This window comes from Gallaecimonas zhanjiangensis (genome assembly GCF_057624825.1).
On sequence record NZ_CM172603.1, the window covers coordinates 3,791,008 to 3,848,197 of the forward strand.

At 59.8% G+C, this 57,190-nt stretch carries 50 protein-coding genes, 3 tRNA genes, 3 rRNA genes and 1 riboswitch (2 of these 57 running past the window's edge); of the genes, 13 read left to right on the forward strand and 43 right to left on the reverse strand.

Translation table 11 applies throughout. The features are described from left to right. The 14 genes in view from AC22G1_RS17935 to AC22G1_RS18000 are tightly spaced (at most 36 nt apart) and all read right to left on the reverse strand, a layout consistent with a single transcriptional unit that may run on beyond the window. On the reverse strand, positions 1-428 hold the 5' portion of the coding sequence (locus AC22G1_RS17935) for a type IV pilus modification PilV family protein (RefSeq protein ID WP_487314561.1). The gene continues 73 nt to the left of window position 1, outside the view; only the first 428 of its 501 coding nucleotides appear in the window; it begins with the start codon at positions 426-428; its stop codon lies beyond the left edge, outside the window. Between the two features lie 20 nt (positions 429-448). After that, positions 449-898, reverse strand: a complete 450-nt coding sequence (locus AC22G1_RS17940) for a prepilin-type N-terminal cleavage/methylation domain-containing protein (protein ID WP_487314562.1) — start codon at positions 896-898, stop codon at positions 449-451. A 29-nt stretch (positions 899-927) separates the two neighbouring features. Further along, a complete protein-coding gene (locus AC22G1_RS17945) occupies positions 928-1,377 on the reverse strand; it encodes a type II secretion system protein (protein ID WP_487314563.1) in 450 nt (149 codons plus the stop codon). A gap of 36 nt (positions 1,378-1,413) precedes the next feature. After that, positions 1,414-1,989, reverse strand: coding sequence for a type II secretion system protein (locus AC22G1_RS17950; RefSeq protein ID WP_487314564.1), 576 nt, complete (start codon positions 1,987-1,989; stop codon positions 1,414-1,416). Beyond that, positions 1,986-2,450 carry a hypothetical protein gene (locus AC22G1_RS17955; protein WP_487314565.1) on the reverse strand — a complete coding sequence of 155 codons (465 nt, stop codon included), beginning with the start codon at positions 2,448-2,450 and terminating at the stop codon, positions 1,986-1,988. The genes AC22G1_RS17950 and AC22G1_RS17955 overlap by 4 nt, the downstream gene beginning before the upstream one ends. After that, positions 2,414-3,625 carry a type II secretion system F family protein gene (locus tag AC22G1_RS17960; RefSeq protein WP_487314566.1) on the reverse strand — a complete coding sequence of 404 codons (1,212 nt, stop codon included), beginning with the start codon at positions 3,623-3,625 and terminating at the stop codon, positions 2,414-2,416. The genes AC22G1_RS17955 and AC22G1_RS17960 overlap by 37 nt, the downstream gene beginning before the upstream one ends. Next, positions 3,622-5,340 carry a GspE/PulE family protein gene (locus AC22G1_RS17965; RefSeq protein ID WP_487314567.1) on the reverse strand — a complete coding sequence of 573 codons (1,719 nt, stop codon included), beginning with the start codon at positions 5,338-5,340 and terminating at the stop codon, positions 3,622-3,624. The genes AC22G1_RS17960 and AC22G1_RS17965 overlap by 4 nt, the downstream gene beginning before the upstream one ends. Continuing rightward, positions 5,337-6,431, reverse strand: coding sequence for a tetratricopeptide repeat protein (locus AC22G1_RS17970; RefSeq protein ID WP_487314568.1), 1,095 nt, complete (start codon positions 6,429-6,431; stop codon positions 5,337-5,339). Before AC22G1_RS17970 ends, AC22G1_RS17965 begins: the two co-directional genes overlap by 4 nt. Then, positions 6,428-7,279 (reverse strand): ExeA family protein, encoded by an 852-nt coding sequence (locus AC22G1_RS17975; protein WP_487314569.1) that lies wholly within the window; start codon positions 7,277-7,279, stop codon positions 6,428-6,430. Before AC22G1_RS17975 ends, AC22G1_RS17970 begins: the two co-directional genes overlap by 4 nt. Further along, positions 7,258-8,925 (reverse strand): pilus (MSHA type) biogenesis protein MshL, encoded by a 1,668-nt coding sequence (mshL, locus tag AC22G1_RS17980; protein ID WP_487314570.1) that lies wholly within the window; start codon positions 8,923-8,925, stop codon positions 7,258-7,260. Before mshL ends, AC22G1_RS17975 begins: the two co-directional genes overlap by 22 nt. 7 nt (positions 8,926-8,932) lie before the next feature. After that, positions 8,933-9,271, reverse strand: a complete 339-nt coding sequence (locus tag AC22G1_RS17985) for a hypothetical protein (protein ID WP_487314571.1) — start codon at positions 9,269-9,271, stop codon at positions 8,933-8,935. Then, positions 9,228-9,893 (reverse strand): hypothetical protein, encoded by a 666-nt coding sequence (locus AC22G1_RS17990; protein ID WP_487314572.1) that lies wholly within the window; start codon positions 9,891-9,893, stop codon positions 9,228-9,230. The genes AC22G1_RS17985 and AC22G1_RS17990 overlap by 44 nt, the downstream gene beginning before the upstream one ends. After that, complete coding sequence (locus AC22G1_RS17995; protein WP_487314573.1) at positions 9,880-10,476, reverse strand: PilN domain-containing protein; 597 nt, start codon at positions 10,474-10,476, stop codon at positions 9,880-9,882. Before AC22G1_RS17995 ends, AC22G1_RS17990 begins: the two co-directional genes overlap by 14 nt. Further along, positions 10,466-11,302: a hypothetical protein gene (locus tag AC22G1_RS18000; RefSeq protein ID WP_487314574.1), complete on the reverse strand. Its 837-nt coding sequence runs from the start codon at positions 11,300-11,302 to the stop codon at positions 10,466-10,468. The genes AC22G1_RS17995 and AC22G1_RS18000 overlap by 11 nt, the downstream gene beginning before the upstream one ends. A 160-nt stretch (positions 11,303-11,462) precedes the next feature. Here AC22G1_RS18000 and AC22G1_RS18005 point away from each other — a divergent pair, with 160 nt between their 5' ends. Continuing rightward, complete coding sequence (locus tag AC22G1_RS18005; RefSeq protein ID WP_487314575.1) at positions 11,463-12,272, forward strand: 1-aminocyclopropane-1-carboxylate deaminase/D-cysteine desulfhydrase; 810 nt, start codon at positions 11,463-11,465, stop codon at positions 12,270-12,272. Here AC22G1_RS18005 and AC22G1_RS18010 read toward each other — a convergent pair. From AC22G1_RS18010 to AC22G1_RS18065, 12 genes are all read right to left on the reverse strand, one after another. Further along, entirely contained in the window at positions 12,267-14,105 is a 1,839-nt protein-coding gene (locus AC22G1_RS18010; RefSeq protein ID WP_487314576.1) for an EAL domain-containing protein, read from the reverse strand. The genes AC22G1_RS18005 and AC22G1_RS18010 overlap by 6 nt on opposite strands. A 120-nt stretch (positions 14,106-14,225) precedes the next feature. Continuing rightward, on the reverse strand, positions 14,226-15,173 hold the full coding sequence (locus AC22G1_RS18015; protein ID WP_050659029.1) for a LysR family transcriptional regulator: 948 nt from the start codon (positions 15,171-15,173) through the stop codon (positions 14,226-14,228). Positions 15,174-15,204: 31 nt separating this feature from the next. Then, a complete protein-coding gene (locus AC22G1_RS18020) occupies positions 15,205-16,080 on the reverse strand; it encodes an efflux RND transporter periplasmic adaptor subunit (protein WP_487314577.1) in 876 nt (291 codons plus the stop codon). An 18-nt stretch (positions 16,081-16,098) separates the two neighbouring features. After that, entirely contained in the window at positions 16,099-16,308 is a 210-nt protein-coding gene (locus AC22G1_RS18025; protein WP_050659027.1) for a DUF1656 domain-containing protein, read from the reverse strand. Beyond that, positions 16,298-18,439 (reverse strand): FUSC family protein, encoded by a 2,142-nt coding sequence (locus AC22G1_RS18030; protein WP_487314578.1) that lies wholly within the window; start codon positions 18,437-18,439, stop codon positions 16,298-16,300. Before AC22G1_RS18030 ends, AC22G1_RS18025 begins: the two co-directional genes overlap by 11 nt. Then, positions 18,429-19,868, reverse strand: coding sequence for an efflux transporter outer membrane subunit (locus AC22G1_RS18035; RefSeq protein ID WP_487314579.1), 1,440 nt, complete (start codon positions 19,866-19,868; stop codon positions 18,429-18,431). Before AC22G1_RS18035 ends, AC22G1_RS18030 begins: the two co-directional genes overlap by 11 nt. 254 nt (positions 19,869-20,122) lie before the next feature. Continuing rightward, entirely contained in the window at positions 20,123-21,007 is an 885-nt protein-coding gene (locus AC22G1_RS18040) for a CopD family protein (RefSeq protein ID WP_487314580.1), read from the reverse strand. 112 nt (positions 21,008-21,119) lie between these two features. Next, the gene (locus tag AC22G1_RS18045) at positions 21,120-23,378 is read right to left on the reverse strand and encodes a xanthine dehydrogenase family protein molybdopterin-binding subunit (protein ID WP_487314581.1); all 2,259 of its coding nucleotides are present in this window, start codon (positions 23,376-23,378) and stop codon (positions 21,120-21,122) included. Beyond that, complete coding sequence (locus AC22G1_RS18050) at positions 23,378-23,839, reverse strand: (2Fe-2S)-binding protein (RefSeq protein WP_050659020.1); 462 nt, start codon at positions 23,837-23,839, stop codon at positions 23,378-23,380. Before AC22G1_RS18050 ends, AC22G1_RS18045 begins: the two co-directional genes overlap by 1 nt. 2 nt (positions 23,840-23,841) lie before the next feature. Further along, a complete protein-coding gene (locus tag AC22G1_RS18055; RefSeq protein ID WP_487314582.1) occupies positions 23,842-25,131 on the reverse strand; it encodes a c-type cytochrome in 1,290 nt (429 codons plus the stop codon). A 218-nt stretch (positions 25,132-25,349) separates the two neighbouring features. Beyond that, complete coding sequence (locus AC22G1_RS18060; protein ID WP_487314583.1) at positions 25,350-26,081, reverse strand: single-stranded DNA-binding protein; 732 nt, start codon at positions 26,079-26,081, stop codon at positions 25,350-25,352. Positions 26,082-26,093: 12 nt separating this feature from the next. After that, a complete protein-coding gene (locus tag AC22G1_RS18065) occupies positions 26,094-27,374 on the reverse strand; it encodes an MFS transporter (RefSeq protein WP_487314584.1) in 1,281 nt (426 codons plus the stop codon). A gap of 200 nt (positions 27,375-27,574) precedes the next feature. Here AC22G1_RS18065 and uvrA point away from each other — a divergent pair, with 200 nt between their 5' ends. The 3 genes from uvrA (at position 27,575) to AC22G1_RS18080 (ending at position 32,088) form a co-directional block, all read left to right on the forward strand. Further along, entirely contained in the window at positions 27,575-30,391 is a 2,817-nt protein-coding gene (uvrA, locus tag AC22G1_RS18070) for an excinuclease ABC subunit UvrA (RefSeq protein WP_487314585.1), read from the forward strand. A gap of 97 nt (positions 30,392-30,488) precedes the next feature. Further along, positions 30,489-31,112, forward strand: coding sequence for an energy transducer TonB (locus AC22G1_RS18075; RefSeq protein WP_487314586.1), 624 nt, complete (start codon positions 30,489-30,491; stop codon positions 31,110-31,112). Positions 31,113-31,302: 190 nt separating this feature from the next. Beyond that, a complete protein-coding gene (locus AC22G1_RS18080) occupies positions 31,303-32,088 on the forward strand; it encodes a hypothetical protein (RefSeq protein ID WP_487314587.1) in 786 nt (261 codons plus the stop codon). A gap of 43 nt (positions 32,089-32,131) precedes the next feature. On the opposite strand, the gene AC22G1_RS18085 is transcribed toward AC22G1_RS18080, so the two are convergent. From AC22G1_RS18085 to AC22G1_RS18095, 3 genes are all read right to left on the reverse strand, one after another. Then, positions 32,132-32,923: a putative porin gene (locus AC22G1_RS18085; protein ID WP_487314588.1), complete on the reverse strand. Its 792-nt coding sequence runs from the start codon at positions 32,921-32,923 to the stop codon at positions 32,132-32,134. A gap of 182 nt (positions 32,924-33,105) precedes the next feature. Continuing rightward, complete coding sequence (locus tag AC22G1_RS18090) at positions 33,106-33,852, reverse strand: putative porin (protein WP_487314589.1); 747 nt, start codon at positions 33,850-33,852, stop codon at positions 33,106-33,108. Between the two features lie 72 nt (positions 33,853-33,924). Beyond that, a complete protein-coding gene (locus tag AC22G1_RS18095; RefSeq protein WP_487314590.1) occupies positions 33,925-34,311 on the reverse strand; it encodes an acyl-CoA thioesterase in 387 nt (128 codons plus the stop codon). A gap of 125 nt (positions 34,312-34,436) precedes the next feature. On the opposite strand from AC22G1_RS18095, the gene AC22G1_RS18100 reads away from it, so the two are divergent. Then, positions 34,437-36,245, forward strand: coding sequence for a cation:proton antiporter (locus AC22G1_RS18100; protein WP_487314591.1), 1,809 nt, complete (start codon positions 34,437-34,439; stop codon positions 36,243-36,245). Positions 36,246-36,268: 23 nt separating this feature from the next. Here the strand turns inward: AC22G1_RS18100 and yjeH are convergent, their stop codons facing one another. Further along, positions 36,269-37,537 (reverse strand): L-methionine/branched-chain amino acid transporter, encoded by a 1,269-nt coding sequence (gene yjeH, locus AC22G1_RS18105; protein WP_487314592.1) that lies wholly within the window; start codon positions 37,535-37,537, stop codon positions 36,269-36,271. A gap of 152 nt (positions 37,538-37,689) precedes the next feature. Between yjeH and AC22G1_RS18110 the strand changes: the two genes are divergently transcribed. Next, the gene (locus AC22G1_RS18110) at positions 37,690-38,106 is read left to right on the forward strand and encodes an Lrp/AsnC family transcriptional regulator (RefSeq protein ID WP_487314593.1); all 417 of its coding nucleotides are present in this window, start codon (positions 37,690-37,692) and stop codon (positions 38,104-38,106) included. A gap of 24 nt (positions 38,107-38,130) precedes the next feature. Here the strand turns inward: AC22G1_RS18110 and AC22G1_RS18115 are convergent, their stop codons facing one another. The 7 genes from AC22G1_RS18115 to AC22G1_RS18145 form a co-directional block, all read right to left on the reverse strand. Then, entirely contained in the window at positions 38,131-39,393 is a 1,263-nt protein-coding gene (locus tag AC22G1_RS18115; protein ID WP_487314594.1) for a YidR family protein, read from the reverse strand. A 754-nt stretch (positions 39,394-40,147) separates the two neighbouring features. Next, positions 40,148-40,262, reverse strand: a 5S ribosomal RNA gene (gene rrf, locus AC22G1_RS18120). Positions 40,263-40,378: 116 nt separating this feature from the next. Next, positions 40,379-43,274 (reverse strand): 23S ribosomal RNA (locus AC22G1_RS18125). 222 nt (positions 43,275-43,496) lie between these two features. After that, positions 43,497-43,572, reverse strand: a tRNA-Glu gene (locus AC22G1_RS18130). A gap of 8 nt (positions 43,573-43,580) precedes the next feature. Further along, positions 43,581-43,656: transfer RNA gene (locus AC22G1_RS18135), tRNA-Ala, on the reverse strand. 7 nt (positions 43,657-43,663) lie between these two features. Then, a tRNA-Ile gene (locus AC22G1_RS18140) sits at positions 43,664-43,740 on the reverse strand. Between the two features lie 71 nt (positions 43,741-43,811). Further along, positions 43,812-45,348, reverse strand: a 16S ribosomal RNA gene (locus AC22G1_RS18145). The 16S, 23S and 5S rRNA genes sit together here with 3 tRNA genes alongside, the layout of an rRNA operon. Positions 45,349-45,830: 482 nt before the next feature. Continuing rightward, a riboswitch (TPP riboswitch) is annotated at positions 45,831-45,932 on the forward strand. A 98-nt stretch (positions 45,933-46,030) separates the two neighbouring features. On the opposite strand from AC22G1_RS18145, the gene thiC reads away from it, so the two are divergent. The 6 genes from thiC (at position 46,031) to AC22G1_RS18175 (ending at position 51,227) form a co-directional block, all read left to right on the forward strand. After that, positions 46,031-47,830, forward strand: a complete 1,800-nt coding sequence (gene thiC / locus AC22G1_RS18150; RefSeq protein WP_487314595.1) for a phosphomethylpyrimidine synthase ThiC — start codon at positions 46,031-46,033, stop codon at positions 47,828-47,830. Beyond that, entirely contained in the window at positions 47,814-48,761 is a 948-nt protein-coding gene (locus AC22G1_RS18155) for an FAD-dependent oxidoreductase (protein WP_487314596.1), read from the forward strand. The genes thiC and AC22G1_RS18155 overlap by 17 nt, the downstream gene beginning before the upstream one ends. Then, entirely contained in the window at positions 48,751-48,948 is a 198-nt protein-coding gene (gene thiS, locus AC22G1_RS18160; RefSeq protein ID WP_487314597.1) for a sulfur carrier protein ThiS, read from the forward strand. The genes AC22G1_RS18155 and thiS overlap by 11 nt, the downstream gene beginning before the upstream one ends. Continuing rightward, a complete protein-coding gene (locus AC22G1_RS18165; RefSeq protein ID WP_487314598.1) occupies positions 48,948-49,721 on the forward strand; it encodes a thiazole synthase in 774 nt (257 codons plus the stop codon). The genes thiS and AC22G1_RS18165 overlap by 1 nt, the downstream gene beginning before the upstream one ends. 155 nt (positions 49,722-49,876) lie before the next feature. After that, entirely contained in the window at positions 49,877-50,521 is a 645-nt protein-coding gene (gene thiE / locus AC22G1_RS18170) for a thiamine phosphate synthase (protein WP_487316750.1), read from the forward strand. 1 nt (position 50,522) lies between these two features. Next, on the forward strand, positions 50,523-51,227 hold the full coding sequence (locus tag AC22G1_RS18175) for a HesA/MoeB/ThiF family protein (RefSeq protein ID WP_487314599.1): 705 nt from the start codon (positions 50,523-50,525) through the stop codon (positions 51,225-51,227). Between the two features lie 39 nt (positions 51,228-51,266). On the opposite strand, the gene AC22G1_RS18180 is transcribed toward AC22G1_RS18175, so the two are convergent. Both AC22G1_RS18180 and AC22G1_RS18185 read right to left on the reverse strand, forming a co-directional pair. After that, positions 51,267-52,421, reverse strand: a complete 1,155-nt coding sequence (locus AC22G1_RS18180; protein WP_123422675.1) for a lipase family protein — start codon at positions 52,419-52,421, stop codon at positions 51,267-51,269. Between the two features lie 27 nt (positions 52,422-52,448). Continuing rightward, on the reverse strand, positions 52,449-52,988 hold the full coding sequence (locus AC22G1_RS18185) for a DUF6795 domain-containing protein (protein WP_487314600.1): 540 nt from the start codon (positions 52,986-52,988) through the stop codon (positions 52,449-52,451). A gap of 352 nt (positions 52,989-53,340) precedes the next feature. On the opposite strand from AC22G1_RS18185, the gene AC22G1_RS18190 reads away from it, so the two are divergent. Beyond that, positions 53,341-54,810, forward strand: coding sequence for a sensor domain-containing diguanylate cyclase (locus AC22G1_RS18190; RefSeq protein WP_487314601.1), 1,470 nt, complete (start codon positions 53,341-53,343; stop codon positions 54,808-54,810). A 12-nt stretch (positions 54,811-54,822) separates the two neighbouring features. Here the strand turns inward: AC22G1_RS18190 and AC22G1_RS18195 are convergent, their stop codons facing one another. The 4 genes from AC22G1_RS18195 to AC22G1_RS18210 all read right to left on the reverse strand — a co-directional run. Next, entirely contained in the window at positions 54,823-55,458 is a 636-nt protein-coding gene (locus AC22G1_RS18195) for a DUF4919 domain-containing protein (RefSeq protein ID WP_487314602.1), read from the reverse strand. Between the two features lie 158 nt (positions 55,459-55,616). Beyond that, positions 55,617-56,072: a hypothetical protein gene (locus AC22G1_RS18200; RefSeq protein ID WP_487314603.1), complete on the reverse strand. Its 456-nt coding sequence runs from the start codon at positions 56,070-56,072 to the stop codon at positions 55,617-55,619. Continuing rightward, the gene (locus AC22G1_RS18205; RefSeq protein ID WP_487314604.1) at positions 56,073-56,972 is read right to left on the reverse strand and encodes a DUF8812 domain-containing protein; all 900 of its coding nucleotides are present in this window, start codon (positions 56,970-56,972) and stop codon (positions 56,073-56,075) included. A gap of 174 nt (positions 56,973-57,146) precedes the next feature. Continuing rightward, positions 57,147-57,190, reverse strand: the final stretch of a protein-coding gene (locus tag AC22G1_RS18210; protein ID WP_487314605.1) for a M61 family metallopeptidase. 1,849 nt of this gene lie beyond the right edge of the window; 44 of the gene's 1,893 nt are visible here — the last part of the coding sequence; its start codon lies beyond the right edge, outside the window; the stop codon is at positions 57,147-57,149.

Below are 57,190 nucleotides of genomic sequence, written 5' to 3' on the forward strand. Positions count from 1 at the left end.
TTGGCCTGGCGGTTATCAAGGCCAAGGGCGGCGCCGTCATACACCACAGTGACCTGCACCCGGTACTGGTTGTAAATATCGGCAAGGGAAGGGTCGAGGTTATCTACCACCTGGGCGCCACTAAGAGACAAGCCGTTAAAATCGTCAACATCGTTGTAGTCGTGCCAGCTTGGCTCGCCATCTGGCCCCAGGATGTTGGAGCAGGCTGGCACCGCCGGAGTGCCGGTGTCGTCGCAGCGGCGCCCCGAGAGCGGGCTTTGCTGGTCAAAACGCCGGGCCAGAATGCTGTTTAGCAGGCTTTGGCCAAGCTCGGCGGCCCGCACCTGATGCCAAGGGTCGGTGCTGCGCACCGCCAGCGGCAACAAACTGGCGCTGATAAGGGTAATGGCGATGCCCAGCACCACCATGCCCACCACCAGTTCGAGCAAGGTTACTCCTTGCTGGCGCCTTAGCATGGGTGGATATACCCCTGGCTTTCGATGCACAGCGCCGCGCTTTGCGCTGACTGCACCTCAAGGCGGCAGCCGTTGTTGCAACTGCTGGCCTGGCCCATGGCGTTAAAAACCAGTGTTGTAGGCAAAGCCATGGTGCTGGCGCCGCTGGTTAAGGCCAGAGCGGCGCTGCCTGCGTCAACGGTGAGGTCGTCTTCGGCGGTTAGCGCGCAATTGGCGTCAGCCACCCGCACGCTGTGGCTGGCGACCAGCAGGCTATGGCAACTGCTGGAATCGGTGCGCTGCATGGCCTGCATCTGCACCTGGCGGGCCAGCGCCAGGATCTGGTCCCGGGTCACGACATCGTCGACCCCAGACCGGTCAAAAAAGCGGCTGCCTATGGCAACCGAGAGAATGCCCAGCACAATAATGACCGTGACCAGCTCCACCAAGGTGAAGCCGGTCATGGGCCGGGTTATGCCGGGGCTTGCTTGCATTAGTTGGCAGCGCAGTCGCTGCTGATAGTCGGGGAACCGTTGGACGCCGCCGGAGCTTGATAACTAACGGTACAAGTACTGTCGTTGTTGTAAGTAAAGGTATAAGCCGCGCCGCTCACAGCACCCGCCCAAGGCGAATCAATTTCAACGGCCTTGGCAATACCGTCGGCAGAAGCTGCAGGGTAGCCGTACACCAGAGCCACGGTGTCGTTACCGTTGACAGTGACGGATTGTGAACTGTCGCCGGTATTGGTTTTAGAGGCGATCAGCGCCTTGGCATACACCAGTTGGCTAGCGCCTTTGAGGGAAGCCTCAACGCCGTGCGCAGCCGCTTCCTTGGCATCATCTTGCAGGTTGATGAACTTGGGTACGGCGGTGACGGCCAGGATCCCCAGGATGATGATCACCACCACCAGTTCGATAAGGGTAAAGCCCTGTTGTCTGTTCATAACGTATTACTCCATTTGCTTGTTGCGTATTGAGGCCTAATTGTTGTTGTACGTCATCACCTTGCCGGTGAGAGGCTGGTAGGTGAAGCTGTTGCCCACGCCGGCGGTGTTGTAATCACCGGCCGCCGGAAGCGAACTCTTGTTGAGGGTGGCGATAAGGTAGTAGACGCAGGTATCGCCGCCGCTGCCATTTTGCAGCCGCACCAGATAGCGGTTGCTGCCGATGTTGCTGTCGCTGGTGGTGGCCCGTGGCGGGCTTTGCAATATGGCGTCCAGCACCGCCAGGCAGGCATCGGTGCTCATGCCGTTGGCATAGGCACCGGCCAGCCCTACAGGATAGCCGTTGGTGCCGTCCACATAGATTGTTTCGTTATCCAGCGTCACCGAAGCGCCGGCCCCGTTGGCCGCGCCTTGGGGGCGCCCTTCCACTTCCCACTCGGCGCGCACCAGGCCCACGGCGCTGGCAAAACCACCGGCCACGCCCTCGACGGTGGCGTCTTCGGCGCTGTCGGTCACATCCAAAAAGCGCGGCAGCGCCACCGCCGCCAGCAGCCCGAGGATCACAATCACGATCACCAGCTCGATAAGTGAGAAACCCTGTTGCCCTTTCACTGCCCTTCTCCTTGTTTGAATGCTTCAACTCGGCCGCTATGGGGCCAGTAGTCAAAGCCGTCTTCCTCAACTGCAAAGCGGCAAAAATCGCCTTGCCAGCTTATCTGTACGCTGTCGCCGCCAAGGCTTGGCGGCAAACCAAAATCCTGCCAGAGCGCCTCGCAAGGGGGCGCCGGCCAGCCATATTCATTGATGGCAATGGGCCGGCCCTGCCAGGTCACCGCCTGGCCCTTTTGCGCCATGGCCAGTACCCTGACCTGGTCCAGCTCCTTCAAAAAGCTTTGCTGCGCCTCGCCCATCCAGGTGCCGGCCAGAGCCTTGTCGTCGGGGCTTCGGCTCAGCAAGGTGGCCACCAACAGCAGCACAACCACCAGTACCGCCAGCAGCCTTAACCGCCGCTGGTAGATAACCGCCGTTACCACCCTCAGCTCTGGCCCTTGTAGGCGCGCATCAGGTCCCACATCGGCAGGAATACCCCCAGCGCCAGCAGCAGCACCAGACCCGCCACAAACACAATCAAAATGGGCTCGATGCGGGCCGTGAGGTTGGCCAAGTCGTAATCCACCTCCCGCTCGTAAAAACCGGCGGTTTCCAGCAGCATTTCGTCGATGTTCCCGGTTTCTTCCCCCACTGCGAACATCTGCAGAATAAGGGGCGAAAACAACTGGCTCTGGCCGCCGCTTCTGAGCAGGCTCTCGCCGCCCTCGATACCCTGGCGCATGGCCAGGATTTTGTTCTTCATAAACTGGTTGTCGACGGCGTCGGCCACCAAGCTCAGCGCCTGGGGCAGCGGCACCCCGGCTTTTAGCATCATGCCGAGGCTGCGGGCAAAACGGGCCAGCAGCGCCCTATTGATAAGCGAGCCAACAATGGGCAGCCGCAGCTTGCGGGTGTCCCAGAACAGGCGCCCCTTGTCGGTTTGCAGCCAGCGCAGCCAGCCGGTCACCGCCGCGCCAATGGCCAGCAGCATCCACAGCCAGTAGTGCACAAAAAAGTCCGAGGTCCCAACCAGAATGCGGGTGGGCAGCGGCAGCTCTGCGTGGAAGCGTTTGAAAATTTCGGCAAACTGCGGGATCACCTTGAGGTTGACCACGGCGATGGCAATGGCGATGGCGATAATGACAAAACTGGGGTAACGCACCGCCGATTTAACCCGGCGCCGGGTTTCTTGCTCCTGGTTTAGATGGTCTGAGAGCTGAGCAAAGGCCTCATCCAGGCGGCCGGTGTTTTCCCCTACGTGGATCATGCTGACAAACAAGCTGGAAAACACCTTGGGGTGGCGGCTAAGGGCGGTGGAGAGATTACGCCCCGCTTCCAGTTGGGTAGCCACATCCGCCAGCACCTTGCGCAGCACCTTGGACGGGCTGGTTTCGGCCATGCCAGCCACGGCCCGCAAAATGGGAATGCCAGCCTTGCTCAGAGAATACATCTGGCGGCACAGCATCAGCATGTCGTCCAGTTCTACCCGGCCTTCAAAGAGATTGAAGCGGATGGGCTGGCGAGCCGGGCGCAACGACTCGGCGCGAATACGCCGGCCCAGAAGCTGCTCGAAAGCCGCCTCTTCAGAGCCCGCATCCACCAAGCCTTTGACCACCTGGCCGCGCTCATCCTTGCCGCGATAGTAGAATTGGCTCAAGCCTCAACCTCCGCGCTGTCCCAGAGTTTGAGCACTTCCTCGGCCGAGGTGACCCCCTGGCGAGCGTAATCAAGGGCCATCTGCACCAGTGGCCGGTACAAGGGGTGGCGATGGGCCGCCAGGGTAAAGGCCTGAGGGTCTTGGCTGCGCATGGCCTCGTTCATGGCGCCGTCTAGCTCCAACAGCTCAAAGACGCCAATCCGGCCCCGGTAGCCGGTGTGGTTGCAGGCCTGGCAGCCGTGGGGCGCCTTGAAGCCGGTTTCATCCAAGGGGCCTTGATTGAGCTGTTCGAGCAGCAGCTTGTCTTTGGGGTCCAGCGGCTGGGGCCGGGCGCATTTGCTGCAAAGGCGCCGCACCAGGCGCTGGGCGATCACCGCCCGCAAGGCGCTGGCCACCAGGTAGCCCTGGGCGCCCATGTCGATAAGGCGCAGAGCGCAGGTCACTGCGTCGTTGGTGTGCAGGGTCGACAACACCAAGTGGCCGGTGATAGCGCCGCGCAGGCCAATTTCCACCGTTTCTTCGTCCCGCATCTCCCCCACCATCAGGATATCGGGGTCGTGACGCAAGGTGGTGCGCAGCACCTGGGAGAAATCCAAACCAATCTTGTGGTTGACCTGCACCTGGTTGATGCGCGGCAGGCGGTATTCCACCGGATCTTCCACGGTGATGATTTTCTTGGACGCCTCATTCAGCTCGGCCAAGGCGCCGTAGAGGGTGGTGGTTTTCCCCGAGCCGGTGGGGCCGGTAACCAGCACCATGCCGTGGGGGCGCTTGAGGTTGCGGCGCAGATGAGCCACCAAGTCCGCCGGCATCCCGGTTTGTTCCAGGGTCAGCAAGCCTGCCGATTGGTCCAACAAACGCATGACCACCGCTTCGCCGTACTGCACCGGCATGGTGGACACCCGCACATCGATGCTGTGGCCGCGGATCTGCATATGAAAACGCCCATCCTGGGGCAGGCGCCGCTCGGAGATATCCAGCTCCGCCATCAGCTTCAGGCGCAGCACCAGGGCGCTGGCTACCCGCGCTTCCTTGAGCACGTTTTCGTGGAGCACCCCATCGATACGCTGGCGAATGCGCAGCTGGTGCTGCTCGGGCTCGATATGGATATCCGAGGCCCGCATCTGCACCGCGTCTTCAAACAGCGATTGCAGCAGCCGCGCCACGGTGGCGCCGCCTTCGCCGTCGTCCCGGGCCAGGGTGCCAAAATCGAAATCGGCGGTCTGCTGGTGCTCTTCTTCGAGCTGCGAGGCAAAGCTGGCGATTTCCTGGGTGCGCCGGTAAAGGCCATCAAAGGCATTCAGCAGCTGCGCTTCTTCCACCACCGCCAGGCGCAGCTCGCGGGGGGCTAGGCGCTCTTCCAGGGCGTCCAGGGCCTGCAAATCGGCGGGGTCCGACATGCCAATCAGCACGCTGTCGTCGTCCGCCTCCAGCACCAGGGCCCGGTAACGGCGGGCCAGCACTTCGGGAATGAGCTTGGCAAGGCTGGGGTCGAGGCGCTTCTCGGCGATATCTAGATAGGGGATCTTCAGCTGCTGCGACAAAAAGCTCAGCAGTTGCTGCTCACTCAGATAGCCAAGCTCCACCAGGGCGCGGCCCAGCTTGCGGCCGAGGCGGTGCTGGCTGGCGAGCGCCTGTTGCAGCTGCGCTTCGGTGATGATGCCTTCGGCAACCAGCAGGTCGCCCAGGCGGGTTTTCAGTCGTGGTTGGCTCATGGTGTCTTTTCCAGTGCCTGCCAGCGGGCGCGGGCATATTGGCGCGCCTCATCAGACAGGGAAGCGGCGCCCAGCGCCTTTTGGTAGGCCGCGGCCGCTTCACTTGATTGGTGCAGGCCTTCAAGGGTGAGGCCAAGGGCCACCCACAAGCGGCCGTCATTGGGGTAGTGATTGGCAAGCTCCCGGTATTGAGCCGCCGCACCGGTTAAATCGCCACTCAAACGGGCCAGCTCGGCTTTGAGTTGCAGGCCGCTGCGGCCTGTTGGCGGCATCATCTGCAACTGCTGGTAGGCCTGCTTGATATCGCCTTTTTGCACCAATACCCGGGTCAAAGCCAGGCTGACCTCGGCGTCGCTATCGCTCAGCGGCAGCAAGGTGGTGATGGCGTCGTCCAAACGGCCCTGCTGCTGATAGAGGCTGGCCAGGGCCAGGCGGCTCGGTTGGTGCTGGCTATCGGCGGCCAGGGCCGCTTTCCAGTCGCCCTCGGCTTCCAGCAGCTGTTGCTGCTGCCAGGCCAGCAACCCACTTTGATAAAGGCGCTGGGCCTGCTGGGCCGGGCTTAGCAGCTCGCGCTGCACTTTCGCGGCAGCAGGGATAGCAGCCTTGGCAGGAGCCGCTGTCACAGGCGCAGCGGCTTTAACGGCAACGGTCTCGGGCAAGGGCCCGGCCTTGGGCGCAGCTTTTGGCGCTTTTGCCTCAGTGACCGGCGCGCTGGCCGGTGCCTTAGGCTCAATCGCAGGGGCCGGTTTCAGCCCGGCTTTGGGCGCCATGGGCTGGGGGCTAGCGTCGGCTTTGGGCGCCGCCTCGCGGGCCGTTATCTCTGGCTTGGGAACAGCGGTCTCTTTCGGCGCCGGGCTTTGCGGCGCCTTGGCGCTTGCCAGCAGTAGCGGCGCTGAAGGCAGCAACGTGGCTTGGTTGGTGGCAACATCGCCCCGGTACCACCAGCCACCGGCCGCCATGGCAAGGGCGGCCGGCACTGCCAGCAGCCAGGGCCAACGGGCTTTTGGGGTAGCCTCAAAACGGGGCTGGGGCCCGGCTTGGGCGGCACCTCTTTTGTCGAGATCCTTGAGCATCTGGTTCAGTACGCTCATAACAAGGCTCCTGCCGCCCGGTAGCAGCTTTCGGTGTCGCGAATAGCCAAGCGCATCTGCCGCCAGCCGGCCTGTTTAAGGCCCTTGCCAAAGGCCAGCAGCAGCGCCTTGTGGCAAAGGATATTGACCAGTCTCGGAATGCCCCTTGAAGCGCGGTACAACGCCCACAGCGCGGCGCGGCTGAACAGCATCTGGCCACTACCGGCGCAGCGCAGCCGGTGGCCAACGTAGTAGCGCAGCTCCTGGCGGTTCATGGCCCTTAGCCGGTAATGAAAGCTCACCCGCTGGGCCAGTTGGCGAAGGTGATGCTGGCGCAGCCTGGCGTCAAGCTCCGGCTGGCCAAGCAGCACCACCTGTAGCAATTTGCGTGACTCGGTTTCAAGGTTGGTCAGCAGCCGCAGCGCTTCGAGGGTTTCATCGGGCAGGGCCTGGGCCTCGTCGATAACAACCACCGGCAGCCGGCCATTGGCGGCCAGGCCAATCAACTGGCGCTGCAACAGGTGGCCGAGCTGCTGCTGGTCGATATTGCCGGCTTGCTTGAGCCCCAGCTCCATGGCCAGCGCCCAGCGCAGCTCGCCAGGGGTGAGGTCCGGGTTGGGCAGATAAGCCAGGGTAAAAGGCGCCGCCAGTTCCGAGAGCAGGCGGCGGCACAGCAGGGTTTTACCGGTACCCACTTCGCCGGTCACCTTGATAAAACCTTCGCCGTCGGCCAGCGCCAGCTTGAGCACATCCAGCGCTTCAGCATGCATGGGCAGATCGCAATAAAACGCCGTACTGGGGGTCAGCCCAAATGGCTTGTCGCTGAGGCCGAAGTGCTGCAGGTACATCAATGGGCCTTGGGATACCATTTATCCAGCAGCTCCCGGGACCTGTCCACCTGGGGCGCCCAGTCCTGGCTGCCTTCGATGACCATGGGCTTGAGCAAAATCACCAGCTCGGTTTTCTCTTTCACGTCGCGGCGGCTGGTAAAGAGCTCGCCAAGGCCGGGTATATCCCCAAGCAGCGGGGTTTTGGAGACCTGCTGGCGGGTGTTGGTGCGCATCAGGCCGCCAATCACCACCACATCGCCACTCTTGGCCCGCACTATGGTGTCGGACTCGCGGATGTCGCTGTGAGCCAGCGGCAGCACGGTCGGCTCATCAGAGCCGGAGAACGACAAGGTTTTGATTTGCTCGGAGACATCAGTAACCGAGGGGTGCACATGCAGCAGCACGTGGCCGTCGGCAGAGATCTGCGGGGTTACATCCAGAGCAATGCCCGAGAAAAAGGGCGTCAACTGGATGCCGTTACTGATGGTGTTGGTGCTGGTGCCGCTGTTGGTGAGCTGGGACTGCACATCGGTAACGAAGTATTCGTCGCTACCCACCTTGATCACCGCCTTTTGGTTATTGGTGGCGGTAATGCGCGGGCTGGACAGCACCTGGGTGTCGCCCTGGGTGTCCAACAAGTTGATCACCGCCGAGAAGTCGGCGTTGTTGAAGGTCAGGGCCGTTACCCCGCCCAAGGTGGCAGAGAGTGCGTTGGACGGCGTTACCCCGGAGGTGGTGAGGTTAAGGCTGGTACTGGAGCGGCCATCAAACAGCGCCTGGGTCCAGTTGATGCCCTGCTGGTACTCGTTGCTTAAGGTCACCTCGACAATCTTGGCCTCCAGTACCACTTGGCGCTGCAGGTGATCCTGGGTCTGGGTGAGAAAATCCTTCACGTTACGCAGATCGTCAGGGTAGGCGCGCACCGTTACCAGGCCAGCCAAAGGGTCTACCGCCACCATGCGGCCGTCGCCTTTGCCAACCATGGCGTTGAGCACTTTTTCGAGCTGGTCCCACAGGTTTGCTTCGGAGCGGGACTCAAGGCGGGTGCCGGAGGTCATCTGGTTGCTGTTGTTGTTGAGCGAACCGTTGCCGTTATTGCTGTTGTTGTTGTCAAAGCCACTGTTGTTGGAATAGTTGCCGTTGCTGTTGTTGCGGTTGTTTTCGGTCAACTGCCCGGAGGTAATGGAGGTACGCGACAACCCCTTGCGGCTCATCAGCAGGTAGTTCACGGGAATGGTCTCGGTGCGAAGCCCAGCCGGGTATACCCGCACCAGATTGCCCTGGCGGCGGATGTCGTAGCCGTAGAGATCTTCAAGCACCGAGAACACGTCAGCCAGGGTGACGTTATGGAGATCCAGCGTCACCTTGCCGGTTACCCCCGGATGCATGGCCAGCGAATAAGGGGTGCCTTTGACCAGCCCCGCCAGCAGGTCCCTTACGTCGGTGTCCTTGGCTGAGACGTTAATGCGCTGCTCCGGCATCGGCGGCGGCGCCACCAGCCCGGAAAGCAGTTCCTTTTCGAGAGCCGCCGGCGGTTTTGGCGCCGCCGGTTTGGCCGCTGCCGGCAACTGACGTTTGACATCGGCAACGCCACGGTTGGCATTGCGCTGCGACGGGCTCTGGCAGGCAACCAACAGGGCTGCCATCAGCAAGGTCACAGATTGGGTGGTTAACCGTCTTAGCATGGGTTCCTCAATGTCCTGTCGGGTTTACCGCTGTTACGGCGTTATCGTCGAACAGCTTGAGCAGCTCTCGACGGTTGCCGCTGACCAGCGACACCTGATTCTTGTCGATATGGCTGAGGGTCCAGCCCTGCACTTTGTCCCCTATGGCCAGCACCTGGCCATTGATGATGGCCCGCGCCGGGCGCGTCTGCAGCACCGCCGACAGCACCAGCGGCGCCTGGGGCTGGCGGCTGGCCTGGCCATGGTTGCCCGGCGGCCGGGTGGGGTCTTTTAGCGCCACGGCCTGGGCCCCGGCCCCGGCGCTAAGCGCCAAGATAATGAGGACTGGTGCCCAAGGTGTAGACATGGATCTGGATCTCTGCGTCAGGGTAATGGTCTTGTTTGAAGTCCAGGCTCTGCCAGTAAAAATGCCAGGGCAGTTTCTCGACTTCCTTCAAAAAAGTCAGGGTGGGCAGGTAACCGCCCTTTAAGGTCAGGCTCAGGCCATGGCGATAAAGCTGGCCTTCGGCTGGCGCCTTGTCATCGGCGGCCTTGGCCTTGCCAGTTTCTTCGCCCAGGCTCAGCGGCTCTGGTGGCAGGCTTTGCAGCTTCACCAGTTGCAGGTCGCCGGTGCCAGAGAGCAGCGCTTGCAGTAAAGACGCCATCGCCTCGGGCGGCACCAGAGACTGGGTGCGCTCGGCAATGGTAGCGTCCAGCCCTTTGCGCTCGGCGATCAGCTGCTCGATGTCCTGGCGCAGCTTGGCGTTGGGGTCTTGGGAGAGGCGCGCGTCCAGCACCGCTATCTGGCTTTGGGTCAGGTTAAGGGTGCTGCGCTGCTGGGTAATGGCCCTTTTAAGGGCGCTGTTTTCACTCAACAGCGGCTGTAACCAGCTAAGGCCGAGGATCCCCAGCAGCAGCACCCAACCGGCCACCATCACCAACACTTTTTCACGAAGTGCCAGGGCCGAGAACCATTCAAGGAGCTTCATTGGCGCCTCCGCTTTTGAGGCTAAAGGCCAGGGTGCCGTCTTGCTCCTTGTCGATACCGACGGTGGCAAACTGGCGCCCGGCCAGAGCCGGCTCTTTGGCAAAGGTCTGTACCCACTTTGGAATAAGGGGCGCCTTGGTGGCGTGGCCGCTCAGGCTCAGCTGCTGGCCGTTGATGGCGATTTGGTCCAGCCACAGGCCGTTGATACTGCGTTGGGCCAGGGCTTCGAGCACCGGCGAAAAGCCCTGCTGCGGCAGGCTGTTAAGCTCGTCGATACGGGCCAGCAGCGCCCGGCTGTTGTCACGGGCCTTGGCTATCACGTCACGCTGGGCCACCAGGGCAGGGTCTGGCAGCCATTTTTTCAGGGCTGCTTCCTTGTCGGTGAGCGCTGTTTGCAGCTGTTGCTGGCGGGCTTTGAGTTGCCGCTGCTGGGCTTCGAGGCCACTTTTTTGCCAGTAGCCCAAGCCAAGGCCCAGGGCCAGCAGCGCCAGCAGCAGCGCCCAACTGAGCAACATGGTCTGGGCGCTGAGGCGCTCGCGCTTAGGCAACAGATCCGGGGTGAGCAGGTTGAGGTTATGCTTCATGGCCACCTCGCAAGGCGCCAAGGGCCGCCCAGTCGGCGCAGCGCTGCTCAAAAAAATCGTCCAGCGGCAGCACCGGCACCGAGAAGGTGTCGCTCAGCAGCGGCGCCAAGGAGCTGTCCAGCAGCTCGGAAAGGGCCAGCAGGATGCGCTCGGCTGGCGGCTGGCGCAGCTGGCTTTCCAAGTAATCCAGGGCGCGCTGGATATCCAGCGACAACCGCTCGGCCAGGATGTAAGGGTCCAGCTCGTCTTGGGTGAGGCGATAGCCCTGCAGCCAGCGGGAGAAATAGAGCATGCCCTGGTGGTAGATGGCCAGCAGCAGGTCGCCGTCGCCGTTAAGATTCAGCACCAATACCGGCCGGCCGTCTTCACCGGCGCTAAAAAGATGGCGCAGGCTCATCTCTTCGTTGCCGATGGACACCACCTCGGCAGGCATCGCCTGGCAGATGCCGCTCAGCAGCTTCTTGCTGGCACAGACCACGTTGACCCGCTCGCGGCCGATGGGCTGGGCGGGCAGATCGTAATAATCAAATTGCAGATCTTGGGGCGGGATGGGCACGGCGTCCTTGAGGGCCCAGAACAGCTCTTCGGTCACCGGCTCGGTGGCGGGCTTGTCCACCGACAAGCTGCTCAGCTCGCTGTGGGGCAGCACCAGATGAACCTGATCCTGCGGCTGCACCGGCAGCGTCGCCAGTAGCGCGGGCCACTGGGCCGGGCCCTGGCAGTCAAGGCGGGTTACCTGGCCGTCATCGCTGACCAGGCGCACGGCCTGTTGGCTGAGCCCGACTCCCCATTGGCGGGCGGATTTCTTACGGTGGAACCATGCCATTTTAGGTATCTTCTACTCCCTGTTCAGCGTTCGGGGCCGTTCCCGTCGACGACAAAGTGGCAACCTGATGTTTAACACTTCATCCAAATCGCTTAATCAACGCATCACAGTGCCTAGCGTACTGGAAAAAAAGGTTTTTTTAACCATCAAAAGGGATGATTTGCTCGATCCTTTGATATCGGGCAACAAATGGCGAAAGCTCAAATACCCGCTGGCCGCCGCCAAGGCCAGCGGTTGCCCCGGAGTATTGAGCTTTGGCGGCCCCCACTCCAATCATTTGAGCGCCCTGGCCAGCGCCTGTGCCCGGCTTGGCCTTGCCAGCCACGGTGTGGTGCGCGGCCATCAGCAGCTCACCCCCACTGTTGAGCACTGCCAGCGCCAGGGCATGACCTTGAGCTTTGTCAGCCGCGAGCAATATCGCCTTCGCCACGACAGCCAGTGGCTGGCGGCCTGGCAGCAGCGTTTTGCCGGTTGGCTGGTGCTACCGGAAGGCGGCTCGGAGCCAGCGGCCCTGGCCGGGGTAGCCGAATTGGTGGCAGAGCTCAGCGACCCTTTTGATGAGATTTGGACGGCGGTGGGCTCGGGTGGCACCTTGGCCGGCTTGGTGGTGGGCGCCGAGGGGCGCGGCGAGATTGTCGGGGTGATGGCGGTAAAGGACCCAAGCCTTGAGGGGCGCATCGAAGCGCTGTTGGCCGAGGCAGGTTGCCCGCACCGCAACTACCGGCTGGTACGCGGCTTCGAAGGGCCGGGTTTTGGCAAGTTCACCAAGGAGATGGCAACAAAAATGCAGGCCCTGGAGGCCACGCTCGCCATCCCTTTGGAGCCCATCTACACCGGCAAGCTGCTATTGGCCTTCTGGCAGCAGCTTGAGGCCGGGCTCCTTGATGGCAAACATATCGTGCTGCTGCATAGCGGCGGCCTGCAGGGCCTTGAGGCCCTTCGCCAGCAAGGGCGCTGGCCTCGGTTATAACGGGTCCCAGGCGCCGTGGCCAAAGAGTGGCCCTTCACCGGCACTGACCCCAAGCCGTTGCAGGCAAAGCCGCTCGTCGTTGTCGACAATGCCGGTGGCCACCACCTCGGTATTGCTGTCTACCGCCTTTTGCACCAGGCGCTGCACCCACAGCTGCTGTTCGCTGTTGCGGTGAATTTGCCGCACCATGGAGCTGTGCAGTTTGATAAGCCGCGGCGGAATGTCCTGCCAGGGCGAGCGTTTGGAATGTTGGCCAAGGCGTTCCACGGCAACGCCCACCCCGATGGCGCCCAGCTGGCGCAGCGGCTCGGCCAGGGTATTGCCGTGCTGGGCCAGCTCGAATTCGGTGACGCTCAGCATCAGCTGCGGCAATAAATCCCGCACTTCCAAAAGCGCCAGTTGCAGCCAGCGGCTAAAGCCGGGTTTGAGCAAGGCGTCAACACAGATGCGAAACACCAGCCGGTGGCCCCGGTTGCGGGCCTGGCCCAACTTGGCCAGCAGCAATTGCAGGCACAACTTGGTCATGGCCTCTTCCTGGCCTACCCGGCAGGCCATGGGCATAAAGACGCTGTCGTCGATTTTCTGGCCCTTGGGATCGGTGATAAGGGCCCTGACCCGCAGGTGATGCACGTCGCCGTCCAGGCTATGTACCGGCTCGGTCACCAGGTTGACGCTTTGGCGGCCCAGCACTTGGTCCAGCAAGGTGCGCCAGCGCACGCTGCCGGTTTCCACCTGGGGCATGGACTCCACATCGGCGGCCATGACTGCGTTCTCACCCTGCAACTGGGCGCCGCGTAGAGCCATGGCGGTTTTATCGAGCACCAGGGCGGTATCGTCACCGGCCTGGTAGAGGGTCCAGCCCAGGTGCAGCCAGTCGTTGCCGGTCAGGCCCTTGGGTTTTTGCAGCCGCTCCAGATCCTTGATTAACCCCAGGGCGAAGCTTTGACCGTCCTTGGTGGGCATCTGCGGCAGCAGCAGACCGTATTCGTCGTCATCCAGGCGGCTCAGCACCGCATCGGGCCAGCCCTGGGCCTTGTCTTGCATCAGCAGCACCAGTTGGCGCTGCCATGGCTCGAAGTCGCTATCGGCTACCCCATCGAGGTTGCTGAGCTCCAACAGCATCACACAGCCAATGCGGTTGCCTTCGGACTCTTGCAACCAGGTGGCCAGGCGCTGCTCGAAAAAGAGCCGGTTACCCAGGCCCGTGCGCTCATCCAGCCAGGCGGCACTGTGCAGCAGGCCGTCCAGCTGTTGCTGCTGGGCCTCGAGGGTGTGGATACGTTTTTGCTGGCCAAGCAGCCGGGCACGGGCCTCTGGAAAGCTGCCCTGCTGGGCCACCTGGCCGCTTTTGGCTTCGGTTTCAAAGGTGGCCACCTGCTGGCGCTGCTGCCAGCAGCTCCTGGCCAGGCGAAACAGCAACCACAGCAGCAGCAGCACCCCCAGCAGCATCGGCAACATGGCCACAAAGACCTGCTGCCAGGGCATGGGATGGTGGTAGAAGGTCAGGCTCAGCAGCCGCTGGCCGGTCAGGCGCAGCTCCACTCGCTGGTAGTCGCCGATGCCGGGCACCTGGTTGCGGGTTTGCAGGCGCGGCTGGCCCTCTACATAGAGCGACGCCGCGTGGATGTCGGCGTCGTCGGTGAGGGCGTCCCACAAGGCGGGCGGCGGCGTTTGGGGATAAAGGGCCACCACTCGGCCCAGTTGCCGGGCCTTGGCCAGCATGTGGGCGTCGTGTTGCTGGTGGGTCAGTACCAGGGTTAACCAGCGGACGCCGGCCAGGGCCAGCGTCAAGGATAAAATCACTGCAATAACAAAAGGTAAGCGCTTTTCCATAAGCCTTGCCGGATATGAATGCCAGGTCCATTTAACCAGATGGCAAGCCAATGTCCATGGCAAGTATCGGTTAAATCTTAATAACTTAGCGCCAGATCCCCTTTTATTAACGCCAGCCGCTCAGACCCGCCGAGACAAGCTCAGCTCCTGCACCAGTTGCTCGTCTGTGGCTATCCACTCGGGAATAGCTTGGCGCAGCAGCTCGACCCAGGTTTTGACTTTGGCATCCAGATACTGGCGGGAGGGGTAAAGGGCGTGGATGTTTAAATCCTGCAGCCGGTATTCGGGCAGCACCCGCACCAGTTCGCCACGGCGCAGCATGTCGACCGCCGAATACAAAGGCAGGGCGGCGATACCCAGGCCCCCGGCGGCAGCTTCGGCCACCGCGTCCCCTACATTGGCTTGCAGCGGCGAATGGCCAAGCTCGACAGTGATGTGGCCGTCGGGGCCTTCCATTTCCCAGTTGTCCATGGGCAGTACCGGGCTTAGCAGCCGCAGGCAGTCGTGCTCTTTGAGATCTTCGGGGGTGCGGGGCTCGCCCCTGGCTTTGAGGTAATCGGGGGAGGCGCACAGCACGCTGTAGGTGCGGCCGATAACCCGGGAAATCAGGCTGGAGTTGGGCAGCTGGGTGCTGAGCACTATGGCCATGTCAAAGCCCTCTTCCAGCAGATCCGGGATGCGGTTGGCCAGGGTCAGTTCGAAGGTAACTTCTTCATATTGCTGGCGGTATTGATTGATGGCGCGAATGGCATAGTGCTGCCCTACCCCGGTCATGGAATGCAGCCGCAAGGTGCCACGGGGCCGGGCGTGGGCGTCGGCCGCTTCGGCTTCGGCCTCTTCGATGATGGGCAGGATTTGCTGGCAACGGAGCAGGTAGCGCTGGCCCACTTCGGTGAGGGCCAGCCGGCGGGTGGAGCGATGAAGGAGCCTTGCCTGCAAGTGGGCTTCGAGGTTACTGACGGCCCTGGACACGCTGGCCGTGGTGGAATCGAGGTTACTGGCGGCAGCGGTGTAACTGCCGGTTTCGGCCACCTGCATGAAAACCCGCATGTTGTGCAAAATATCCATCATCTCTCCTGTTCAAATTGTGCGTTCGGGCTTAGCCGGCCCGAGGCTGCTGGGGCTTGACGATCACCGTGGCCGTGGTGCCCGCAGCCAGTACCAGCCCTGGCGGGATGGTATCGATATGAATGCGTACCGGAATGCGCTGGGCCAGACGCACCCAGGTGAAGGTGGGGTTCACATCTGCCACCAGTTCGCGACTTTCCGGGTTGTCCCTGTCGTAGATGGCGCGGGTGATGCTGTCCACATGGCCTTGCATCACCTGGCCGCTCATCAGTTCTATACGTACCGGGTCTCCTACCTTGATCCGCGGCAGTTTGTTCTCTTCAAAGTAGCCATAAACCCAGTAGGAATGCTCGTCCACCACCGCGACTTGCGGCACACCGGCGGCGGCGTAGTCGCCCTGGTGCACGTTGAGGTTAGTGACGTAACCGTCCACCGGGGCGCGCAGCTCGGTGCGGCTGAGGCTCCATTTTGCCTCATCCAGCTTGGCCAGCGCTTCTTGGTATTCGGCCTTGGCCACGGCAGCGCCGTTGGAGGCGTCGTCCAGGCTCTCGCGGGACACCACCTTGCGGTCCAGGGCGATACGGCGCTGGGCCTCTGACTCGCGCATTTTAAGGTTGGCCTTTTTGGCCGCCACCAGCGCCTCGGCCTGCTCAACCGCGATTTGGTATTTCTCGGGGTCGATGCGCAACAGCAGATCGCCCTTTTTCACCTGCTGGTTGTCGTTGACCGGCATCTCCACCACCCGCCCGGAGACGTCGGAGGCCACGTTGATGATGTTGGCCCGCACCCGGCCGTCACGGGTCCAGGGAGCCTGCATGTATTGCTCCCACAAGCGCTGGCCAGTAAGGGCGGCGCCGCAGAGTACAGCGATGGTGACGGCGTAGCCGATAACCGATTTCAGTTTCATGATGCTAAAACCCGATATTCAATAGATGAAAAGCGCAAAACCACTGAAAAGCAAAATAAAAAGCGAAACGCGAAACAGCGAAGGGTGCCAGATCCAGTCATACAGCCCCAGCCTGGCCACCAGCCGGTCCAGGCCCCAGGTCAGGGCCATCACCGCCAGGAAGATCACCATCAGCGAAGGCAGTAGCAGCCCTTCGAGCGCCGTTTCCCGAAAACCGTCACTGAGCATGGTCAGCTCCTTTATGGCAGCGTCGGTACAAAATGGAATGCCGGTCCAGCAGGGTGGTCCGAGCAAAGTGCAGGTAACTGACCACCCGCCGTAGCGGCGAGCGGTCGAAATGGTCTTGGGCGCCCAGTTGGCCTTGCAGTTTGGCCAGCAGTACGTCCAGCATCTGGCGGGCCACCATCAGCTCGTTGGCCGAAGGAGCCATAAACAGCGCCACCAGTTGCTGTTGCAGGGCGTTAAGTTCCCGGTGCCAGGGCGCTGGCGCCATGGCCGCCACTTCCTGGCGCCAGTTGAGCATGGCGTGGCCCACTTCCTGGACAATCAGGCTCCACTGCACCAGCTCGGTTTGCACGTCAGGGCGGCGGGCGGCCAGGCCATAAACCTGGCTGAGAATGTCGCGGGTGCGGCTGTCAAAACGGCCGGGCAGGCTGCCGAGGTCGTCATCAGCCACCATGGCCAGGGTGGCGCGAAGGTCGCGCTCCCAGGCCCGCCACATCCAGCCACTGGCCGGGGGCAACAGCACGCTATTGGCCACCGCCGCCAGCACCGCTCCCATAAAAAGGCCGCCGTAAGCGCTGATCACCGACAGCGGCGCATAAACAGTGGGGTTGGTGGGCACACTGCCCATGGAGAACATGATCAAGAGCCCCAGCCCAAAGCCGGCCCAGGCCGGTTTCATGGTGATATAGGTGCCCAGCATCACCACCGGCAACAGCGCCATCAGCAGCAGCGGCAAGCCGTCGATGAGCGGGTAGACATAGACGCTCTCAATCACCCCGAACACGCCGCCAACAAAGGTGCCCATGGCCATTTGCACCGCCAGCTTGCTGGGGTTGGGCATACCGGAAGACAAGGCGCAGATGGCCGCGGCGTTAACCAGCATGTAAGGCCCGGCCTGCCAGTCGAGGGCAAACCAGATGGCGCCGCCCACAAAGATGGCCGCCGCCGCCCGCACTCCGGACACCAAGGAGGCCAGCAGGTTGGCCTGGGAGGCAAAATCGCCCTTCCATTGCTCCCGCACGTGCAGCCTTGCCGCCAGGGCGTGGTGGCTCTGGGCGTAGGTGACCAGAGCCTCGGTAAAGTGATAGAGCAGCTCGGCGGCGGTATTGAACTCCAGCAGCGCCGCTTCATCCTCTTTGAGCGGCTGGCGACAATCGCGGATTTGGGGCATCAACCGGCCTTGGAATTGGCCGATAGCCTCTGCCAGACGGGCCGCCTCTGCCGGGCTCATCATGCTGTCGGGCCAAGGAGCAAGTTCGCCTTTAAAAGCCGCCAGGCAAGGTTCAAGCGCCGCCAGCACCTGCTGCTGGCCGTTCTCCTGTAAGCGCCGCAACTGGCGATGCAGGGCATTAAAATGGGTCAGCAAGCCTAAAAAATCGTTATTGAGCTGAATCAACCGCTGGCTGCGCAGGCGGGTGTGAGGGTCCTCAATGGCTGACGCCGAGCGCATGGCCTCCAACCCCACCGCCTGGGTGGCAAACTCCACGTTAACCTTGCGCAGCACCTGTGGGTCCTGGCCATCCAGGTGCTCTAGCACGAAGGCGGCAAAGCGGCCAAAGCGACTGGCCACCGAGGCATTCATGGCGGCGTGGCTGGTCTGGGGGAACACCAGCACACTGACCAGGGTGGAGCAGAAAATGGCCAGGGCAATTTCCAGCACCCGCCAGATGGCATCAAGGATGGCGGTTTGTGGGTGCAAGGAGGCAGGCAGGCCAATCAGCGCCGCGGTGTAACCGGCCAGCACAAAGCCGTAGAAGCGCCAGTCGCGGTAACGGGCGGCGCCAGCGATACAAAACCCTATCCACAGCGACATGGCGCCCAGAAACAGCCAGCGCTGCTGGGCAAAAAGCCCCAACAGCACCACCATCACTGCCAAGCCCACCACCGAGCCCAGCAACCGGAAGATGCCCTTGGCGATCACCTGCCCGCTTTGGGGCTGCATCACGATAAAGACGGTGATCATGGCGGTGCTGGGCTTTTGCAGCTGCAACACCATGGCCAGCGACAGCGTTAAAAAAGCCGCCAGCACCACTTTGAACAGGTATACCCACACCAGACCGTCGCTGCGGGCCCAGGCCCGGGCGGCCTGGCGCCAGTCATCGCGGCTGGGCAGACGCCAGGCGTCAGTGGCCATGCGCGGCTTCCTTTTCCGGCTGCATCTGGGTCAGGGTGGGGCTGTCTTTGTCAGCCAGCAAACCGCCGCCCAAGGCGACTTGCAGACCGGCGTGAGCCGCCAGCCGCGCCGCCACCAGCTGCTCGACCACCAGCTTTTGGGTAAAGAGGTTTTGCTCGGTGCTGAGTACGTCCAGGTAATCGCTAAGGCCGCCTTCGTAAGCTTTTAACGTCAGGTCGTAACTTTGCTGGGCTAGGGCCACCGCCTTGGCCGCCAGCAGCTGCTGTTTGTCCAGCGAATGCAGGCGAATAAGCTGGTTGGAGATCCCCTCCAGCGCGCCCAGCAGGGTCTGGCGATAATGGGCCACGGCGCCGTCGTAATCGGCGCTGTAGGCGGCCAAGGTGTCACGGCGGGTGTCACCATCGAGAATGGGCAGCGACAACACAGGCCCGGCCGAGTAGGTGAACTTGTCGCGGCTCAGCACATCCAGCATGTTGCCGTTCACCGCCGACAGGCCAATGGAGGCAGCCAGGTTGATGTTGGGGTAGAAATCGGCGCGGGCGGCGTCGATATCGCGGGCATAAGAGGCCACCTGCCAGCGGCTGGCCACCACATCGGGCCGGTGGCCCACCAGCGCCAGCGGCACTACATCGGGAATGGCTGGGGCCTGGCTGAGGTTAAGGCTTGGCCGTTGCAGGCTGGCGCCAGCGGCTGGAGATTGGCCAGCCAGCACCGCTATCTGGTTGCGGCTCAGTTGCAACTGCTCGTCCAGATCTTCCATTTCCCGCTCAAGGGCGGGAATGGGGGCCTGGGCCTGAGTCACATCCAACTCGGTACCCAGGCCGCCGTCATAGCGCTTTTGCACCAGGGCCAGGATATGTTGCTGTTGGGCCAGCAGCGCCGTTTTTACATCGTACTCGGCATACAGCAGGGAAAAGCGGATATAGGCCCGCACCAACTGCCCGGCCAGGGCTAGCTGAACCGCCTGGCCTTCGGCGACCGACACCTGGGCCCGGTTCAAGGCCGCCTCGGAGCGGTTTTTCTCCCGGCCCCAGAAATCCAGCACATAGGAAAAGCCCAGGCCAACACTGTTGTCCCAGGTATTGGCGCCATAGAGGGCGCCCGGGCCATAGAAATTGTCTTTTGCCCATTTGTGGCGCTTGATGCTGGCATCGACACCCAACTTAGGCGACTCGTCACCGGCGGTCAGGCCGGCAACGGCCATGGCACCACGAATACGGGCCTCGGCCTGGGCCAGGCTGGGACTGTCGGCCATGGCTTTGACCAGCCAGGCATTGAGCTGGGGATCGCCAAAAGCCTGCCACCAGTCCTGGCGCGGCCAGGCGGCATCTTTGCGGGCTGCTTTAACCGCATCATCAAACACCAGGGCCTGGGCGGCCTTGGCATCGGCCTTGGGTCCCAGCCCTTCAGAGCTGATACAGCCCGTCATTGTTACGGACAAAGCAAAAACACCGCTAAGGCAAAGCCCGCGGCGTAGAGAGAAAAGATCCACCAGAGACATTCCCAGAGTTGGAAAACAAAAATGGGGAAAGCGATAACGGTGCCCAATCTACCGATCGCGGCGAAAGACCGAAAGAGAAGCGCCAGACAAGGAACTGTTACGTTTAGAGAAGTAATGCCAGTTTAACACCCTGTCGTCTGGGCCAGCGGCGTGCAAGAGTGAGCGCGCCACTGCCCGGTAGGTCAACCCGGCCCCGGCAGCAGGGCCAGATAAGCGGTAGCCGCCAGCAGGCTTAGCATCACCAGCCCCTCGATGACGATGGAGCGGGCCAGTGCGCTGGCATCAGGGGACGTTGCCAGGGTGGGAACCAGCTTCCATTTATGGCGCGCCGCCAGCAGCAAAACGCCCATCACCAGCAGCAGCTTAATGGCCATCATCTTGCCGTAGGGGCTGACCCCTAGCTCGGGCAACACGCCAATCAGGATCAAAGCGCTACAGCCGGTAATAAAGAGCACCACCAGCACTACTGCGGCATCGTCACCAAAACGGGCCATGATCGGGGCCGCCTCGCGGCCACCTAAGGTGCGGCTCAGATACCACAGCGGATAGAGCGCTCCGAGCCACCAGCCCACCGCCAGCAGGTGCAGGGCTATCAGCACCTGCCCCACCCCGCCCATATCCAGGCTGTGGCCGTTTCGTGTGCCGCCAATGGCCATAAAAATAGCCGCCAAAGCATAGAGAATGGGCAGCAGCGCCTTACCCGCCAGCAGCCGGTAAAAACCGAGGCGAAGGCCAAGGGCCACCATCACAACAAGCGCCGCTGCCGCCAGCCGCCAACACAGGGCCGCCCCTTCGGGGCTCAGCCACAGTAGCGCCAGGGCGGTGGTATCGGTGATGCCACTCAGGCCCTTGCCGGAAAAGCTGCCCACCAAGGATAGAAAGTGCCCCAGCGCCATCAGCGCGCCGCCCACGCCACAAAAGAGGCCATAACGCCCCAGATGGCGGTGGATGCCCTCGCGCCCCGGCAGGCGAAACAGCGCCATCACCTGAATGAAAAGGGCGCCGATGGCACTGCACAAGGTGAGGTAGATGCCCCACTTGGAGGCAACAATCAGCACTGGCCACATGGTTCGCTCCTGCTTGTTGTTGCGGCAAGAATACCAGCAACCGGGCCAGTATCCTCACGAGAAAAGCCGGGCCAAAGCCCGGCTTTTAATACGCCTTAACCCGCAGTTGGGCTCAGTAGAGGCTGCCTTGCCAACCCTCGCGGGCCATGGGCAAATGAAGCTGGCGCTTGGCTACAGCGTGGGAGATGGCATTACCCAGCGCCGCCGCCATGGGGCCTTGTACTATCTCTGCCGCCCCCAGGAAGGGCTCGCCTGGCTGGTTGATGATGTGGACATCAACCTGCAACGGCATCTGCGGGAAGCGCAAGATGGGGTAACCACTCCAGTCAAAGCTGTGTACCCCTTGTTTGTCGTAGAGCACCTGCTCGTATAGGCTCCAGCTGGAGGACTGCACTATGCCGCCCTGCACCTGGTTGATAAGGCCGTCAGGGCTCACCACCTGCCCCACATCCACCGCCGTGACCACCCGCACTATGCTGACCTCACCGGTTTGGCGCTGCACCTGCACCTCTACCGCAATGGCGCAGTAGCCCATGATGTTTTTGTAACGGGCAAAAGCAAAACCGTAACCCTGGCCCGGTTGGGTGACCTTACCCGGCCAGCCAAAGGCCTGCGCCGCCTTGTTCACTACCGCCACTGCCCTTGGGTCCGACAGGTGCTGCAAACGAAATGCTACCGGGTCAACCGAGGCTTTTTCTGCCAGCTCATCGATGGCGCTTTCGATGGAGAACACATTGATGTGCGCCCCCAGCGAGCGCATGGCCGAGGTACGAAACGGCATGGTGGTGACGAAGTTGAAATCCACCTTCAGCGACGGAATGTCATACGCCGGCACCGAGTTACGGTCGCCGTCCCCTTCTGGGCGGGGAATGGGCACCGGCGGCGCCGGCGCTATGGGGTGCTCGAGCAGCCAGGCCGGCAGCAGGCGGCCAGCGTTGACGATGCGCTCGTTGTGGGGAGTGCTCCACAGGGTATAACCCCAATCGGCAATTTTGCCGTTGCCGTCCAGGCTAGCCTTGAGCTCGGTCAGCATCGCTGAGCTGTAGGGCTCCCAGAGGTTTTCATCTTCGCGCATCCACTGTACCCGCACCGGCTGGCCCGGCAGCGCCATGGCAATAAGGGCGGCATCGGCGGCCACGTCGTCGGCGCCGTTATGGCCGTAACAGCCGGCCCCTTCCTTGTGGATACAACGGATCTGCTTGGCTGGCAGCCCCACCAGTTCGGCAAGGCCGGCGCGAAGGGGAAAAACCCCTTGGGTGTGGGTCCATACCGTCAACAGGCCATCTTTAAACCAGGCCACAGCGCACGAAGGCCCGATGGAGCCATGCATCAAATACTGGCGGGTCTGGCGGCCGCTATAAGCCGGGCCGCTGCCGGCAGTGCCTGGCGTGCCTTTATCGGCAATGGGGTAGAGCTTTTGCGGCAGGGTTTGCAGCAGGTTGAAGATGGTTGTCGGCTCTGGCAGCGGGTTGCCCTCGCCCCATTGGCTGGCAAGATAACCGGCCTTCATGGCCGAAATGGCCTGCCATTCGTCTTTCGCCACCACCGCCAGGTAGCTGCCGTTTTTAACCAGCTTAACGACCCCCGGCAGCTTTTCGATTGCCTCAACGTCAATGGCCTTCAAACGGCTGCCGCGCCGGGGCGGCCGGATCACCCTGGCGTGCAACATGCCCGGCAGGCGCATGTCCTGCACATAGGCCACGCCGCCCGATACCTTGGCGGGAATATCCACCCGCGGCAGGGAACGGCCAATTTCGGTGTAATCCTTGGGATCCTTGCTGGGGGTATGTTCACTGGCGACCTGATGCAGGTCGACCCCGGCCACTGCCTGGCCGTAGGTCATCTGCCGGCCGGTGTCATCCAAGATGGTGCCCTTGCCGGTACGCAGGCTGGCCAGCGGCGCCTTCCACAATTTGGCGGCCGCCATCAGCAGCAGCTGGCGCACCTGGGCGGCAGCGTTAAAGAGCGCGGTGCCGCTGTCAAAGATGGAGTGGCTGCCGGCGGTATAGCCCTCGTTGGGAGTAAGGCCAGTATCTGCCGTAATAAAATCAATCTGTTGCGGCGGTACATCCAGGCGATCAGCGGCAATTTGCAGCAGCGCTGTCTTCACCCCGGTACCCAGCTCCACTTTGCCGGTAAAAACGGTGATGTGGTTGTCCGGGTCGATGCGTACCCAGGCGTCCAGGTAGGGGTTGGAGCGCAGGCTGCCGGGGAGGTTGGGGTCGAGAATGGCGGTGCCCAGGGTGTCCATTTCTTCGGAGCCGGCCATAGCCTTGAAAGACAATGGCAGCAGGCTAAACGCCATGATCAGCGAGCCGTTGGCCAAGAAGGCGCGGCGGCTCGGGTTGATGTTGTCTGGTGAGTGACTCATCACAACTCTCCCTTGGCGATAACCGCTTTGATGGCGGCGAAGATGCGCATATGGGTGCCGCAGCGGCAGAGGTTGGGGGCCATATGCTCGCGGATCTGCTCGTCGCTGGGTTGGCGGTTGGTCTCCAGCAGTGCCTGGGCCCGCATGATCATCCCGGCAATGCAGTAACCACATTGGGCCGCTTGTTTGTCGATAAAGGCCTGTTGCAGCGGCCCGGGATGCTCGGCACTGCCCAGGCTTTCGATGGTGCGTATTTTCCGCTCCCCCAGGGCGCCGGCTGGCGTTACGCAGGAGAACACCGCTTTGCCGTCAACGATCACGGTGCAGGCGCCGCATTGGCCACGGCCGCAGCCAAATTTGGCGCCATTGAGCTCCAGATGGTTACGCAGCGCATACAGCAGCGGCATATCAGGGGGAATATCCAATTGGTGGGTACGGCCGTTCACCGTCAAAGTAACCATGGTTATTTCTCCTCCTGGCGGATCTGCGTCACGGTCTGGGAAAGGTTGCCCCAAGGCTGGGACGGGCAGTATTGGCCGCGCAGGTACTGGGCAATGGCGGCAATTTGCTGGTCGCTGAGGTTGTTGGCAAAAGGCGGCATGTAATGGCTGGGCGCGCCTACGCTCATGGGGATCCCCTCCAGAACGGCTTTGACCAGGTTTCGAGGAGTGCCGGCCAGCAGCGCCGAGCTGTGGCCCAGATCGGGCCGGTCATCGAGGCGGCGCATGGTGGCGGCGTCGCCGTGGCAACCAGAGCAGGAACCGGTAAAGAGCGCTGCTCCTTGTTGCTCAATTTGGCTAAGTTGGCTGGCCGGTTGCAAAGCGCCGAAGCTGGGATTTTTGCAGGCCCCGGCCACAGGCTGCGCCCCGGCAAAGCTCAGCAGGTATGTAGCCATAGCCTGCACATCGGCCAGTGGCATGGTCGCCATGCCGTGGGTCACTGGCAGCATGGGACCGGCGGCAGCACCATGATTAGGAGCCACTTCGCCTCGCAGGTAGGCAACCAGCTCGCTTTGGGTCCAGGGATTGATGGCGGTGCCCAGCCCAGCCAGGGCCGGCGCTGTCCAACCATCGATGATGCTGCCGGCAAAATGCTCGCTGCCGCCCTTTTCGGCGCCAATGAAATTAAGCGGGGTATGGCAAGACGAACAATGCCCGGGGCCTTCAACCAGGTAACGGCCACGGTTCCACTGCGCCGATTGCCCGGGCTGGTCTTCCAGAGGGTCGCCATGGCGGAACAACAGGTTCCAAAACGCCACCAGTGGCCGGAAGTTCATGGGGAACATCATCCGGTTGGGCGGCGGGGTCTGGCTGACCGGGTCCACGCTCATCAGGTAGGCATAGAGATCGCTAATGTTGTGGTCCGACATTTTGCGGTAATGCACATAGGGAAAGGCGGGGTAAAGCAGGTGCCCGTCTCGGGCTACCCCGTCACGCATGGCCCGGGTAAAGGCCGCTTCGGACCACTGGCCGATACCGGTTTCAGTGTCGGGAGTAATGTTGGTGGTGTAGAGGGTACCAAAGGGGGTTTTCAGCGGCAGGCTGCCGGCCAGGTATTTACCACCCGGCGCGGTGTGGCAAACGGCGCAGTCGCCGGCCTCCAGCACCATTCGGCCTCGGGCAACAGCGGCTCTATCGGCAGGCATCGATGGCTTAACCGGCGCGATGGCGGGCTCCCACATCAGCCAGATGCAAAACAGCACGCCCAGGACCGCAACCCCGCCCAGCGTCTTGGCGACGGTTCTTGCTTTCATCGACACTTCCTCGCTTTGTTAACGCCAGGCCAACAGCACCTATCGGCCATAGGGCATAAGAATCAACAGCCTAAAAGAGGGAGTGGGTGATTACACTGGTACCTAGGTCAGCACTGAAACACGCCTTGGTGTGAGCGGCCTATACCAAGGGATAGCAGGCAGGTTGCAAGCACAAAAAAAGCCCGCTGATGCGGGCTTTTTTAACGATAAGACGTTCCTCAGAACGGGATATCGTCGTCAAAATCCATGGAGGGCTCGTCGCTGCCGTAGCCGCCTTGTTGGGGCTTGGATGCGTTGTAGTTGCCCTGCTGGGGGCGGTTACCGGCGAAGTTGCCCTGGTTGCCGCCTTGCTGGCCGCCCTGAGCGCCGCCGCCAAAACCACCTTGGTTGCCTTGAGGAGCGCTGCCTTGGGCACCGCCACCAAAGCCACCTTGGTTAGCTGGCTGGGCTGCGGGGCGCTGCTGGAAGCCGCCACCTTGCTGGCCGCCCTGGGCGCCACCACCGAAGCCGCCCTGGTTGCCGCCTTGCTGGCCACCCTGAGCGCCGCCACCAAAGCCGCCACCTTGAGCACCACCGCCAAAGCCGCCGCCTTGACCGCCCTGGCCACTGCCACGGCTGTCGAGCATCTGCATTTCGCTGACGATGATCTCGGTGGTGTAACGGTCCTGACCGTCCTGACCGGCCCACTTGCGGGTTTGCAGGCGGCCTTCCATATAGACCTTGGAACCTTTGCGCAGGTATTCACCGGCGATCTCGGCCAGGCGGCCGTAGATCACCATGCGGTGCCATTCGGTCAGCTCTTTTTGCTCACCGCTCTGCTTGTCTTTCCAGCTTTCGCTGGTTGCCACGGTAAAGTTGGCAACGGCATTGCCGTTGGGCATGTAACGTACTTCCGGGTCACCACCCAGGTTGCCGACAATAATGACTTTGTTAATGCCTCGACTGGCCATCTTCGCTCCTGACTAACCGGCCTCGGCCAGCAGTGCTCTGGCCTCGGCTAATTCAAATTCTTGCGTGTTTACTTTTAGGTAAATGGCAGACTCTTCCGCCATTACATTGACTTCCAGCACCCCTGGCAGGGCCGACAGGCCGTCGGCCACTTGCTTCTCGCGACCACGCAGGGAATCTGCGCTGAGGCTGACCGATTTCAGGTTGCTGGGATGGCGCATGCCCCGGCTCATCCATAGCCACAGCAGCACCATAGCGGCGGCCAAGATCAGCACGCCCTGTTTATCCGCATACTGTGCCATGGCACCGGCCATGCTGCCACCAAAAAAGGCGCCAAGGAACTGACTTGAGGAGTAGATCCCCATTGCGCTGCCTTTGTCCCCGGCCGGGGCAATGCGGGCAATAAGTGCCGGCAAGGTGGCCTCAAGGAAATTAAAGGCGATGAAAAACAACATCAAGGCGGCAATCAGGCCCCACAGCCAGTGCTTGAGGAACCAGGCTGCGGCCAATGCCGCCAGCATGATCACCAAGGCCACCTGCACCATCTGCCGCGACAGGTGTTTTTTCTCGGCGATGATGATCATCGGCACCATCCCGAAAAAGGCAATCACCACGATGGGGAAATAGAGCTCCCAGTGGCGGTCAGAGGGCAAGCCAGCCTGCACCAGCATCGACGGCATCACCACAAAGATGGAGGTGAGCAAGAAGTGCAGCAGGAAGATGCCCAGATCCAGGCGGATAAGCTGGGGGTCTTTGAGCATCTTGCCGAGCCGTTTGGGGGCCGGCATGGTATCGCCTTTGGGCGCCTGGCTCACCACCTTGGGCACCGCCATCTGCACCACCGCAATACCCACCAACGCCAGCACGGCAGTGAGCCAGAACAGCCCTGAAAGGCCCCAATGGGAGGCCAGTATCGGCCCCACCACCATGGCAATGGCAAAGGAGGTGCCGATAGACACCCCGATAATGGCCATCACCTTGGGGCGCTGCTCGTCACGGCTTAAGTCGGCGGCCAGGGCCAGGATGGCCGAGGCAATGGCGCCGGCCCCCTGCATGGCGCGGCCCAGCACCACACCCCATACGGTGTGGGCCGAGGCGGCCACCGCCGAGCCGGCGGAAAACATCAACAAACCCAGAATAATGATCTTACGGCGGCCGAACCTGTCCGAGGCCATGCCCATGGGGATTTGCAACACGGCCTGGGTCAGGCCGTAGGCACCGATGGCGATGCCCACCCACAGCGGCGAATATCCTTCTAAATGCTGACCGTAAAGGGCGAAGACCGGCAGGATCATGAAAAGTCCCAGCATGCGCAGGGAAAAGACCGAGGCCAGTGAGAATGCAGCACGGAGCTCCGTGCTCGTCAGACCTGATTTCGACATAATCAAAGCTTGGCGCAAGAGAAGAAGGCAGCATCATAGCACAGCCATTGGGCTAATCGGGCGGCTGTGCGATACTTGTCCGCTTGTTGTCGAAATGGTTGAAGCAGGACGTTATGGACAAGATTTCGGTTCGCGGCGCACGTACCCACAACCTGAAAAATATCAGCCTGGATATCCCCAGGGACAAGCTCATCGTGATCACCGGCCTGTCGGGCTCGGGTAAGTCCTCACTGGCCTTTGACACCTTGTATGCCGAGGGTCAGCGCCGTTATGTCGAGTCTCTCTCCGCCTATGCCCGGCAGTTTTTGTCCTTGATGGAAAAGCCCGATGTCGACCACATCGAAGGCTTGTCGCCGGCCATTTCCATCGAGCAAAAGTCTACGTCCCACAACCCCCGTTCCACCGTCGGCACCATCACCGAGATCCACGACTACCTGCGCCTGCTGTTTGCCCGGGTCGGTGAGCCGCGCTGCCCTACCCACAACGTGGCCCTGGCCGCCCAAACCGTCAGCCAGATGGTGGACCGAGTGATGGCCGAGCCCCAGGACAGCAAGCTGATGCTGCTGGCCCCGGTGGTAAAAGAACGCAAGGGTGAGCACGTCAAACTGCTGGGTAACCTGGCCGCCCAGGGGTATATCCGCGCCGTGATTGACGGTGAAGTCTGTGATTTGTCCGATCCGCCAACCCTGGAGCTGCAAAAGAAGCACACCATCGAGGTGGTGGTAGACCGCTTCAAGGTGCGTGACGACCTCCAGCAGCGCCTGGCCGAGAGCTTTGAAACCGCCTTGGCGCTGACCGGCGGCAGCGCCCGGGTAGTGAGCATGGACGACGACAGCGTCGACTTGGTGTTCTCTGCCAACTTCGCCTGCCCCCACTGCGGCTATTCCATGGCCGAGCTGGAGCCACGGCTGTTTTCCTTCAACAACCCCGCTGGCGCCTGCCCCACCTGCGACGGCCTGGGGGTGCAGCAGTTTTTTGACGAGAACAAAGTCATCGTCAACGGCGAGATCTCCCTGGCTGGCGGCGCCATTCGCGGCTGGGACAAACGCAACTTCTACTACTACCAGATGCTCAAGTCCCTGGCCGAGCAGTTCGACTTTGCCCTGGACCAGCCCTTCGACAGCCTGGCCAAAAAGGCCCAGGATCTGGTGCTGTACGGCTCCGGCAATAAAGAAGTGGCGTTCAAATACGTTAACGACCGCGGCGATATCGTTACCCGCAAGCACGCCTTTGAAGGGGTGATCCCCAACATGGAGCGGCGCTACCGGGAGACCGACTCCAACACCGTGCGCGAAGAGCTGGCCAAGTACCTGGCCAACCAGCCCTGCCCCAGCTGTAAGGGCACCCGCCTGCGCACCGAGGCCCGCCACGTGTTTGTGGCCGACCACAACCTGCCGGCGGTGGCAGAATTTAGCATTGGCGATTGCCTGGGCTTTTTTGAAGGCCTGAGCCTCGAAGGCCAGCGCGCACAAATCGCCGAGAAGATCCTCAAGGAAATCCGCGACCGCCTGCACTTTTTGGTCAACGTTGGCCTTAACTACCTCAGCCTGTCGCGCAGCGCCGACACTCTCTCTGGCGGCGAAGCCCAGCGGATCCGCCTGGCCTCGCAAATCGGCGCCGGCCTGGTAGGGGTAATGTACGTACTGGACGAGCCCTCCATCGGCCTGCACCAGCGCGACAACGAGCGGCTGCTCAATACCCTGGTGCACCTGCGTGACCTGGGTAACACCGTGCTGGTGGTAGAGCACGACGAAGACGCCATTCGCGCCGCCGATTACGTTATCGACATCGGCCCTGGCGCCGGCGTGCACGGCGGTGAAGTGATTGCCGCCGGTACCCCGGCCGAAGTGGCGGGCAACCCTGCCTCCCTGACCGGCCAGTACTTGAGTGGCGAGAAGAAAATCGCCGTGCCCAGCAGCCGCCACCCGGCCGAGAACGGCCATATCGAGCTCAAGGGCGCCAGCGGCAACAACCTCAACAATGTGGACCTGCAGATCCCCCTTGGCCTCTTTACCTGCGTGACCGGTGTCTCCGGCTCCGGCAAGTCCACCCTGGTCAACGACACCCTGTTCCGCCTGGCCCATCGCCAGCTCAACAAGGCCGAAGGGGAAGAACCGGCGCCTTACAAAGAGATCATCGGCCTGGATCTGTGCGACAAGGTGGTGGATATCGACCAAAGCCCCATCGGCCGTACCCCGCGTTCCAACCCGGCCACCTACACCGGCATCTTCACCCCGGTGCGCGAGCTCTTTGCTGGCACTCAAGAGTCTAGGGCCCGTGGCTACCAGCCCGGCCGCTTCAGCTTCAACGTCAAAGGGGGCCGCTGCGAGGCCTGCCAGGGCGATGGGGTTATCAAGGTAGAGATGCACTTCCTGCCAGACGTGTACGTGCCGTGCGATGTCTGTAAGGGCAAGCGCTACAACCGCGAAACCCTGGAAGTGACCTACAAGGGCAAGAACATCAACCAGGTGCTGGAGATGACCATCGAAGAGGCCCGCGACTTCTTCGACCCCATCCCGGCGGTGGCCCGCAAGCTGCAAACCCTGATGGATGTGGGCCTGTCCTATATTCGCCTGGGCCAAAGCGCCACCACCTTGTCAGGTGGTGAAGCGCAGCGGGTGAAACTGGCCAGGGAGCTGTCCAAACGCGACACCGGCAAGACCCTTTACATCCTGGACGAGCCCACCACCGGCCTGCACTTTGCAGACATCCAACTGCTGCTGGATGTACTGCATCGCCTGCGCGACCACGGCAACACCATCGTGGTGATCGAGCACAACCTGGATGTGATCAAAACCGCAGATTGGATAGTTGATCTCGGCCCCGAGGGCGGCAGTGGCGGCGGTCGCATTCTCACCGCCGGCACCCCGGAAACCGTGGCCCAGCACCCCACCAGCCACACCGCTAGGTTCCTCAAACCCATGTTGTAAGCCAAGGGCGCCAGCGGCGCCCTTTGTTTTATCTGCTTGACAGCTATGGAAAAAACGCGCTCTGTTGAAAGTGATTCTCAACAGCACCGGAGGCGTTATGACGAGATATCTGTCGGCAACCGTATTGGCGGTCCTGGCCACCTTGGCCTGTCTGTACTTCATGACCCGCCTGATAAACCAGCCCGAAGCGCCACCAGCCGCGCCGCCCCTGGCCAGAGTTGAACCGGCCGCCGCCGTGCCGCCCCCCAAGCCGCCCAAACAACCGGAAGAGACCAAACCCCAGCCCCGCACCGCTATGACCATGCCCGGCGTTGAAAGCCTGGCGCCCACCGCACCGACAGCGGTAACCGCTGTAATGAAAGGCCAGCCCAGCGCCATCAACCCCACCATGGGCCCGATGACGCTAAAAATGGAGCAGCCTTCCTTTACTGCGGGCACTGACGGCGTGGCAACCCCGCTGGTGCGAATGGACCCCCGCTACCCCGCTGACGCTGCCCGTGACGGCAAAGAAGGCTGGGTGAAGCTGCGCTTTACCATCAACACCGCCGGCCTGGTGGACGATATTCAAGTGATTGACGCCAGCCCCAAACGCATCTTCAACCGCGCCGCTATCGATGCCCTGCGCAAATGGCGTTACAAGCCACAGATGCGAGACGGCAAGCCCGAGGATTTACATAACCAGGAAGTGGTGCTGGATTTTAAATTAAACCAACCCGCCTGATTAAAAAACGGAGCCTCGGCTCCGTTTTTTAAATCGCCTTTTTAAAATCAATACCGACACAAATAGAAACACCATTTATCAATTACGCAACCCGCTTTCTTATTCTTTCCCTTTTACCTTGGCTAATTAATGGACAGGCTATGCTACTTTTCCGGCTTTGAAAGTCTGTTTCCCTGCCGGAAAAAATCAAATGCAAAAATCACGCATTTTTAACGCCCTGCTATTTAGCCTTATTGCCCTTCCCGCGCTGGCCGACAATTACAGTACCGAGCTGAATATTGGCCGCAGTGAATATAACGGCCAGTCAGACGACAACAGCTGGCAACTGGCCCTGACCCGTTACCTAAGCCCGGTCAGCACCGACAATGGCCCCTATGGGGTTAACGCCTTTTTGAGCCACAGCGGCTACTTCAAACTCAGCGGCAGCCAGAGCGACCAGCTCGACCGTTATGACATCAGCGCCCGCACCATCAACAGCGACGACTGGCTGATGGGCGCCGGTGCCAGCGACGACAACCCCCAAGGCGACAGCCGCTCCCACAGCTATTACCTGGAAGCCGGCCGCTACCTGGACGACGCCACCCTGGCCACCTTTTATTACCATCGCCTGGAAGGTGGCCCGGTCAATGCCGACACCTTTGGCGCCACCCTTTCCCGCTACCTTGGCAGCAGCGAAAGAGGGCTTTGGACCCAAGCCGACATCAGCCGCATCAACGGCTCAGAGGGGCTGGACGCCTTTGTGGTCGCGGGGCATTCGCAGCTCTTTTTAGCCAAGAACTGGTCGGTGGGCGCGGGGCTAACCTATGTGCACAGCGACAACCAGCAAATGGTGCGCCTAATAAAGGGAGTACAGAAAACCCGCTACGAAGTGAGCAGTCGCTACTGGTTTGCGCCCCAGGCCAGCATGGGCCTGACCATGAGCATGGAAGAAGGTGACGGCGCCGCCTGGCAGCTGGACCTGGGTTACCGGCTATAAAAAAGCCGCCTGACGGCGGCTTTTTTCACGAAACGCAGGCCACTTAGAAGCGGTAGGCAGCTTTAACAGCCCAGCCCATGCCGTCTTCGCCGCTTGTTTTGTTCACGCCCACAGACACATTGGCGCGGGGGTTAAACCAGTAGCTGGTGTTGGCGTAGTAGGTGGTGTCGTTGGTACCGTTAACCAGGTAGGCAACGGCATCGTCTTTGGTGTTGATGTAGTCAACAGCCAGACCAGTGGACCACTGCTTGTTGTAGAAGTAGTCGGCACCCACGGATGCAGAGAGAACGTCGTCAGCATGGTCAACATTGGTGTTGTTGATGTCGGCTTTGAGCAGCAGGCCGGTGTCACCCACCAGCGGGTTGTAGCTCTTGATGCGGGCACCCCAGGTGTCGGCGTCAAAGGGAGACCAGTCCAGGCGGTTGTAGTAACCGGTCAGCAGGGTACCGTCGTTCAGGTAACCACCGGCCTCGACACCGAAGCTGTCGGCATCTTTGTGGTGGTCAAAATCAAAGTTTTCGTAGTGGGCACCCAGCACCAGGTCGCCGGAAGTGACCAGGCGGCCGCCGATGCTGTAGGTGTCCAGGTTATGGTTAAAACCCATACCGGCTTGCAGGTAGCTGGAGTGGCTCAAAAAGCCGTTCAGCTCGTACGGGCCGTTATCGGTGCTGATAGGGTTGAGATAAACCTTGGCGCCCAGACTGGTGACATCAGCGTCGTGACTGTCGGTATGGTCGGCATAACCGGCAGAAACTTCGGATTGGAAAGTATCAGCAAAGCTGGGGGCAGCCAAAATAGCAGCAGAAAGAGTCAGTGGGAAAAGTACGTATTTCATGCTTCATACTCCTGATAAATGATAAAGCAGCGACGTCAACATAATCCCATCTTAATAATCTCTCAGCTCTCTCCGCATTTCAGTTTAAGCAGCGGTCAGAAATCACCAGCGTGTTAACAACCGTTAATGAAAGAAAAACAAAAAAGGCGTCCAACGGACGCCTTTGTCTTAAAAAGAACCAATTAAAAACGCAGGGTTCCTTGAATACCCCAGGCATAACCTTTTACGTCTTCCTGGTCGGCATAAGTGACCTTGACGTTGGCCTGGCTGTTAAACCAGTAAGAGGTATTGAGGCCCCAGCCGTAATCTTCAGAACCGTCGTTCCAGTTAATATCGGCACCGACAGACCACTGGCGGCTGATGAAGTAATCACCACCCACGGCGTAAGTCCAAACGTCGTCGCCATAGTCAGGGTCGGTGTTGTCGATGCTGGCAGACAACAGCAGGCCTTCGCTGCCGCTAACCGGCACCAGGTGCTCAAGGGTCAGGCCGTAGCTATCGGCATCGTCGCTGTTGGCGTAGTTAAAACGCAGCAAGGTGCCTTTGGCCAGGTATTTACCGATGCCCAAACCCCAGACGTCGTCGCTGGAAGCATGGTCAGGGTCGATACGGCTGTAGTTGGCTTCGATAACCCAGTCGCTTTGGGTAACGAAACGACCACCCAGGCCATAGGCATCAACGTAATCGTTGTTGGCGTAGGCAGCCTCAACCCAGGACGCGTGATTGAGAAAGGGGATCAGATCGTAGGCGTATTGCGCATTGCTTTGGCTGTTCAGGTAATAGCGGTAGCCCAGATCCCAGGTGTCGGCGTTGTCACTGTCGGTGTGGTCGCTGTAACCGGCGTTGACTTCATGCTGGAAGCTGTCTGCGGCAAAGGTAGGGGCGCTAATGGCGGCCAGAATGGCCAAAGATACAACTGCTTTTTTCACGTAGAACTCCGTTTCGCTAAATCAAAAGCGCCGGCATCCTAGCGGCGCTTGGCATTAACGAAAAGAGCATATTCACATATGCTGTTCTAGGCTACACCTGATGCTATCTGGCAGCGGTACCGATTGCTTGGCCTTATGGTCAAAATGTACCAGGGTGGTTTCACCCTCTACGCAAAGCTTGCCACTCTGATAGGCCTGTTGCAGCAGGCGAAAGGAGCTATTGCCGATATAGCTGACCCGGGTACGGATAGTGACATCAGTGCCGTAGAACAGTTCACCTTTGAACTGGATCTGGTAGCCAGCAATGATGAGGTGCCAGTTTTTCACATCCAGATCCGGGGTAAAAAAGCGAAATACCGGCTCCCTGGCCTGCTCGAACCAGACAGCGGGAACCGAGTTGTTGATGTGCCCCAGAGCATCGGTCTCTTGGAAGCGGGGTATCAGGGTCATTTCAAACATGGTGTGATCCTTAACAAATAACGGCCACAGAATAAGCTGACATCGGCCTTTGATGCCATTTTGCCTTTACCCTGCCAGCCGCTGTGGCTAGGATTTCCCCGACCTTCCCCCAAAGAGCCTGACGCATGACGGACCTCGCACTGGCACTCTCTCTTATTGCCGCCATATCCCTCGCAGCCCAATGGCTGGCCTGGCGCCTCAAGCTACCGGCCATCCTGTTTCTACTGGCGGCCGGCCTGTTGCTGGGCCCGGGCACCCACACCCTGAGCCCGGACCGGCTGCTGGGAGAAACATTGTTTCCGCTGGTGTCCATTTCGGTGGCGATCATCCTCTTTGAAGGGGCGCTGACCCTGCGCTTTCACGAAATTCGTGGCCTGGTGAAGGTGGTGCGCAACTTGGTGACCATCGGCATGTTGATCACCTTTGCGGTGCTGGCCTTTGCCTGCCATTGGCTGTTGGGGGTGTCGTTGCAGGTGTCCTTGCTGTTTGGCGCGGTGATGGTGGTAACCGGCCCCACCGTGGTGGCGCCGCTGCTGCGTACCATCAGGCCCCGCGCCGAGCTCGATAGAGTGCTGCGCTGGGAAGGCATCATCATCGACCCTTTGGGCGCCATCTTCGCGGTTTTGATGTTCGAGCTGGTGATCATTCAAACCAGCCAGCAGGCCGCGGCCCTGCACAGCTTATGGATCTTAGGTAAAACCATTTTGCTGGGCGGCGCCCTTGGCCTGGGGGCCGGGGTAGCCACCGCTACCGCCCTTAAAAAGGGCTGGCTGCCGCTTTATCTTCGCAAGATTGGGGTGCTGGCCGTGGTGTTGCTGGCCTATGCCCTGTCGGAGCAGCTGCAGCATGAGTCGGGCCTGCTGACGGTGACCGTGATGGGGATGTTCCTGGCCAACAAAAGCGACCTGGATATCGACGACATCATGGAGTTCAAGGAAGATCTCTCGGTCATTCTCATATCCGCCCTTTTCATCCTGCTGGCGGCTCGGGTCAACATCGGCAACCTGGTGGAACTGGGCCTGCCGTTGGTGGCGCTGTTGCTGGTGGTACAACTGGTGGCCCGGCCCCTTTGCGTATTGGCCTCGGCCTGGACCAAAAAGCTCAACTGGCGTGACCGGCTGTTTTTATCCTGGATAGCGCCGCGCGGCATTGTGGCTGCGGCGGTCAGTTCGCTGTTTGCCCTGCGCTTAGAGCAAGCCGGCGTTGCCGATGCCGATAAGCTGGTGTCCCTGTCTTTTGCGGTGATCATCGCCACCGTGGTGCTGCAAAGCCTCACCGCCGGCCCGGTGGCCAAGCTGCTGGGCGTGGTGCGCGAAGCGCCACGCGGGGTGCTGATCATCGGCGCCAACAGCCTGGCCCGCGCCGTGGCCCAGGCCTTGAAGAAGGTGGATATCCAGGTGCTGCTGGCCGACCCGGTCTGGGAGAACTACCGCCTGGCCCGCATGGAGGGGCTGGACGTTTACTACGGCAACCCCCAGTCGGAACAAGCCGAAGCGGTGTTGGATTTCTCCTCCATCCGCCAGGTCTATGCGCTGTCGCCAAACCGCCACCAGAATGCCAACGCGATCACCCATTTTGCCTACCTTTTCGGCGACAAAAAGGTGTTTTCCATAAGATCTTCCCAGGGTAAAGGCTTTGCCAACCAGGAGAGTGCCACCTTCAGGGCGCGGCAGATTTTGTTCTCGGAAGACTGCACCTTTGCCAAGCTCAATAGCCTGTTGATGCAGGGCTGGCAGGTGAAAAGCACCAAGCTTAAGGAAGCCTTCGACTGGGAGGCCTACAAGGAGCGGCAAAAAGAAGCGCTGCCGCTCTATATCATCGATAAGAAGGGCTTTTTAAGCCCCATCATCAACGGCGATCAAAAGCCCGAGGTGGACGAGGTCATCATCGCCCTGCTGCCGCCACAGGAAAAAGAAAACCAAAACGCTGCTTGATAAAGGCCCCGCTGGGGCCTTTTTTATAGGCTTTTGGCAGGGCGCGGCCTTTGCTGGCGAGCCAGCAACCGGCTTAACACCAGAAACAGCGCCAGCATCCCCAGGCCATACCCCATGTCCTGGCCCAACACTGAAAGCGTCAGCAGGCACAACAGGGTGCTGATACCGGCCAGCCAGCGCCAGGGGCCGTGCAGCAGCTTCCAGCCGGCGGCCATGCTCAGCAGGTACACCAGCACAAAATTGCCGTTGGCGTAGCGGATAAGGGCGCTGATGGAGAGCCCCTGCCACCAGGCCAGCACGGCGCAAGCCGCGCAAATCAGCACCACCAGCGTCAAGGCCCGCCCCGGCACGCCATGGCGGTTTCGCCCGGCTAAAGCCACAGGCAATTTGCCTTCGTCGGCCAGGCTCCACAGTAACCGGGCAAAACCCTGCACATAGATGTTGATGGAGGCAAAGCAGGCTAGGTAACCAATCAATGCGGCCAGCCATTTGGCCTTGTCACCCCACAGCCCGGCAATCATCTGCGGCATGGAGGCGCCGTTGGCCTGGGGGCTGCCAAAGGCGCCAAAGCTGAGTACCGCCACCGAGCAGGCCCAATACACCAAACCGGCCAGCAGCGTGCCTATCAGCAGGGCAAGGGGGAAGTCCCGGTCAGGCGATTTAAACTCCTCCCCCACATGAGCAAAGGCCTCTATTCCCACAAAGCACCAGAACATCACCGCCAGGGCCGCCGGAATACTGCCCCAGGCTACCTTCTGAGTCGGCAGTAGCGGCATGCTGGCAAGAGGCAGATCCCCAAACCACCACAGCGACGCCACGGTGGCGACGATCACCACCGCAATGGCGGTTTGCACCGTACCAGAGGCCCTGGCCGGGCGTTGCCCCAACAGCCACATCAGCCCCAGGGTGGCCAGTTGGATAACCAGGATGGCGCCGCTGCTGAGCGCAAACAGCGCATGCCAAAAGCCGGTAGCGATATTCAGCGCCGCTGGCAGCCCCACCGGCATCACCGACAAGAACAAAAAGGCAGTGCCCTGCTCCAGGCGCGGGCCAAAAGCCCGGCCAATCAAATGAGGCGCCCCACCGGCATGGGGAAAGCGCTTGCCCAGTTGAGCAAAGGTAAAAGCGATGGGCAGCACCAGCACAATCAAAATCAGCCAGGCCCATAGGGATGCCGCGCCGGCGGTGGTGGCGGCAACCGCGGGAATAATGAAAATACCGGTACCCAGTAGTGAGGTGGTCAGCAACCCCACGCCCTGCAGCAGGCTCAGATCCTTGTTCAATCGACTCATGGCAGATACATCAGCAAAGAGGAAAATCCTGCTGCTATAGTAGTGGGCTCGTTAACGGAAGTGGCCTGCCAAAACGCCGGTAATGGCCGCCGTATTGCCGGAATCCACCGGCACAATGCCGCCCCGGTTTGCAGCTCAGGCAAAGGACAACAGTGGATAAATTCGACCAACGCATCCTGGCGCTGCTGCGTAAAGACGCCCGGTTGCCAACCGCCGCCATCGCCCGGGAAGTCAACCTGTCACGTAGCGCCGTCAGTGACCGTATCCGCCAACTGGAAGCCAGCGGCGTTATCACCGGCTACCACGCCCAGGTGGCCTCACCTCAAAAGCCGGTCAAAGCCTTTTTGGAACTCTTCTACGGCGAGAGCCGCTGCGAGGAGTTTGCCGAGCAGATGCGCGTCTTCCCCGAGATAAAGCGCTGCAGCGGCATCAGCGGCGAGACCGACATGCTGGTCTATATCGAAGCGGATAACATGGAGCGCCTTATCGAGATCCGCGCCGCCATCGAGCAATACCCGAAGATGCAGCGGGTGAAAACCCATATGGTGATGAAAGAGTGGGAGTTTTAACGGCTGCCCGCTAAACGCCCCCCATTAATGGGGCAGCGCTGCACTCACGCAAAAGAGCTGGCGCCAGCCCTCTACCTCACGCATGTAAGCAATGCGCGCGCCATCAGGCGACCACACCACCGCCTCACCACAAGGCGACTGCTCGCTAGGGAGGGTAAGCGGCGTGCATTGGCCACTGGCCAGTTCACAGCGCATTACCCGGTTATCGCAGACAAAAGCGATAGCGCCGCCTTTAGGGTGCCAGCTAAAGGCCGATTGAATAGGGCTACTCAGGGTAGTGATTTGCCTGGGCACCCCGCCATTGGGCGAAACCGTCCAAAGCTGCACTATGCCTTCGGCGTCAGCCAGCAAAAAGGCAATGGCACTGCCATCCGGGGCGGCCCGCAGCCAATGGCGAGGTTGTAAGGCTATCCCCTGAGTATGGGTAACACGGCGCTGGGTGACCCCTGCCGGGGGAGCAGGCAGAGAGCTTGCAGTGCCCTCAAGGGGAGCCGCACCTGCTTTAGCGTAATCCGCCAGGGCGTCAGGCAAGTCCACCACAAACACCTCAGGCACTTTCTCACCACTAGCAGAACGGGTGTCGCCAATAAAGGCAATGGCCCAGCGCTGCCGGCTGCCATCGGCTTTAAGGTAGCCCTCGTCGCCAATCCAGCATTCTTCATAAGCCCGGTCGATTTGGTCGCTACCAGGGCGCGGATCGCGCCGGGTTTGGCTGACCAGCACGCAGTAATAACTGCCGTCATATTCACGGGGGTGGTATTTGGGCGGACACACCGGCTGCAAGGGCACCGCCACCCCGACATTACGTAGGTCATCCCGCGAGTCCCTTTCATGCATCACATGGTCGTTATAGGTAAAGCTCAGCCGCGAACCGTCAGGACTGAACACATGCACATGGGAGCCGCCCCGCAAGGCGCCAGGGGTATAAGGGGCGGTAATGTCACACGCATCGAGGTTGGTGACGCCGCCCTGCTGCACAATCACCCCGCGGCGGTGGTGAAAGTCGTAATGCCAATGGGAGTCGGGATGCTCGGGACCATGGATAAACACATAACGTGGCGGCAGCTGCGGGCTCACCGTCACCACCCCCACATGGGCGCCATCTGTTGCCTGATACAACACTTCTACCGCGCCAGTCTCCACGTTGACTCGCTCTACGCTCAAGCCAGTAAAAGAGGCGCCGGAAGGACGCACATCAAAAGCCAGCCACCGGCTGTCGGCCGTCCAGACATTGATGTTGGTCAGCTGGTGGTGACGCGCTGCAAAGGTGAGCTGTTTTTCTGACATGGGCAACCTTTCGCCAAGGAACGACAGCGGTATCAATAGGTAAAACCGCGAAGACAAATGCAGCAGCAGTTTACGGGTTCAACCACAAACAAAACACCCCAGCCAACTGCGCCAAGATGCATTGGCACACTGTGATCAGCTAAGGAGAAAGGCTGGATTTGGCTACTTGGCGGTGACTTTCAAGAAGCCAGAGCGGCTAATGAAGCCTGGTGGCGGTCGTTTCGTTTGATGTGGCGAAGGGACCTACTCTCACCTAGCTATCGAAGCGGCATCAGATGGCGACAAGCGCGTCGGGAACCGGCGCTTGGACGTGCGCAGCACGGTCCGAAGGACGGTTGGCAGGGAGGCCAACCGTCATGCCACACCGCTTGCGGCGGTGGGTGAGCCTTGAAGTGAAAGCGCCGCTTTCACGCAGGCAAACGCGAGCATACAGGATGTGCGAGCCGGGTGACTGGCCAGGGAGGGTTCTTAAAGGGGGACCGACTTATAAACTGACCCCAAAGCAAGAGCCAAGCGCCGTTAATGAAGCCTGGCGGTGGCCAGCTCAGGGACAAGCCCTTCGCGCTACAAGCCTGAGCCAGTGCCACCGGCACTGCCTCTCGCGTTGCGACCGGCTTTCCGCCCTCCTCTCCCATGGAAGGACGCTGCCTGCGGCAGCGGCTTATCTATTTTCGCCATGTGAGCGTAATAACGGTCAGAGACGAAATAAACAAAAAGGCCCAGTCGTTAGACTGGGCCTTCTCGTTTATTAGGTGCCTGGCGGTGACCTACTCTCACATGGCGAATGCCACACTACCATCGGCGCGGCTGCGTTTCACTTCTGAGTTCGGAATGGAGTCAGGTGGTTCCACAGCGCTATTGCCGCCAGGCGAATTCGTTTAAGTCCGCTCTTGCGAGCCAACTTATCAATTCGGATTAAGCTGATAACAGTGCTTTCGATTCTCTCGCCTTACTTTGGCGTCCCACAAAACCCTTTGGGTGTTGTATGGTTAAGCCGCACGGGCAATTAGTACTGGTTAGCTCAACGTATCGCTACGCTTACACACCCAGCCTATCAACGTCGTAGTCTTCAACGACCCTTTAGGAGACTCGAAGTCTCAGGGATGACTCATCTCAGGGCTCGCTTCCCGCTTAGATGCTTTCAGCGGTTATCGATTCCGAACTTAGCTACCGGGCAGTGCCACTGGCGTGACAACCCGAACACCAGAGGTTCGTTCACTCCGGTCCTCTCGTACTAGGAGCAACTCCCTTCAATCATCCAACGCCCACGGCAGATAGGGACCGAACTGTCTCACGACGTTCTGAACCCAGCTCGCGTACCACTTTAAATGGCGAACAGCCATACCCTTGGGACCGACTTCAGCCCCAGGATGTGATGAGCCGACATCGAGGTGCCAAACACCGCCGTCGATATGAACTCTTGGGCGGTATCAGCCTGTTATCCCCGGAGTACCTTTTATCCGTTGAGCGATGGCCCTTCCATTCAGAACCACCGGATCACTATGACCTACTTTCGTACCTGCTCGACGTGTCTGTCTCGCAGTTAAGCTGGCTTATGCCATTGCACTAACCTCCTGATGTCCGACCAGGATTAGCCAACCTTCGTGCTCCTCCGTTACGCTTTAGGAGGAGACCGCCCCAGTCAAACTACCCACCAGACACTGTCCTCAACCCGGATAACGGGTCTAAGTTAGAACATCAAACATACCAGGGTGGTATTTCAAGGTTGGCTCCACCCGAACTGGCGTCCGGGTTTCATAGCCTCCCACCTATCCTACACAAGTAGGCTCAATGTTCAGTGTCAAGCTGTAGTAAAGGTTCACGGGGTCTTTCCGTCTAGCCGCGGGTACACTGCATCTTCACAGCGATTTCAATTTCACTGAGTCTCGGATGGAGACAGCATGGCCATGGTTACACCATTCGTGCAGGTCGGAACTTACCCGACAAGGAATTTCGCTACCTTAGGACCGTTATAGTTACGGCCGCCGTTTACCGGGGCTTCGATCAAGAGCTTCACCTTACGGCTAACCCCATCAATTAACCTTCCGGCACCGGGCAGGTGTCACACCGTATACGTCCTCTTTCGAGTTTGCACAGTGCTGTGTTTTTGATAAACAGTCCCAGCCATCTGGTCACTGCGACTCTCGTCTGCTTACGGAGCAAGTCCTTCACAAACAAGAGCGTACCTTCTCCCGAAGTTACGGTACTATTTTGCCTAGTTCCTTCACCCGAGTTCTCTCAAGCGCCTTAGTATTCTCTACCTGACCACCAGTGTTGGTTTGGGGTACGGTTCCTATGCAACTGAAGCTTAGAGGCTTTTCCTGGAAGCGTGGCATCAACAGCTTCGTCACCGTGGTGACTCGTCTCGTGTCTCGGAATTAAGCGCCCGGATTTACCTAAGCACTCTCCCTACGCACTTTCACATGGACAACCAACGCCATGCCTGCCTAGCCTTCTCCGTCCCCCCATCGCATTGCATAGAAGTACAGAAATATTAATCTGTTTCCCATCGACTACGGCTTTCGCCCTCGCCTTAGGAGCCGACTCACCCTGCCCCGATTAACGTTGGACAGGAACCCTTGGTCTTCCGGCGTGGAGGTTTTTCACCCCCATTAACGTTACTCATGTCAGCATTCGCACTTCTGATACCTCCAGCATGCCTCCCGACACACCTTCGCAGGCTTACAGAACGCTCCTCTACCGCTCACGCTAAGCGTGAACCCGTAGCTTCGGTGCATAGCTTAGCCCCGTTACATCTTCCGCGCAGACCGACTCGACTAGTGAGCTATTACGCTTTCTTTAAAGGGTGGCTGCTTCTAAGCCAACCTCCTAGCTGTCTAAGCCTTTCCACATCGTTTCCCACTTAGCTATGACTTTGGGACCTTAGCTGACGGTCTGGGTTGTTTCCCTTTTGACAACGGACGTTAGCACCCGCTGTCTGTCTCCCGGATAGTACTCTTGGGTATTCGGAGTTTGCATGGGTTTGGTAAGTCGGGATGACCCCCTAGCCCAAACAGTGCTCTACCCCCCAAGGTATTCGTCCGAGGCGCTACCTAAATAGCTTTCGAGGAGAACCAGCTATCTCCCGGTTTGATTGGCCTTTCACCCCTAATCACAGGTCATCCCCTACTTTTGCAACAGTAGTGGGTTCGGTCCTCCAGTACCTGTTACGGCACCTTCAACCTGCCCATGACTAGATCACCGGGTTTCGGGTCTATACCTTGCGACTGGACGCCCAGTTAAGACTCGGTTTCCCTACGGCTCCCCTATTCGGTTAACCTCGCCACAAAATATAAGTCGCTGACCCATTATACAAAAGGTACGCAGTCACACCACGAAGGTGCTCCTACTGCTTGTACGTACAGGGTTTCAGGTTCTATTTCACTCCCCTCGCCGGGGTTCTTTTCGCCTTTCCCTCACGGTACTGGTTCACTATCGGTCAGTTAGGAGTATTTAGCCTTGGAGGATGGTCCCCCCATATTCAGTCAAGATACCACGTGTCCCGACCTACTCATCGTGTGCAACAACAGCTGGCATTTCATGTACGGGACTATCACCCTGTATCGCGGCACTTTCCAGAGCCTTCCACTATACCAACCGCTGATAAACACACTGGGCTCTTTCCCGTTCGCTCGCCGCTACTGAGGAAATCTCAATTGATTTCTGTTCCTCGGGGTACTTAGATGTTTCAGTTCTCCCGGTTCGCCTCTGCACCCTATGTATTCAGATACAGATACTGACTTATGTCAGTGGGTTTCCCCATTCGGAAATCATTGGCTCAAGCGGTTCTTATCACCTCACCAATGCTTATCGCAGATTAGCACGTCCTTCATCGCCTCTAACTGCCTAGGCATCCACCCTGTACGCTTAGTCACTTAACCATACAACCCCTAAGGGTTTCGCTTGTGCGAACATATCGCCCGTTAATGGCGACATCCGTATGTGACTAACACCTGGTTTTTCGCCGGACGCTCAAAGTAAAACTTGAGAATCTCGTTTAAATTGCAGTGTTATCAGCTTTCCGAATTGTTAAAGAACAGGCTTAAAAAGCCTAAGGTAAGTCGTTGACTTAACTTAGTCTTCTCTCGAGCGAACCTTATTGATGGCGTCCCCTAGGGGATTCGAACCCCTGTTACCGCCGTGAAAGGGCGGTGTCCTAGGCCTCTAGACGAAGGGGACATCAATAATGGTGGAGCTAAGCGGGATCGAACCGCTGACCTCCTGCGTGCAAAGCAGGCGCTCTCCCAGCTGAGCTATAGCCCCAAAAGTGTGGTGGGTCTGAGTGGACTTGAACCACCGACCTCACCCTTATCAGGGGTGCGCTCTAACCAGCTGAGCTACAGACCCACACTTGTATACGCTCTTACCTTTAACCCAAGTAATCTGTGTGGACACTGCAACAGCAGGTATCTCTTTAGTAAGGAGGTGATCCAGCCGCAGGTTCCCCTACGGCTACCTTGTTACGACTTCACCCCAGTCATGAACCACACCGTGGTAAACGCCCTCCCGAAGGTTAAGCTATCTACTTCTGGTGCAGCCCACTCCCATGGTGTGACGGGCGGTGTGTACAAGGCCCGGGAACGTATTCACCGTGGCATTCTGATCCACGATTACTAGCGATTCCGACTTCACGGAGTCGAGTTGCAGACTCCGATCCGGACTACGACGCGCTTTTTGGGATCCGCTTACTATCGCTAGCTTGCTTCCCTCTGTACGCGCCATTGTAGCACGTGTGTAGCCCTACTCGTAAGGGCCATGATGACTTGACGTCGTCCCCACCTTCCTCCGGTTTATCACCGGCAGTCTCCTTTGAGTTCCCGACATTACTCGCTGGCAACAAAGGATAAGGGTTGCGCTCGTTGCGGGACTTAACCCAACATTTCACAACACGAGCTGACGACAGCCATGCAGCACCTGTCTTAGCGTTCCCGAAGGCACCAAGGTATCTCTACCAAGTTCGCTAGATGTCAAGAGTAGGTAAGGTTCTTCGCGTTGCATCGAATTAAACCACATGCTCCACCGCTTGTGCGGGCCCCCGTCAATTCATTTGAGTTTTAACCTTGCGGCCGTACTCCCCAGGCGGTCAACTTAACGCGTTAGCTCCGGAGTCCACGTTTCAAGAACACAAACTCCAAGTTGACATCGTTTACGGCGTGGACTACCAGGGTATCTAATCCTGTTTGCTCCCCACGCTTTCGCACCTGAGCGTCAGTCTTTGGCCAGGGGGTTGCCTTCGCCATTGATGTTCCTTCCGATCTCTACGCATTTCACCGCTACACCGGAAATTCCACCCCCCTCTCCAAGACTCTAGCTTGCCAGTCTTAAATGCAATTCCCAGGTTAAGCCCGGGGCTTTCACATCTAACTTAACAAGCCGCCTGCGTGCGCTTTACGCCCAGTAATTCCGATTAACGCTTGCACCCTCCGTATTACCGCGGCTGCTGGCACGGAGTTAGCCGGTGCTTCTTCTGCGAGTAACGTCACAGCTGATACGTATTAAGCATCAACCTTTCCTCCTCGCTGAAAGTGCTTTACAACCCGAAGGCCTTCTTCACACACGCGGCATGGCTGGATCAGGCTTGCGCCCATTGTCCAATATTCCCCACTGCTGCCTCCCGTAGGAGTCTGGGCCGTGTCTCAGTCCCAGTGTGGCTGATCATCCTCTCAGACCAGCTAGGGATCGTCGCCTTGGTGAGCCGTTACCTCACCAACTAGCTAATCCCACGTAGGTGCATCTGATAGCAAGAGGCCCGAAGGTCCCCCTCTTTGGTCCGTAGACATCATGCGGTATTAGCCATCGTTTCCAATGGTTATCCCCCACTATCAGGCAGCTCCCTACGTATTACTCACCCGTCCGCCGCTCTCAAGGGAAGCAAGCTCCCCTCTACCGCTCGACTTGCATGTGTTAGGCCTGCCGCCAGCGTTCAATCTGAGCCATGATCAAACTCTTCAATTAAAAGCGTTTGATGCTCAATGAATTGCTGAAGTGTTGAACACTTCACTTCATCGAGTAGTTCTCAATTTTTGAGTCTACCCAACTGTGAGTGCCCACACAGATTACTTGGATTCAATTGTTAAAGAGCGTCGCTTTCTCAAGCGAGGAGGCGCATTCTACAGCCTCCCAATACAGTGTCAAGCCCTTTCGCTTCACACTAAACTTCGTTTTTTAAGCCTTTCGACTCAATCCCCGAAGCGAGCCGCCATTCTACTCACTTATCTTTATCGGTCAAGGCCTTTTTAAGCACCGCTTAATCAGCTCTCAACCGCGCTTTCCCTTGGCGACGAGGCGGCATTATAGGGACCTAAACGCAGGCTGCAAGGGGTTTTTGCGAAAAAAATCGAATACCGGCTTTCACACAACTCACACACCGTTTAAGCACAACTTATCCACAGAAACTGGCCCTTTACAGGACAGATGATTTCGATTTAGGCTAAAAATCGTTCTTGTCGGAGTGCCTTAGGGCTGAGATCACGCTAGACGTGGGATCCGTGGAACCTGATCAGGGTAATACCTGCGAAGGGAACAAGTGAGACACACAATCTGAAACCGTCTCCCGGATGGGGTGCAGCTTGGCTGCACCTCTCTCACCGTGCACATCGGCCAGCAACGTTTTTGTATTTTGAAAACGAGGTTAGCCATGTCTACATCATCATCTTTCATCCAGGGCCAATTGAGCCCCGACGTTACCCAGCCTTTGCCGGGGTCCCATAAAGCCTATCTCAGCGGTAGCCGAGCCGATATCCAGGTGCCGGTGCGCCAGGTGCTGGCCAGCGACGGCAGTGGCCAGGTACTGGTGAGTCTCTACGACAGCTCAGGCCCCTTCACCGACACGCCGGTGGATATTCGCGTTGGCCTGGCGCCGCTGCGCGACAGCTGGATAACCGAACGGGGTGACACCGAGCCTTTGGCAGGGGTGAGTTCCGACTTTGCCCGGCAGATGGCCGAAGAGACCGCCACCATGCCGCGCTTTGCAAGCCGCCGGGCGCTACGTAGAGCCAAGGCCGGCAAACGGGTAACCCAGCTGCACTATGCCCGTGCCGGTATCATCACCCCCGAGATGGAATACATCGCCATCCGCGAGAACATCGGCCTGGAACAAGCCAGAACCGAGCAGCGCCACCCGGGCCAGGATTTCGGTGCCACCATCCCGAACGCCATTACCCCCGAGTTTGTGCGTCGGGAAGTGGCCGAGGGCCGGGCCATCATCCCCGCCAACATCAACCACCCGGAAGCCGAGCCGATGGTCATTGGCCGCAACTTCCGGGTGAAGGTGAACGCCAACATCGGCAACTCATCTGTCTCCAGCGGCGTCGACGAGGAAGTGGAGAAGCTCATTTGGGCCACCCGCTGGGGCGCCGACACGGTGATGGATCTGTCTACCGGCCGTAACATCCACCATATCCGCGAGTGGATAGTGCGTAACTCGCCGGTGCCCATCGGCACTGTGCCCATCTACCAGGCGCTAGAGAAAACCAAAGGCATTGCCGAGGACCTGACCTGGGAGCTGTTCCGCGACACCCTGATTGAACAGGCCGAGCAAGGGGTGGACTACTTCACCATTCACGCCGGGGTGCGGCTGGCCTTTGTGCCGCTGACCGTGGACAGGGTTACCGGCATCGTCTCCCGTGGCGGCGCCATCATGGCCAAGTGGTGCCTGGCCCATCACCAAGAGAGTTTCCTCTACGAGCATTTTCGGGAGATCTGCGAGATCTGCGCCGCCTATGACGTGTCGCTGTCTTTGGGCGATGGCCTGCGCCCCGGCTCCATAGCCGACGCCAACGACGAAGCCCAGTTCGCCGAGCTGCGCACCCTGGGTGAACTCACCAAAATAGCCTGGGAATACGATGTGCAGGTGATGATTGAAGGCCCGGGCCATGTGCCGATGCAGCTCATCAAGGAAAACATGGATGAGCAGCTCAAGCATTGCCACGGCGCCCCCTTCTACACCCTGGGGCCACTGACCACCGACATCGCCCCCGGCTATGACCACATCACCTCCGGCATTGGCGCGGCGCTGATCGGCTGGTTTGGCTGCGCCATGCTCTGTTACGTGACCCCCAAGGAGCACCTGGGCCTGCCCAACAAGGACGATGTTAAAGAAGGCCTTATCGCCTACCGCATTGCCGCCCACGCGGCGGACTTGGCCAAAGGTCACCCGGCGGCCCAGGCCTGGGACAACGCCCTGTCCCGCGCCCGCTTTGAATTTCGCTGGGAAGACCAGTTCAACCTGGGGCTGGACCCGGTGCGGGCCCGGGAGTACCACGACGAAACCATTCCCAGCCCGGCCGGCAAGGTGGCCCATTTTTGTTCCATGTGCGGGCCCAAGTTCTGCTCCATGAAACTAAGCCAGGAGCTGTCGGCCAACCGCGACGGCCTCAAGGCCCAGGCGCAGCGCTTTAAAGAGCAAGGGGCACAGATTTATGTCAACCAGGACTGAGGTCCATATCCGCGGCTTTGGTCTGATGGGGCGTCTGCTGTGCTGGCGCCTTAACAAGGCCGGAGTCAGCGTCAGTTGGAGCGACCCCAGCCCAGAGCGCGCCGCCGGCTGGGTGGCCGCTGCCATGCTGGCCCCCAAGGCCGAAGCGGTGCTCAGCAGCCCGGCTATTTTTGCCATGGGCAATGCCGCCCTGCCCCTGTGGCAGGCCTGGCTTAGCGAGCTTGGCGATATTCAGCACGGCTTTACCGGCACCCTGGTGGTAAGCCACCCCCAAGACCAGGGGCTGATGGTGGATTTCAGCCGCCGCACCGAATGCGAGCCTTGCCAGGCGGGGGCTTTGGAGCCGGCCCTGGCGGGCCGCTTTGGGCGCGGCCTGTGGCTAAGCGGCGAAGGTTATCTCGATAACAGCGCCCTGATGCATCGCCTTGGCGAGCTGGGCTCGGGCTACCGAGGCAGCGACGAGGCCGCCATCATCGTTGATTGCACCGGCGCTGGCAGCCAGCAGCCCGGCCTTCGCGTCGTGCGCGGCGAAGTGGCCAGGCTCCATGCCCCCGAGGTGACCCTCACCCGGCCGGTGCGGCTGCTGCACCCCCGTTACCCTCTTTATATCGTGCCGCGCCCTGATGGCCGGTACGTGGTGGGAGCCACCGAGATTGAAAGCCGCGACGACAGCCCGGTGTCGGTGCAGTCGGCGCTGGAGCTGCTGTCTGCCGCCCACAGCCTGCACCCCGGCTTTGCCGAGGCGCGCATCGAGGCATTACAGGTGGGGCTTCGCCCCGCCTTTATGGACAACGAGCCAAAGCTGTCTTGGCAAGGTAACCGGCTCAGCATCAACGGCCTTTACCGGCACGGTTTTATGATTGGCCCTGTGCTTGCCGAGCGGGCGGTCAGCGACATCACCACACGCTTGGGAGGCCAGCATGTTCATTGAGCTTAACGGCAAGCGCCTGCTGGTAACGGGCACCCAGCCTCTGGAACGGCTACTGGAGAATCACCCGGCCAAGCCGCCCTATGCGGTGGCGGTGAACGGCCGCTTTGTGCCCAAAGGCCAATACGCGGCGCTTTATATAAAGGAGGGAGACCGCATCGAGGTGCTGTCTCCCATGGAGGGCGGCTGATGCACCTTTATGATGTGGCCCTTGGCAGCCGCTTCTGGCTGGGCACCGCCGGTTACCCTTCGCCGCAGCTATTGCTGGAGGCGGTCAAGGCCGCCAAGCCGGGCTTGATCACTTGCAGCCTGCGCCGCCAGGGCCAGGGCGGGGGCGATTTCTGGGCCTTTTTGCAGGCGCTCGGTATTCCGCTGCTGCCCAATACCGCCGGTTGTCGCAGCGTGGATGAAGCGGTGAACCTGGCCTTTATGGCCAGGGAGCTCTTTGCCACCAACTGGTTAAAGCTGGAGATCACCGGCGACGACTACAACCTGCAACCGGACCCCTTCGCCTTGGTGGACGCCACCCGCGAGCTCACCCGCGAGGGCTTTCAAATCTTCCCTTATATGACCAGCGATTTGGTGCTGGCCAAAAAGCTGCTGGATGCTGGCGCCCAGGTGCTGATGCCCTGGGGCGCACCCATCGGCTCAGGCCAGGGGCTTAGCGACATCCAAAGCCTCAAGACCCTGCGCCAGCGGCTGCCGAAAGTCCCCATGGTGATTGACGCCGGCATAGGCCGCCCCTCCCATGCCTGTGCGGCTATGGAGCTGGGCTTTGATGCGGTGCTGGCCAATACCGCCGTGGCCCAGGCCGGTGACCCCATCGCCATGGCTGGCGCCATGGCCCAGGCGGTGCAGGCTGGGCGGGCCGGTTTTCTGGCTGGCCCCATCAGCGCCCGGGAACTGGCCCAGGCCAGCACCCCTGTGGTGGGCACGCCTTTTTGGCATAAGGAGGAGTCATGACCTTCTTATATAAAGACGCGTTGCAATTGGGGCCGGAACAGGATGTGCTGCACCTTGGCGAGCGGCAGCTGACCTTAAGGCACGGCAAGGGGGATTTACCCCTGGCACCGGTCAGCCTGGATGACTGGCTGGCGCAGCGGGGGGGCGATGCGCAACTGCCGCAGCTCACCGGCGAAGCGCCAAACCAGCCCTTTGCGCCCTGCCCATCGCGGCTGGGTTTTTATGGGGTGGTGCCCAGCAGCGACTGGCTAAAACGGCTCTTGGATCTGGGCGTTAAAACCCTGCAGCTGCGTTTTAAAGGAGAGGCCTCTGAGGCGGAGCGCCAGGTGGCCCAGGCAGTAAAAGCTGCCCAGGGTTATCGAGCCCGGCTATTTATCAATGACCATTGGCAGGCCGCCTTGCACCATGGCGCTTATGGCGTGCACCTGGGCCAGGAAGACTTGCTGAGTGCCGACTTGGAAAGGCTCAGCCTGAGCGGCATTCGCTTGGGCCTCAGTAGCCACGGGCTTTTTGAGCAGGCCAGAGCCTTGTCGCTCAGGCCTTCCTATATTGCCTTTGGCGCCATCTTTGCCACCCCCACCAAGGCCATGCCCACCGCCCCCCAGGGGCTGGCGCGGCTTAAGGCCTTTTGCCAGCGCGCCGCTAACACGCCAACGGTCGCCATCGGCGGTATTGACTTCACTAACGCCGAAGCGGTGCTGGCGCAAGGGCCAGGTAGCCTGGCGGTCGTCAGAGCGGTAACCGAAAGCGCCCACCTTGATGCTGACGTTCGCCGCTGGCTCGCGCTCTGTGGAGGCTGACATGCGCCATCACCGCCAACAGCTGCTTTGGGGCAGCGAAGGCCAGGCAAGGCTTGGTGCCAGCACAGTGGCCATTGTTGGCCTCGGCGGCCTGGGTAGCCCGGCGGCCCTTTACCTGGCTGGCGCCGGGGTGGGCCGTTTGCGGCTTATCGATGCCGACAAGGTGGAGCTCAGTAACCTGCACCGGCAAATTCTTTATAAAAGCAGCCACGTCGGCCGGGCCAAGGCCGAAATGGCCCGTCGCCAGCTAGAGGCGCTTGATCCCCAGTGCCAGGTGGAAGAATGCTCTTCCTATATAAAGGAGGAGAACATCGCCCCGCTCTTGGCAGGCGCCGACCTGGTGCTGGACTGCGCCGATAACCTCGCCACCAAGCAACTGTTGAACCGCTGGTGTGTTGGCCAAAACCTACCGCTGGTGATCGCCATTGCCAACCGCTGGCAATACCGGGTGCAACTGGTACGCGGCGGGCCCTGCCTTGCCTGCCTGTACGGCGAGGCCGAGCAAGGGGCCGGTAGCTGCGATGCCCTGGGGGTAGCCGGGCCACTACTGGGCATGGCCGGCAGCTTTCAGGGGCTACTGGCCATACAGCAGCTGCTGGGCATGGCGCCAGCTCAAGACCGGCTGCACCTTTTTGATGGGGAAACCCTCGCCTGGAACAGCTGGCAGCTAAGCCGCGACCCAGCCTGCCCGGTTTGCAGCCAATAAAAAAGCCCGGCCATGCCGGGCTTTTTCGTCTCAAACAGCTTAGTCGAGCAACTTGAGGGAGTTGCGCACCATGCGGCCCAGGGCTTTTAGCATCAGGTCAAACACGCCGCGAATAAAAGCGGCGGTGAGGTTGATAACCACGCCAGCCACTTTGCCGGCAAAAACCAGCATGTGGCCAATAAGACCCTTGGCCTGGGCGGCCAGTTTGGTGCCGGCCTGGGCTATTTTCTCGATGGTCTGAGCCAGGATGTCGTACACGGTAAAGCTGGTGGCCAGGGCCATTTGGGCTGCCACCGCCGCGTAGTAACCGGCGTCTTTGAGCAGGGTGATCAGCGCCGCGCCAATCTTGTCGGCCCAGTAGCTGGTGAAAGAGGCATTGAGCCGCTTGTCGAAATCCAGGCGCACCGGGGTATTCATAAAGCGCTCGGAGTTCTGGTGCAGCTCATCCCAACCACCTTTACTGGCGGTGTTCACATAACCGGGGGAGCCGTCGTAGCCCATGGAGTGGGCGGCCATGCTAAAGCCCTGGGAGCCGTCGAGGCGATACTCGGTGCCGCCAGCGGGAATGTGCTGGAAGGGCCACAAAGGCACCTTGGGCACTACGTCGGCACCGTGGGTGCAGCGGTAGATCCGGTCGATATTGGCGGTGGCGCTGCGGGCAAAGCCAGCCTGCCCCACCCTTGGGCAACCGAAGGTGTAGAGGTAGGCGGGCCGGCCATAATTGATGGCTACCCAATCGGCGGCCAGGGTCGCCAGGGCGCCGCCGAGGCTGTGGCCGACGCAGTGCACGGCGCCACGGCCGGGGTTGGCATCGAGGTAGGCTTTCAGGCCGGGCTTGATAGAATCGAAGGTGCGCACAAAGCCAAAGTGGGCGGCAGAGCCGTTGTCGGCAGAGGCCATACCGAAGTTGGCGTCGGTCAGGGCATCCACCACGTTTTTCATGTTGGTGCCGCGCATGGCGATAACGTGGTCGCCTTCGAACTCCGCCTTACCCTTACCGACCAGCGAAAACCCCAGGGTTTTACGAAACAGGGCAAAACCGGATTTACCGGTCAGGGCCTCTGATTCCAGATCGAAGATCCGGCGAATATCGGCAGAAGGCGCGAAGTTGTAGCGGCCATTGGCGCTGCGGTTTTCGGCTGAGTAAGTCAGCAAGGCCAGTTGCGAGGCCACTTTCGGTGAAATAAAGCTCATAACAAATCCCTTTGACGTTGATACAGGTTAGTTATCCTTCCATCTGCATATCGAGACGGCAGTAAAAGGCATGGCTGAAAACTGCGCGTCATGAAAATCGAAATACTCTTCGGCATTGTCCAGGTCACATTCCAGGAAATGCAGTTTTTCTTTCACGACATCAACCGGCCGAATGGTGGGAATACTCATAAACCAAAGCAGGTATTTTTTACCGCTGTATTCCACTTCCAGATTTTGGCTACGCACCACCGTGGTCATTTCGGAGGGCTTTTTGTCTTCAATTTCCTTTTCCGGGAAGCTGAATTTACCCTGGCTGTCGGTAATGGCAGTGTCGACATAGGGCTGCTTGAACTGGTTGCTGTCCAGGGTGCGGGTGACCTCCACGTGGCCCACCGGTTTGCCGTGGAGAGTGATCACGCCGTTGATCTCGGGAGAAAGGTGATAGCTGGCTTTTTTACCGAAGAAAAGCATGGCGTTAGGCGCTCCCGACCAAAGTAAGGCAATACAGACCAGCACCAGGGTAACCAGTGCAGACAGCAGCTTGGGGGTAATTAAGAGGTGTCTCATGAAATGGCATAATCCGTTAGTCTTTCGTATAGCATCCGTGCGACGTGCCAAAAGATTATACAAGGCCATTGCATAACGCAATCTTCCGCCGGTTTTGCCGGTAAAAATAGGCATTGGTAAATTCAATACAAAAACCTTTGCCAAAGGCGAATATAAAAATAATGTCGTTATAGGTAGAGATTAAATTGATAAAAAGAAAATACAACATCTTTTAATTAATAAACGGCCACAAACAATTTAATTAAAAATAAATCGACATACCCTGCCGGTAAAAGCGCTCTTATCAATGCCTTGGAAATGCTATGATTTCCCTTTGCGGGCAATCAGTTACCAACTTGATAGGGAGCGTCAGATGCTCAAAAGACACCAACCCCTGGCCAATATCAGGGTGAAAACCCTCTGGCTGTTCTGCGGGGTACTGTTTGTGGTGTTTTTCCTGATGAGTTGGAGCAGCTACCGGGTTGCCCAGCGCTCCATTAGCCAGCAGATTGAGCACAACTCCCTGCCGCTCACCAGTGACAACGTCTACTCGCAGATCCAGCGTGACCTGGTGCAACCCACCTTTGTGGCGGCCCTGATGGCCCACGACACCTTTGTACGCGACTGGGCCATGCAAGCCACACCCAGCGCCGCCCCCATGCAGCGCTACCTGGCGGAGATAGACCAGCGCTTTGACACCATCATCGCCTTTTTTGTCAGAGACGCCGACCGCCGCCTCTATCTGCCCGATGCCGCCGACCACATCATCGACGCCACCAGCCATCGCTACGACTGGTACGAAAAGGTCAAAGCCCTGCCCGAGAACAAGCCTTATCTGGTCACTGTGGGTATGGACCCAGAGCGAAAGGGGCAGATGGACATCTTTATCGACCACAAAGTCTACGACTACCAGCACCGCTTTATCGGCGTGACCGGGGTGGGGCTTTCGGTCGAACAGGTGCATCAGCTCATCGCACGTTATGAGCAGCGCTACCAGCGCCGCATTTATTTTGTGGACCGCCAAGGCAAGGTGGTGCTCAGCGGCCAGCGCTTTGAGGGAGAAGACAGCCTGCAAAGCATGCCGGGAATGACCACTATCGCCGCTCAGCTGTTGTCTGCCCCTTCAGGCAGCTACCACTTTGAGAGCGGCGGCCACAAAACCTATGTCAATGCCCGGCTGGTGCCGGAATTTGACTGGTACCTGGTGGTGGAGGAACATCAGGCCGCCTCGCTGCAAGCGGTGTTTAAAACCTTCCTTATCAACGTGGCCATTGCTGGCCTTATCACCCTGATGGTGCTGGGCATCAGCCTGGCGACCCAGGGGCGCTACCAGCGCAAACTGGCGGCCCAAGCCTCGGTGGACCCGTTAACCCTGGCCCTTAACAGGCGCAGCGGCCAGGAGCTGCACCGCCTGATGCTGGACGAGTGCAACCAGCAAAGCCAGCCGCTGTCGGTAGTGGTGCTGGACGTTGACCACTTCAAGCAAGTGAACGACCGATATGGCCATGAGGCCGGTGACACCGTGCTCAAAGACATGGTGCAGGAGATAAAGCAGTATGTGCGCGAGTCGGACGCCATCTGCCGTTGGGGCGGGGAAGAGTTTCTGGTGCTGCTAAGCGGCTGTGACCTGGAGCAGGCCCAATCCCTGGCTGAGCGGGTCCGTACCGGCATGAGCGAGCACCGCTTTACCTTCAAGGGCCAGGTTTTTTACATCACCCTCAGTGGTGGGGTCGCCCAAAACGGCCCCAAAGAGCCTTTGGAAGAGGTGGTGAAACGGGCCGACGCCGCTCTCTACCTTGCCAAGGAAAATGGCCGCAACCAGATCCGAACCGGCGCGGCCTGAGTCGGGGCCAGCTTACTTTTCACCTTCTTTGATCATCTTCATCAACCGAGCAAAATGCGCCTTGGGGTTGAAGTACAGGGTGACCAGCTCGCCGTCTTCTGAGGTGGCGGTGAGGCGGTCACACATGATGGGCCCCGACACCAGCGCCTGATCCTTGGGCTGCAACTGCATCAGGTAGAGGGTGTTGTATTCCTCGGCCACGGAAATGGTCTCAAGGGCGGTCGCCGGGGTTTTGCCGTTACCGGACGCCATCACCGAATCCAGCAGCCCTTTGGTCCAGGCAAAGTGCGCCTTGGACTGAGCGCCCTGCCCCAGCTTATCCAGGGCGATGGCGGTAAAGAACTGCACCCGCATATCCACCGGGCATTGAGGCAACCAGTTTTGCCCCAAGGTGGCGGCCTGTTGCCATTGCTTGTCCATCATGGCCTCGTCCATGGCTTTGACCGGGTTGCCCTGCTCGCAGCGGGCGATGTACTGGTCGCTCCACCCCAGTTGTTTGCGCATCCCATCATAATCGGCTGGGGCTGCCCAATCGGTGACCAGCGGCGTCAAAGGCTCCGCCTTGGCCACGGGCGCCGCCGGTTTGCTGGTGGTCGCGCAGCCACTTAACAGCGCCGCAAGGGCAAGGCCAATCAGGGGCTTTTTCATCATCGATTCCTGTCCGGGTAGCGCAGCCTGTTATCCGCCAAGGCCACTGTTAGCTTTATTTACTACCGCGATGCCAGAATTTTGGCCAGCAAAAAGACAAGGACGCACTGTTTGCACCATTAAAAATAAAAAGCCCGAAGATTCGGGCTTGGGGGTTATTACTGGCTTGGCGGTAAATCTTCCAGCACGCAGTTGGGTTCACTGAGGCTATCGGCGGTGAAGGTGAGGGTGCATTTTTGCAAAAACGCATCGGCGCGGCGCAGGCTGATATCCAAGGTGTAACTCAGGGTATTGCCGTTAATGGCCGCATCGCTGATCGCGTTATAAGAGACGTCGCTGCGCAGATCAAAAGGGCTGTTGTCTCGCGCCTTGTATACACACAGCTCTTTGGATACCAGGGTCTTGCCGGCTTTTTGCAGGCTGACCACCGGGCAGGGGAAATCAAACTCCGGGTCGAACTGCTGGTAGATAAAGGTGCTGTCGCCCACCTTGGCGTTCAAGGTGCTGGTGGCTTCCATGTCGTAGCCGCCTTGCTCGGCGGTATTGGCCTGGCAGCCGGCAACCAGGCTGGCACCAAAGGCAAAGGAGAAGAGCGCGCGCGAAAAGGGTGACATTTACTTTTTTCCGTCCTTGTCTTTAATGGCGTCGGCGAAATTGGAGCGACGGGTAAAACGGTCTCCCGGCACACCAGACCAATTGCTTTGGTCCTGAATAACGTCCTTGAATTTCACATACTCGCCGTCCGCAACAAACTTTTGGATAAGGCGCCGAGTGGCTGGAGTGTAATCACCCCGATAGCGTAAATCTACCAGCAGGTCGATGACCGTTTGCGGCGTTTTATCCCAATCTACCGTACCGTAATGCTTTACCTGCGATGCCCCGGCGCTGATACGTTTCACATCGTCCAGCATAAACTGGTAGGTCTTTTTAAAGAGGGATAATTGCTGGGGCGCAGTTATCTCGAAATCCAGTAAATCATTGGAATAGACAAACTGCTCTGCCGTTTTCCCTTTTTTGGTGGCGGCCTTGCCAATCAGGTTGGCTTTTACCGTATCAATGCCAGCCGTGGTGAGATCGCTGACGATAGTAGCCGTGGTTTTATCGCGCATATCGTAACCCCGGCCAATGGTTAACCCGGAGCTGGCCGAGGGCACGTGAAATACCCGGCTGTGGTAGTAGCCGCCTTCGTTGCCTTCGGCGTCCCAGGTCAGGGCGCCTTCGGTGGGCTTGGTGATGGCGGCCACGCTAAAGCCGGCCTTGAGATAGGCGACCATCTGCTTGAAGGTGCCGGCATTGGCCGAGACCAGGCTGTCGGGCTTGGCCATTTTTACCACTTTGGTTTGAAAGACGGCGATAAGGGTCAGGCAGGCATCGTCAACCGTTTCATTCATTGCCAGCTCGGTTAACTTGTTGCGCCGGGCGTAGGCATTGAGCAGCGATTTGATCATCAACACGTCGAGGCCATTATTTTTGCCCCGCGTACCCACCGAGCCTGACATAAAGAGCGCGATCATGGTTTTCCTCCCTGAAAACGTATTGGCATGAACTGGCATAGTGCCAGCTTCGCGCCAAGATGAACGCAACAGCAACCCTGCTTAAAAAACATACTTTGCCTATCGCTAATCCCCTACCGACCGCGAGGCACAAAAAAGCCCGGCCTAAGCCGGGCTTTTACATAAGGCGAGGCCTTACAGGGGTTTGAGGATCTGGCTCAGGTAATCCTTGGCGCCTT

Bases quoted from the DNA above. Each gene is read 5' to 3' on its own strand.
- AC22G1_RS17940 (WP_487314562.1), bottom strand. From the start codon at position 898: ATGACCGGCTTCACCTTGGTGGAGCTGGTCACGGTCATTATTGTGCTG.
- AC22G1_RS17945 (WP_487314563.1), bottom strand. From the start codon at position 1,377: ATGAACAGACAACAGGGCTTTACCCTTATCGAACTGGTGGTGGTGATC.
- AC22G1_RS17965 (WP_487314567.1), bottom strand. From the start codon at position 5,340: ATGAGCCAACCACGACTGAAAACCCGCCTGGGCGACCTGCTGGTTGCC.
- AC22G1_RS17970 (WP_487314568.1), bottom strand. From the start codon at position 6,431: ATGAGCGTACTGAACCAGATGCTCAAGGATCTCGACAAAAGAGGTGCC.
- AC22G1_RS17975 (WP_487314569.1), bottom strand. From the start codon at position 7,279: ATGGTATCCCAAGGCCCATTGATGTACCTGCAGCACTTCGGCCTCAGC.
- mshL (WP_487314570.1), bottom strand. From the start codon at position 8,925: ATGCTAAGACGGTTAACCACCCAATCTGTGACCTTGCTGATGGCAGCC.
- AC22G1_RS17985 (WP_487314571.1), bottom strand. From the start codon at position 9,271: ATGTCTACACCTTGGGCACCAGTCCTCATTATCTTGGCGCTTAGCGCC.
- AC22G1_RS17990 (WP_487314572.1), bottom strand. From the start codon at position 9,893: ATGAAGCTCCTTGAATGGTTCTCGGCCCTGGCACTTCGTGAAAAAGTG.
- AC22G1_RS17995 (WP_487314573.1), bottom strand. From the start codon at position 10,476: ATGAAGCATAACCTCAACCTGCTCACCCCGGATCTGTTGCCTAAGCGC.
- AC22G1_RS18000 (WP_487314574.1), bottom strand. From the start codon at position 11,302: ATGGCATGGTTCCACCGTAAGAAATCCGCCCGCCAATGGGGAGTCGGG.
- AC22G1_RS18010 (WP_487314576.1), bottom strand. From the start codon at position 14,105: ATGGAAAAGCGCTTACCTTTTGTTATTGCAGTGATTTTATCCTTGACG.
- AC22G1_RS18015 (WP_050659029.1), bottom strand. From the start codon at position 15,173: ATGGATATTTTGCACAACATGCGGGTTTTCATGCAGGTGGCCGAAACC.
- AC22G1_RS18020 (WP_487314577.1), bottom strand. From the start codon at position 16,080: ATGAAACTGAAATCGGTTATCGGCTACGCCGTCACCATCGCTGTACTC.
- AC22G1_RS18025 (WP_050659027.1), bottom strand. From the start codon at position 16,308: ATGCTCAGTGACGGTTTTCGGGAAACGGCGCTCGAAGGGCTGCTACTG.
- AC22G1_RS18030 (WP_487314578.1), bottom strand. From the start codon at position 18,439: ATGGCCACTGACGCCTGGCGTCTGCCCAGCCGCGATGACTGGCGCCAG.
- AC22G1_RS18035 (WP_487314579.1), bottom strand. From the start codon at position 19,868: ATGACGGGCTGTATCAGCTCTGAAGGGCTGGGACCCAAGGCCGATGCC.
- AC22G1_RS18040 (WP_487314580.1), bottom strand. From the start codon at position 21,007: ATGTGGCCAGTGCTGATTGTTGCCTCCAAGTGGGGCATCTACCTCACC.
- AC22G1_RS18045 (WP_487314581.1), bottom strand. From the start codon at position 23,378: ATGAGTCACTCACCAGACAACATCAACCCGAGCCGCCGCGCCTTCTTG.
- AC22G1_RS18050 (WP_050659020.1), bottom strand. From the start codon at position 23,839: ATGGTTACTTTGACGGTGAACGGCCGTACCCACCAATTGGATATTCCC.
- AC22G1_RS18055 (WP_487314582.1), bottom strand. From the start codon at position 25,131: ATGAAAGCAAGAACCGTCGCCAAGACGCTGGGCGGGGTTGCGGTCCTG.
- AC22G1_RS18060 (WP_487314583.1), bottom strand. From the start codon at position 26,081: ATGGCCAGTCGAGGCATTAACAAAGTCATTATTGTCGGCAACCTGGGT.
- AC22G1_RS18065 (WP_487314584.1), bottom strand. From the start codon at position 27,374: ATGATCCTGCCGGTCTTCGCCCTTTACGGTCAGCATTTAGAAGGATAT.
- uvrA (WP_487314585.1), top strand. From the start codon at position 27,575: ATGGACAAGATTTCGGTTCGCGGCGCACGTACCCACAACCTGAAAAAT.
- AC22G1_RS18075 (WP_487314586.1), top strand. From the start codon at position 30,489: ATGACGAGATATCTGTCGGCAACCGTATTGGCGGTCCTGGCCACCTTG.
- AC22G1_RS18080 (WP_487314587.1), top strand. From the start codon at position 31,303: ATGCAAAAATCACGCATTTTTAACGCCCTGCTATTTAGCCTTATTGCC.
- AC22G1_RS18085 (WP_487314588.1), bottom strand. From the start codon at position 32,923: ATGAAATACGTACTTTTCCCACTGACTCTTTCTGCTGCTATTTTGGCT.
- AC22G1_RS18095 (WP_487314590.1), bottom strand. From the start codon at position 34,311: ATGTTTGAAATGACCCTGATACCCCGCTTCCAAGAGACCGATGCTCTG.
- AC22G1_RS18100 (WP_487314591.1), top strand. From the start codon at position 34,437: ATGACGGACCTCGCACTGGCACTCTCTCTTATTGCCGCCATATCCCTC.
- yjeH (WP_487314592.1), bottom strand. From the start codon at position 37,537: ATGAGTCGATTGAACAAGGATCTGAGCCTGCTGCAGGGCGTGGGGTTG.
- AC22G1_RS18115 (WP_487314594.1), bottom strand. From the start codon at position 39,393: ATGTCAGAAAAACAGCTCACCTTTGCAGCGCGTCACCACCAGCTGACC.
- thiC (WP_487314595.1), top strand. From the start codon at position 46,031: ATGTCTACATCATCATCTTTCATCCAGGGCCAATTGAGCCCCGACGTT.
- AC22G1_RS18155 (WP_487314596.1), top strand. From the start codon at position 47,814: ATGTCAACCAGGACTGAGGTCCATATCCGCGGCTTTGGTCTGATGGGG.
- thiS (WP_487314597.1), top strand. From the start codon at position 48,751: ATGTTCATTGAGCTTAACGGCAAGCGCCTGCTGGTAACGGGCACCCAG.
- AC22G1_RS18165 (WP_487314598.1), top strand. From the start codon at position 48,948: ATGCACCTTTATGATGTGGCCCTTGGCAGCCGCTTCTGGCTGGGCACC.
- AC22G1_RS18175 (WP_487314599.1), top strand. From the start codon at position 50,523: ATGCGCCATCACCGCCAACAGCTGCTTTGGGGCAGCGAAGGCCAGGCA.
- AC22G1_RS18180 (WP_123422675.1), bottom strand. From the start codon at position 52,421: ATGAGCTTTATTTCACCGAAAGTGGCCTCGCAACTGGCCTTGCTGACT.
- AC22G1_RS18185 (WP_487314600.1), bottom strand. From the start codon at position 52,988: ATGAGACACCTCTTAATTACCCCCAAGCTGCTGTCTGCACTGGTTACC.
- AC22G1_RS18190 (WP_487314601.1), top strand. From the start codon at position 53,341: ATGCTCAAAAGACACCAACCCCTGGCCAATATCAGGGTGAAAACCCTC.
- AC22G1_RS18195 (WP_487314602.1), bottom strand. From the start codon at position 55,458: ATGAAAAAGCCCCTGATTGGCCTTGCCCTTGCGGCGCTGTTAAGTGGC.
- AC22G1_RS18200 (WP_487314603.1), bottom strand. From the start codon at position 56,072: ATGTCACCCTTTTCGCGCGCGCTCTTCTCCTTTGCCTTTGGTGCCAGC.
- AC22G1_RS18205 (WP_487314604.1), bottom strand. From the start codon at position 56,972: ATGATCGCGCTCTTTATGTCAGGCTCGGTGGGTACGCGGGGCAAAAAT.